Source organism: Ruegeria halocynthiae, from assembly GCF_900106805.1.
Taxonomy (GTDB): domain Bacteria; phylum Pseudomonadota; class Alphaproteobacteria; order Rhodobacterales; family Rhodobacteraceae; genus Ruegeria; species Ruegeria halocynthiae.
In genome coordinates, this window is the sequence record NZ_FNNP01000007.1 from 113,349 (window position 1) to 167,435 (window position 54,087).

The window sequence follows — 54,087 nt, forward strand, 5'->3', positions numbered from 1 at the left end:
TGCATCCTTGGCATCGGCTGGGGCATGTCTTTCATGTTCAACGCAATTTTGCTGCGCGAATTGGGGCCACTATCGGTATCGATGGGGCGTGTCGCATTCGGTGCGCTGGGCTGCTGGCTCTATGTCATCGGCGCGCGTCTGCCGGTGCGCTTGACCATGGCACGCGCCGTTGGATTGCTTGGCTTTGGAGCGCTCAGCTATGCAGCACCCTTTGCGTTTTACGCGCTGGGGCAGCAGCAGATCGCCTCAGGCGTGGCTGGTATTGTAAACGCGACGACACCTGCCTTTGCGGTCATCGTCTCGCATTTCTGGCCGGGCAGCGAACGCGCCACGCTGCTTAAATCGCTGGGTGTCATATGTGGTTTCACCGGCATCGTGGTGCTGTCTTTGCCTGTTCTGAACGCCGGAGCGACATCTGAGTTCTGGGCCATCCTGCTAATCCTGTGCGCGCCTGTTTGCTATGCCTTCTCGCTCAACATCGCTCGCTCGTTTCGCGACATGCAGCCTGTGGTGCTGGTGGCGCTGGCCCTGACGGGCGCGACGCTGGCCATCGCTCCGCTAGCATTGTGGCGTGAAGGGTTGCCTCATATTACGCGGGTCGAGACATGGGCGTCGCTGCTGATGATCGGGTTTGTCCTGACCTCGGCGGCCTTTATCGCGTTCTACTGGCTGCTGCCCAAGGTGGGGCCAACCAATATCTCAACCGTCACCCTGATCGCCCCGATTTCGGCGCTGGTGCTGGGAACATCGGTTCTGGGTGAGGCACTTTTGCCCGAACATCTGCTGGGTATGGCGGCCATATTCGCGGGGCTGTTGCTGATCGACGGGCGGATAGTCAGGAGATGGCGAGCGGACAAGGGCAACAAAGATCAACCAAAAGGTTGAATATGCAGATTCAAGCCCAGCGGCCTGCTCTATCGCTATAGCGCATCCTCAGTGTTCAGCGGGCATATGATTTATAGAATAAGAATCATAGGCTTACAGATGTATCGCCCGCATCTTCAACACCGTTGACTCTGTGCTCCATGCCCCTTAGCACCCTACCCAAGACTGTACGAGGGAAACGCCCGTGACCGATGATGACCAAAAGCAGCGTATGGCGCAGCTTGAGGCCAAGATCGCGGCGACGAAAAAGGCCAAAAAGCCCGAAGCCCGCGCAGACGCCGACTTTTCGGGGGGCGAGCTTGCCTGGCGGATGGTCATTGAAATGGTATCCGGTCTGGGGATCGGATTTGGCATCGGATACGGGCTTGACAGCCTGCTCGGGACAATCCCGATCTTTCTGGTGCTGTTCACATTGCTGGGCCTTGTCGCCGGAGTGAAAGTTATGCTCCGCAGCGCACAAGAGGCTCAAGAGAAACAAGCGGCCGCACATATGGCCGAGAAGGACGAGAGGGACTGAACGTGGCGACTGAGACCACCGCAGCACACGGCGCCGAAGGCGCAGCAGAAAGCAGCAGCCTGGTGTTCCACCCGATGGACCAGTTCATCGTCGAGCCGCTGTTCGGTGACGGCGCAATTGCATGGTACACGCCCACCAACGTGACGCTGTGGTTGTTCTTCGCCATTCTGGCCATTATTGGCCTGCTGGTCCTCAGCACCTCGAAGCGCGCCATCGTGCCGACCCGTATGCAGTCGGTCGCGGAACTGGCTTACGGCTTCATCTACAAGATGCTGGAAGACATCTGCGGCAAGGAAGGCATCAAGTACTTCCCTTATGTCATGACGCTGTTCATGTTCATTGTCGTTGCGAACTTCCTGGGCCTGATCCCGACCTCGTTCACCACCACATCGCATTTCGCCGTGACAATCCCGCTGGCTTTGGCTGTGTTCCTGACTGTGACCATCCTGGGTTTCGTCAAGAACGGTGCCGGATTCCTGGGCCTGTTCTGGGTCTCCAGCGCACCGCTGGCGCTGCGTCCTGTTCTGGCGATCATCGAGCTGATCTCGTACTTTGTACGCCCCGTCAGCCACTCTATTCGTCTTGCCGGTAACGTCATGGCTGGCCACGCCGTGATCAAGGTTTTCGCAGGCTTCGCCGCGATTGCAGTGATCTCGCCTGTGTCCGTTCTGGCGATCACCGCAATGTACGGCCTTGAAGTCCTGGTGGCCTTCATTCAGGCCTACGTATTCACCATTCTGACCTGTGTTTATCTGAAAGATGCTCTGCATCCGTCGCACTAAGGTCTGATAACCCAACATCGAAACTTCCAATTCGTAAGGAGAAACATCATGGAAGGCGATCTCGCACACATCGGCGCAGGCCTGGCAGCAATCGGTTCCGGCGCAGCCGCAATCGGGGTGGGCAACGTTGCAGGCAACTTCCTGGCCGGCGCCCTGCGCAACCCTTCGGCGGCTGCTTCGCAGACCGCAACCCTGTTCATCGGTATCGCATTCGCAGAAGCCCTGGGGATCTTTGCATTCCTGGTCTCGCTGCTGCTGATGTTCGCCGTCTAATCTGCGGAACCTGATCCTTACGCGCAGGTGGGTCCAAGCCATAGCGGCCCACCTATTGTAAAGACAACGTTCCGACGGAGGACATCATGGCGACTGAACCCCTTGCCAAAGAAGTAGCTGGCACCTGCGTTGACTCTCATGGGTCGGCGATTGGTATGCCACAGCTCTGCTTCGATTGGTTCCCCAACCAGATTTTCTGGCTGGTCATTACGCTGGTCGTCATCTTTCTGGTCCTGTCCCGCGTGGCCTTGCCTCGCATCGCGGCAATCCTGGCAGAGCGTCAGGGGACCATTACAAATGACCTGGCTGCGGCCGAAGATCTAAAGGCCAAAGCGGTCGAGGCTGAAGAGGCCTATAACAAGGCGCTGGCCGATGCCCGTTCTGAGGCACAGCGTATCGCAGCGGAAGCCCGCGCGGAAATCCAGTCTGGTCTGGATGACGCGATTGCCAAGGCAGATGCGGAAATCGCTGCAAAAGCGGCTGAATCGGAAAAGGCAATTGCCGATATCCGTGCCGGTGCGCTGGAAAGCATTCAAGTGGTTGCCAAAGATACGGCGGCTGAACTGGTTACCGCACTGGGCGGCGAGGCGGATGCCAAAGCCATCAACAGTGCAGTAGACACGCAGGCGAAAGGATAAGTGACATGCGGAACACTCTTGCTCTTATCCTGACCGTTGGTGCCGCCAGCCCCGCGCTGGCCGCAAGCGGCCCGTTCTTCTCACTTGGCAACACTGACTTTGTGGTCCTTCTGGGCTTTATCGTCTTCATCGCGGTCCTGTTCTATTTCAAGGTCCCCGGCATGATCGGTGGTGCGTTGGACAAACGGGCCGACGGCATTCAGTCGGAACTGGATGAAGCTCGCGCCCTGCATGAAGAAGCGCGCAGTCTGCTGGCCTCGTACGAGCGTAAGCAGCGCGAAGTTCAGGGCCTGGCTGATGCCATCGTCGAGTCGGCGAAGGAAGACGCGGCTCTGGCTGCTGAACAAGCCAAAGTCGATCTGGAAAGCTCTATCGCACGCCGTCTGGCCGCTGCGCAGGATCAGATCGCATCGGCTCAGGCTTCGGCTGTTAGAGAAGTCCGTGATCAGGCCGTCACTGTTGCGGTTTCGGTCGCAAAGGCCGTGCTGGCCAAGCAGATGACCGCCGCTCAGGCGAACAAACTGATCGACGCGTCCATCGCGGATGTTGGTGAAAAACTGCATTGATCGTACTGGTCAATTGAAATGAAGAACCCGAGGGCCTCAGGCACTCGGGTTTTTTTGTTTTGGGCTCTCGGTGTCTTTCTTTGATCTGCGCCAAGTGAAGTACCAGACGAGAAGGGCAGTCATCGTGATTATTATCTCAACCTTGAAGGTCCAATGGTTGAGGAACGATAATATCCAATGAGAATGGGTCGCCTGCACCGTGACCAACGGATGGGTTGCGTTTGAAATCGGCCAGAGCCATGCGACCTCGCCTGCGATTGAATCCAGTACCATGTGAACCAAACCGCCTGCTCCGAAGAAGGTCAGAAATGTGCCGGTTTGTTGCAGCCATCGCCGGACCAGAAGGCCAGTTAGCAGAAAGCCTGCCCAGATGATTGGCCGATGTGTCAGGTAGGAATGATGATGGTGCCCTCGATCATCAACAAGATAGAACCAGAGGATATCTATGTCGGGTGCAACAGCTCCGATCATTGCGGCTGTAAACGCAAGCTTGGTCAGATTGGGAGCTGTCGCTCGGAAGATCAAATAAGCGCCCGGCAAATGCCCGATGAACATCAAGCTTCTCCGGTTTCGTGCTTCAACCTCTGCTGCGCAATCTCTTCGTTGCGCAGGGCCTTTTGCTGATCGACCATGCAGCTTTTGACAAAGTTCAGATGGTCCTCGACCGCCTGCCGCGCGCCCTTGGGGTCACGGTCCTGCAGTGCGGTGTTGATCGCGCGGTGCTGATCCAGAATGGCGTCCCGGGTGGTACGTTGCTGGAACATGATCTGGCGGTTGTAGAACACACCCTGCCGCAGCAGATCGAACATCGACCGCATCATATGCAGCATCACCACGTTATGGCTTGCCTCGATGATGGCCATGTGGAACTGCGCATCCAGATGCGCCTCTTCCTCGGCTGCGTTGCGGTCATGGGCGGCTTCCATCTTGTCCAGAATGGCCTGAACAACCTTCAGATCACTGTCCGATCCCATCCGGGCGGCGCGCTCGGCTGCCAACCCCTCCATATCACGCCGGAACGAGAGATAGTCTGACACCGCCTCGTTGTGATTGCCGAACAGCCGGATCAATGCAGGTGAGAAGGCCGAGCCCAGAACCTCGGCCACATATATGCCAGATCCGGCCTTGGCGGCCAGCAACCCCTGATCCTGCAGATCAGCGATGGCCTCGCGCAGCGATGGGCGCGACACGCCCATCCGCTCGGCCAACTCGCGTTCCGAGGGCAGGCGTTCGCCGGGGCGCAGGATACCGCGCAGGATCAGCAGCTCGATCTGGCGCACCACGGCCAGAGACAGTTTTTCGGTTTGAACTTTCTGAAAGGGCATCCGGCTAACATCTAAAATTGGTCAACTTACCTGACCACGTTTGAGGGTGGTGTTCAAGCCGCTCACGGGGACTGAAATATTAGGTCAGAATTATTGACATAAGTTACACATTGCCTAATCTACTGCCCAAGGGGCAGAGGAGGCCCCACTGAGATGGATCAACTCTATGCCACCCGCACCTCTCGGATGAAGGCGTCCGAAATCCGCGAATTGCTGAAGCTTCTGGGCGAGCCCGGCATCATTTCATTCGCGGGCGGCATCCCAGACCCGAACCTGTTTCCGGCAGAGGCTTTTGCCGAAGCCTTCCAAAACGCGCTTGGCCCAGATCATCAGGCACAGGCGTTGCAATATTCGGTCAGCGAAGGCTATGCGCCGCTGCGCGAATGGCTGGTCGGTTACATGCGCGGGGTAGGTGTGGATTGTGACATTGACAACATCCTGATCACATCCGGCTCCCAGCAGGCGCTGGACTATCTGGGCAAGCTGTTCCTGTCGCCGGGTGACACCGCGCTGGTCGGCTGGCCCACCTATCTGGGTGCGCTCAACGCCTTTGATGCCTATGAGCCGCGCTTTGATCAGCTTAGCATCAACGGCAATCGCAGGGTCGCCGAATACCGGGAAGCGGCCGGGAACAGCCCGATCAAATTCGCCTATCTTTCCGCTGATTTCGCCAACCCGACGGGTGAGACCGTGGACCTGCGGGGCAGGGAGGCCCTGTTGGATCTGGCCGAAGACCTGGACTGCGCCATAATCGAAGACGGGGCCTATCAGGCTCTGCGCTATGACGGAGACCCGATCCCCCCGATCCTGGCGCTGGAACAGGCCCGTGAAGGCTCGATCGAAGCTTGCCGCACGATCTATTGCGGCAGTTTCTCGAAAACCCTGTCGCCGGGGTTACGCGTCGGTTGGGTCGTGGCCGCCAAGCCGGTGATTTCGCAATTGGTATTGCTGAAACAGGCCGCTGATCTGCATTCCTCGACGATCAACCAGATGGCCGTCTATCAGGTGGCACGGGACTGTTTTGATAGCCACGTCCCCATGCTGAGGCGCGCCTATGCTGCGCGGCGTGATGCGATGCTGGATGCCTTGGCACAGCACATGCCCGACGGTGTGGATTGGACCCGACCCGAAGGCGGAATGTTCGTCTGGGTCACCTTGCCGAAAGGTGTGAACGGGGCCGACCTGCTGGCCCGTGCGCTGGAAACGGTCAAGCTCGCCTTTGTGCCCGGTCGGGCCTTTTATCCCGATGACACAGGCGCCAATACGATCCGGCTGAGTTTCTCCAATTCGGATGAGGACACGATCCGTGAAGGGATACGCCGACTGGGCGAGGTGCTGCGCGCCTGAACCGAGAAAGGTTTCTTTAACCATATTGGCGCTAGAAAAGCTGCATGGTCCGTCTGCTCGCCTTCCTGCTGCTGGCCGCCTGTTCGGGTGGCACGCCCTATTTTCGCGATTTGCCCGCAACGCGTGTCGCCGTAAACGGCAGCGTCTTTGACGTGCGGGTCCGCGGTGAACTAGTCGAGGCGGTCCGCGTGAACCCACAATACGCCCCGCGACTGGGCCCGGTTCGTGAGCGTGCAGCTCTTGCCATGACGCAGGTGTCCGGCTGCCCCATCCTTGATGTTTTGGGCGATGCGGCGGTCACGGTGGGTGTTTTGGGCTGTGACCAGACCAGCGGGAAAAAGCTGTTGCAGTCCGCTGTATCGTCATCGAACTACGAATGTATCGACTATGGTCTCTATGAGGGCACCAGCAGCGATGGTGGCTATCAGGTCTTTGAATGCACCCCATACTGATTTCGCGGATTCCAGCTCATTTTCGCCAAGATGTTGTGGATAACTTGGGCAAACAACCCATATCCTGCGCAATCACGTTGACACCTTGCCCCTCCGTTGCGCAGACTTCTTACCCATAGGAATCACACCAAGAGCAGCCATTGCGCTTTAGCAAACTCAAACTGACCGGCTTCAAAAGCTTTGTGGACCCGACCGATTTGATCATCGCGGACGGGTTGACCGGTGTGGTGGGTCCCAACGGCTGCGGTAAATCCAATCTGCTGGAAGCCCTGCGCTGGGTGATGGGCGAAAACCGCCCCAAATCCATGCGTGGTGGTGCCATGGAGGATGTGATCTTTGCCGGTGCCGCCACCCGGCCTGCCCGCAACTTCGCCGAAGTGGTCCTGACCCTGGACAACTCGGAACGTCTGGCCCCGTCGGGTTTCAATGACAGTGATCAGCTTGAGATTTTCCGCCGCATCACCCGCGATGTGGGCAGTGCCTACAAGACCAACGGCAAGGATGTGCGCGCCCGCGATGTGCAGATGCTGTTCGCTGACGCCTCGACCGGAGCGCATTCGCCCGCGCTGGTGGGGCAGAACCGCATTGCCGAACTGATCAATGCCAAACCCCGCGCCCGCCGCCGTATTCTGGAAGAGGCTGCCGGGATCTCGGGTCTCTATCAGCGGCGCCACGAAGCCGAATTGAAGCTAAAAGGCACCGAGTCCAACCTGACCCGCGTCGATGACGTGTTGGAACAGCTGGGTGGTCAACTCGCGCAACTCGCCCGTCAGGCCCGTCAGGCCGCTCGATACCGTGAGATCGGTGAACAGTTGCGGCAGGCCGAAGGGATGTTGCTCTATCGCCGTTGGAAAGAGGCTGACATGGCCCGCCAAGCGGCGGAAGAGAAACTGCGCGACCGCACCACCGAAGCCTCGCGCGCCGAGGCCGCCGCCCGCGAATCCGCCGCCAAACGCGCCGAGATTGAAGAAACACTTCCTCCACTGCGTGAGGAAGAAGCCATCGCCGCCGCCGTGCTGCAGCGCCAGCAAGTGCAGCGCGATCAGCTCTCCGATCAGGAAACCCGCGCGCGCCAGACGATTGAGACGTTGACCAACCGCATCCAGCAATTGGGCAACGACATCGAACGCGAATCCGGTCTGAACCGGGACGCAGGCGAGATGATCGAACGGCTGGAATGGGAAGCCCGCGAACTTGCCAAAGCCACCGAGGGTTATGACGAAAAGGTCGCCGAGGCTGCCGAGATTGCCCGCGAAGCCGCCTCGGTCTTGCAGGATCGCGAAGATCACTTGTCGCAGGAAACCGAAGACATGGCCCGCCTCGTTGCGCGCCATCAATCGGTACAGCGTCTGGTTGAGGATAGCCGCAAGACTTTGGCCCGTTCCGAAGGTGAAGAAGAAAAGGCCCGCGCTGCGGTAGATGAGGCCAAGACAGCCCTGACCCGCGCCAGTGAGGCCTTCGAGACCGCGCAGGAAGATGAAGAAGAAGCCCGCGAAGCTGCCGAGGCGGCTGAAGAAGCCCTGGCCACTGCAGACGAGTTACGCAATGAAACGCAAGGCCGAGAAGCCGAGGCGCGTGCAAAGCGCTCTGAGGCTGAAGGCGAACTTGGTGCGATCCGTGCCGAAACCACCGCGCTCGCCAGACTGGTTGAGCGCGATACGGCAGAGGGCGGACAGGTCCTTGATCTGCTGCGCGTTGCCACGGGTTATGAGAAAGCCTTGGGTGCCGCGCTGGCCGACGATCTGCGTGCGCCGTTGGTCGAAGGCGACGGACCATCAGGCTGGGTGCAGGTAGCGGGCTATGGCAGCGACCAACCCTTGCCGGATGGCGCCGAGCCGTTGGCGTTGCACGTGTCCGGACCGGATCGCCTCAGCCGCCGGATTGCGCAGATTGGTTTGGTCGATGCGGACCAAGGTGCGCGCTTGCAGGCCACGCTGAAACCCGGTCAACGGCTGGTTTCACGTTCGGGCGACTTGTGGCGCTGGGACGGGTTTCGCGCCTGGGCTGAGGATGCGCCAAGCGCTGCGGCCCTGCGGCTCGAACAACTGAACAAGCTAGAGGCCCTGAAACAGGAACTCACCCGCACCGAGGCGCAAGCCGACGGCGCGCGCGCTGCGCATGAGGCGTTATCGCAGCAACTGGCCGACGTTACCGAAGCTGACCGCCGTGCACGTGAGGCGCGCCGTGCTGCGGATCAGCGCATGGCTGAATCTGCGCGTATGCTCAGCCGGGCCGAGGCCGATTGCAATCTGGCACAGGGCAAGCTGGAAACCTTGACGCTGGCCGTGGATCGCCACAAGGAAGACGCCATGTCAGCCCGCGCACAACTGCGTGAAGCTGAAACAACCTTGAACAGTCTTGGGAACCTCGACAGCGCCCGTGGGCAGGTCGAGGATATCAAGCAAACGGTCGAGGCTGCGCGGATCACCATGCTGACCCACCGCTCGACCCATGATGAACTGCGCCGCGAGGGCGAAGCCCGCACTCGTCGCAGTCAAGAGGTCACCAAAGACCTCAGCGGCTGGCGGCACCGGTTGGAGACGGCTGAGAAACGGATTTCCGAATTGGCTGAGCGCAAGGAAAGCTCGGAAGAGGAGCTCTCGGACGCCATGGCTGCCCCCGGTGAAATCGCCGAGGCACGCGAGGAACTGAACGAACTGATCGACACCGCCGAGGCGCGCCGCGCAGAGGCTGCCGATAAGCTGGCCGAGGCCGAAACCCAACAGCGCGAGATCGTGTTGGCAGAACGCGAGGCTGAACGTCTGGCGTCTGAAGCGCGCGAAACCCGTGCCGCGGCGGAAGCACGCTGTGAGGCAGCCAAAGAGGCGGTCACGGCGGCCGCAGAACGCATCGCCGAGGATCAGCAACTGACGCCAAACCAGTTGCTGAACCAGCTCGACACCAACCCTGATCAGATGCCCGCAGCCGACGCTCTGGAAGCCGAGGTTAATCGCCACAAACGCCAGCGCGACGCAATGGGCGCGGTGAACCTGCGGGCCGAAGAGGATAGCAAAGAGGTTCAGGAGGAATTTGATAACCTGAACAGCGAAAAGTCCGATTTGGAAGAGGCGATCAAAGCCCTGCGCAGCGGTATTTCCAGCCTCAACCGCGAAGGGCGCGAGCGTCTGCTGACTGCGTTTGAACAGGTGAATTCGAACTTTGCGATGCTGTTCAAGCACCTGTTCGGCGGCGGTGAGGCCAATCTGGTCATGGTCGAAAGCGATGATCCGCTGGATGCCGGGCTGGAAATCATGTGCCAGCCACCGGGCAAGAAACTGTCGACGCTCAGCCTGCTTTCAGGCGGGGAACAAACCCTGACCGCAACCGCGCTGATCTTTGGCGTCTTCCTTGCCAACCCCGCCCCGATCTGCGTGCTCGACGAGGTCGACGCGCCGCTGGACGATGCAAACGTCACACGGTTCTGCGACCTGCTGGACGAGATGTGCCGCCAGACCGATACCCGCTTCCTGATCATCACCCACCACGCGGTGACCATGGCGCGGATGGACCGCCTGTTTGGTGTGACCATGCAGGAGCAGGGCGTTAGCCAGCTGGTCTCGGTTGATCTCAAGAAAGCTGAGCAGATGGTCGCCTGAGCGATCACCGCAACGTTATGACCCATTCCGACATTGGCGGGTTAGTGTAGCGCATGATCCGATTTCTGATCCCATTTCTTGTGTTCGCTACACCCGTTGCCGCCGCCGATTGGGCCACAAAACCCGGTGACAGGCCGCTCAACCCGCAGGAACTGAAGGCTCTGGCAGGTCAGACGCTCACATTCTATGACGACGGTCAGTCCAAGTTCTCGGCCGGAGGAGCCTATTCCTACACCTATGCCAGCGGTGACTCTGCCTTTGGCACCTACTCCATCGCCGAGGACGGCAGTGTCTGCATCGCTTATCGCAACGGGTTCAGCCGTTGCGATCTGTATGTCCTCAGCGGCGAGCGGCTGATCCTGATCGATGAAAAAGGGGATCGCTATCCCGTGCGGTCAGAGTAGACGGGACACGCAGAGACTATGCGAACTTACGCGGTGTTTTCCCATTGCTCGATGGTGCGGGTATCAAGAACATCGAAATGAGCGCCGACAACGCGAACCAGAGCTGCGTAATTATGATGATCAGCAAGCCGACGTTACCCAACAGAGACACACCTGATCCTGCGGGGCGCGTGTCCGTGAACGCTGCGAAAACAAACAAGGTTAGACCCAAGGCCCAACCGATGCCGGCGGTCCAAAATCTGCGGATTTGCTTATCATAAACTTCTTTGTAATTTGGATCGCTCCCGCGCCAGACATAAGCCAGCACAATTCCAAAGAATGAGGTCAAAACAGCTACGAGGCTTACGGTATAAAGTGCCCAGACAATGGTGGGTTTTGTTTTAGATGACATCTGGACCTCAGCGCTTCTTGTTTCATTCCCTTGCTATTGAAGTTCGAACGTGCCGATTCCGTGGCTGTTTCTCGCCTTTTGTTTGACAGCCTAAAGAAGAGTTTCTTGCAACGTTTGCGCGGCTAAATAGAAACCTGAATGAGAAGCCTCGTTCAGCCCGGCTCGTACAACCACTCTGCAGGTATATCAATCTCGGCCCGCCCGGAATGATGTGGCACATCCAGAGGATGGGGCAGGGTTGATATTGGACGGCGTGTTTTTATGCGGTCGTTGCGCAGGAAGGTGGCTTCGACCACCCGGGGAAATTCGACACCATCTACGCTCATCGATCCTGATGCATTATTGGTATGAAGATGCACGCAGGTGAATTTGGCACCGATCGCGTCATAAAGCGGTTTTGCTTTTTCAAAGAACCGCGGTTTGGTCAGGATTGATGGTATCCGGTGAAGCTCGATCACGATAATCCGGAACCGATCGAGGCAGACGGCGGGAAGGGTCTCAAAAACCGGGTATTCGGCCGCTTCGATATCCATTTGCAGCATCAGATCCCCAGTCTCTGGCGCATTCTGCTTCATCCAGTCCTCAAGCGAGATCACGTCGCCTTTGCTTTGCGCACCGAGATATTGCTTGGAGAAGGTCGCGCCGGGAATCACCTCGGCTGGCCCGTCCACCGAGGCATCGGCCATGATCGACGGTATGCCCCATTTGGCCAGATCAAGCTCAAAGCTCGATTGCTTTGAGACACCGGGCGAAAAGCAGGCTTCGATGCCGATCAGATCATTGGGCAACAGATAACCGCCATCGCCAAAGGCACCGATCCGGATCAGCTGCTGACCCACGTCAAACGGGCGCAAAACATCGGCAAGCAGTTTACGGCGACTATCGATTGTCATGGAGTGGTCTCGGGTCTTCGCGCGTGTTTTGGCCAGATTAGTGAATTGTCAGTTTGGCCGCAAACGATAGATGACTATGAAGGCTAAGCTCACAGACGGTTCAGCAGATCGGTGGTCGGCCACGCATCCGCAGGCAATCCCAGCCGTGCCTGTTCGGCCTGCACTGCCGCGCGGGTTCCGGCGCCCAGAATGCCGTCGATCTTGCCCACGTCATGGCCACGCGCCTGCAGCTTGGTTTGCAATTGCTTCATCTGTGCGCCTGACAGTCCCGGTGCGGGATTGCCTGCGTCGTAGATCTGACCGCCCTCTAGCCGCGTGCCGAAATAGGCAGCTGTCAGAACATAGACGAAACTTTGGTTCCATTCGAAATAGACGTCGAAATTCGGATAGGCGAGGAAGGCGGGTCCGTTGTGTCCTTGCGGTAGGATCAGTGAGGCAGGCAGGTTGGCCAGCGTCCCATCGCGCGCCTGCACACCCATCGCGCGCCATTCGGAGATCGGGCGCGGTTTGCCGGGGCCGGACAGGGACCAATCCGTCTGTGCGGGAACCGTGACCTCCTGCAACCACGGCTGACCAGGCTGCCAGCCCAGATGCGACAGCATCTTGGCCCCGGACATCAGTGCATCCGGCGCGGATGTTTTAAGCGAGACCTTGCCGTCTCCGTCCCCGTCCACGCCGTTTTCCAGAATATCGCGGGGAAGCATCTGGACCATGCCGATTTCGCCCGCCCAGGCGCCGGTGGTGCGGGCGGGATCGAAATCACCTTGTTGATACAGCTCGATGGCGGCGAAGATCTGCGGCCGGAACAGCTCGGGTCGGCGGCAATCATGGGCCAGCGTCACCAGCGCGTTGCGGGTGTTGAAATCGCCCTGAAACGCGCCGTAATCGGTTTCGAACGCCCAGAAGGCCAGCAATACACCGCGCGACACGCCGTATTCCCGCTCGATCCGGTCAAACACCGCATCGTATTTGCGCGACATGGCTTGGCCCCGATCGATCCGGTTTTGCGAGATCAGGTGGCGTGAGAAGTCGATGAACGGTTTCTGGAACACGCCTTGCGCGCGGTCGGCCTTCAGTACCGCATTGTCCTGCCCAACACCTTTGAAAAAGGCGTTGACGGTGGAAGTGTCAAACCCCTGCTGAACGGCCTCGGCCTTCAGCTCTTTGACGAAAGCATTGAACCCGCCGCCGCATTGGGCAAGGGCGGGTGAAGCGAAGAGGGCGGCGGCGGCGAGGCCGGAAAGGAAACGCATGAGGCTGATCCGTCAGAATATGAAGTTGATCCCAACCCACACTGACACGAGCCCAAGTGCAAGCCCCCATACCTGCCACAGCATGTTGGATGCGCGAAAAACCTCCGCCGCGTCGATATTCTGCCGAGCATCTCCATTCACCCAGGCGAGATTGCGCATCTGTCCGTCATAGCTGCGCGGCCCCGCCAATGCGATATCCAGCGCCCGCGCCATCGCGGCCTCGGGCCAACCCGCATTGGGTGAGATATGGCGCTGGGCGTCGGCGGTTATCTCGCTCCAGCTTGCCCATTGACCTGACAGGGCCACAATCATCAGGCAGGTCAGCCGCGCGGGGATCAGGTTCAGCAGATCATCCAGTCGAGCAGCGGCCCATCCGAAGTCGCGATAGGTCTCGTTGCGGTAACCGATCATGCTGTCGGCGGTGTTGATCGCCTTGTAGATCAGCAGCCCCGGCAGACCCGCGATCAGAAACCAGAAGGCCGGTGCGATCACGCCGTCGCTCAGGTTTTCGGCGGCGCTTTCGATGGCGGAACGGGCAACCTGCGCTTCGGTCATGGCGGTAGTGTCGCGTGAGACGATCATGGCGACCTGTGCGCGCCCTTCGGCAAGCGAGGACAACAGCCCTTCACCGACCGCGCGGACATGCGTGATCAGAGATTTTTGGGCCAGAAGAATGGCGCAGATCACGACCTCGGCAATTGGACCAAGCAGAGCCAGCAGGCGGCCCAACACAAGGGCCACCAGAACTAAGATGATCACCACCAGAACCCCATTGAGGCGGCGTTGAGCCCCGTTGTTCAACCGAGCGTCCAGCCAACCAATCGCGTTGCCCATCATCACTGCCGGATGGCGGATACGTGACCACAGCCAATCCGGCTCACCCAAAGCCGCGTCCAGACACATCGCGCAGACCAACAGGAATGCCGTGTTCACAACGCTGCCTCCAACCGCGCCCAGCCATCTGTGGGTGGCAATCCAAGGCGCAGATAAGTCTTGGAATAGGGAAAGATACGACTCCAGATACGCGCACGGGCCAACCGGTCCTGCCACGCGGTGGCGTCATCAACTTCATAGAGGCGGAACAGGCTGGTGCCGCCGATCAGCCGCGCTCCTTTTGTGACTACAAGATGATCCAGGCGCTCTGCTTCGTCTGCCAGACGAGCCCGGGTTGCCGCAGCCCATCCTTGATCGCGCAAGGCCTGTTCTCCGACCCGCAAAGCCGGACCGGCAACGGACCACGGTCCGGTCAGGTCGTTCAACCTTGCGATCAACTCTGGATGTCCGATCGCAAAGCCCAGCCTCAGCCCGGCCAGTCCCCAAAACTTGCCAAAGCTTTTCAGAACCACAATACCGGGTCGTTCCGCCAGATGGATCAACGAGGCATCGGGGGCGACATCGCAGAAGCTTTCGTCAATCACGGTCAGCGGCGCATTGGCGTCGGCGTCATGCCAGATGCGCCCATCGGGGTTGTTGGGATGCACGATCACCCGGGCTTCGGCCGGGGCGCAGTCCTGCACTGTCCAACCCTGCGCAGAAAACGCAGCGGCATGTTCATTATAGGTGGGCATCGTGATCTGCACCCGGCCCGTCTTGGCCAATGCCGGCATGCGCGCAATCACCGCCGATGCACCGGGTGCAGGCAATATCTCGGCACCGTCCGGCACGTTCCAGAACTTTCGCGCTGCATCCGACAAGCGCTCAAACGCGCCGTGATCAGGCAGTTCAGCCCAATCCGAAGTGAGCAGGCCTGATATTGCGTAGGGATGCGGGTTGATGCCGGTGGACAGATCAATCCAGTCGCTGCGCGTACCACCATATCGTGCCATCGCGCCATCCAGCCCTCCACCATGATCGCGCGCTACTCTCGGGTTCAGATTTTTAGCCTGTCCAACCATGTGCCCTTGCCGGAATCGCCTGTTTATGCAGCTTCAAGCGGATTTTTGCCGCTCTTACAAGCGAATCCGCCCGTTCACGGCCCCGTGCGGGCGTTGTTAACACTTTGTTAAGGAAATCGCGTGATCACGGACAGCAGGGGTCGGCACCACTCATCCTATCATGTGCCGAGGTTGTTGCAAATGAAAGTACTGATTGTTGAGAGTAACCCCGACCTCGGTCGGGTCTGGCAACGGCATCTGCAAAGGCAGGAGGCCGAAGTCACACTGGTCGAAACGCAAGAGGCCGCGATCCTGGCGCTCTACGGGACGGCCTTCGATATCATCGTGTTGGATCTGGTTCTGGAAACCGGCAGTGCGCTGGCGGTGGCCGATTTCGCCAGCTATCGTCGACCTGACACGCGGGTGATCTTTGTCACCAACACCACCTTCTTCTCGGACGGGTCAATCTTTGCCCACAGCGCCAATGCGTGCGCCTACGTCCAAAGCTCGACCCCGCCCGAGGATCTGGCGGCCATGGTGGAACACTACGCCGCCGGACGTTGATCCCGTCCATGCGATTCTGAGTAATCCAGCACTGGGTTCACGGGAATGATCCGGTGCGGATTGATGCTGTCGTGGCTGTAGTGATAGTGACGCACGATGTGGTTCATGTTCACCGTCTCGGCCACGCCGGGCCATTGATACAGTTCTCGGGTATAGGCCCATAGGTTCGGGTAATCGACCAGCCGCCGCTTGTTGCATTTGAAATGAAGATGATAGACCGGATCGAACCGGATCAGCGTTGTGAACAACCGCCAATCGGCCTCGGTCACGCGGTCACCCATCAGGTAACGGTTGTGGGCGAGACGATCCTCAAGCCAGTCCAGTGTGTCGAATAGCGGGCCAACGGCTGCGTCGTAGGCGTCTTGCGAAGTGGCAAACCCACTTTTGTAGACGCCGTTGTTGACGTCCGAATAAATCCGCGCGTTGACCTCTTCGATCTCCTCCCGCATCGCCGCGGGCCAGTAATCATCGGTATTGCCGGTGATCCCGTTGAAGGCCGAATTAAACATGCGGATGATTTCCGAGCTTTCGTTCGAGACGATGGTCTTTTCCACCTTGTCCCACAGGATCGGTACGGTGACGCGGCCTGAATAGTTGGGATCGGCACGGGTATAGATCTGATGGGCAAATTCCGACCCGAACAGCTTGTCGCCGGTCGCACCATACGCGTCCGTCTCAAAGGTCCAGCCCTTGTCCAGCATGTCCGGATGTACGACCGAGACCGAGATGTGATCGCTCAGTCCCTTCAATTCGCGAAAGATCAGCGCCCGGTGCGCCCAGGGGCAGGCCTGGCTGACATAGAGGTGATAGCGTCCGCTTTCGGCATGAAACCCGCCGCGCCCCGAAGGCCCGGGCGCACCATCGGCTGTGATCCAGTTGCGAAACTGCGCGGCCGAGCGTTTGAACGCCCCGCCAGTGGATTTGGTGTCATACCAGGTGTCATGCCATACACCGTCGACAAGCAGGCCCATCGTTTGTCCTTTCGCTTTGCGATTGGCGCCAAGATAGGCCGCCTTGCGCCGCGTTTCTATTTCAGCGCGCGCGCAACTGGCCTGCATGCGCGCACAGAGACATCAGGCAACAGATTGCAAATCCCGAAAGTTATGTGACGCCGTTCACTGGATTTTTACAAAAACCACGCCAGAATAGATGTGGTTAAGGGGGGAATTTTATTATGAGTACCTATGTTTCCAAAGAAATTCGCGCCGAATTGGATGCGGCCCGAATCACGACCCTCAAAAGATCCAGCCGTTTGCGGGTGGAGGTCGGCGACAATAGCTTCAAAATTCTAACATTGTGGAAGGATGGATTCACGGTAGAGGCCGAGACCACACCGCGCCTGCGCGGGCTGGTCGATATCTTTGACGGGGCCAATCACATGTATCAATGCCTGATCATCGCCGATGAGGAAGCGGTGGGTGAGATGCGCTATGAATTCAAGCGCAACACCGTCGCCGCCGACAAGGCCCCGCTGGATTTCTATCGCCCACCAGATGCGCCGATCGCGCTGTTGGGGTACGAGGATTAAAGCGCGCAAAATTTGATCTGTGGCACAAATGCCCCGACGCGCCTTGGGCGCTCAGGGGTATTGGCGCTGCAAGACTTTCAGCTATCGGACAGGGCGTTTTGATCGGGGGCAGTCAGGGTCAGGTGCACGGGGGCCAGACCATCGATGCCGCCTTCGATTTGGTCTCCGGCGACCACGGGCCCAACCCCGGCAGGGGTTCCTGTCAGGATCAGATCACCGGGGCGCAAATGATAGAAACCCGATAGATGGCTGATCAGTTCATCAATCTTCCAAACCAGCTCTGACAATGTGGCATCCTGTGCCAGCTGCCCATTGACGCTCAGATAGATGCGCTTGTCATCCGTTGGGCTCCAATGATCTGCGCGGGTCAGCGGGGCGAAGACCGCGCCGTTTTCCACATCCTTGCCCAGATCCCAAGGGCGCTGTTTGTTGCGCTCGCGGATTTGCAGGTCGCGGCGCGTCATGTCCAGGGCACACCCATAGGCAAAGATCGCCGCGTGGGCCTGTGCGGCCGTAGTCTGGAAAACCGGCTTACCGATTGCAACGGCCAGTTCCATTTCGTGATGATAATCCTCGGTGCCCGCCGGATAAGGCACGCGTGCCCCCGTCAAAACCGCGTTGGGCGCGGATTTGGTGAAATAAAACGGCGCCTGGCGATCCACCTCGTGCCCCATCTCGGCGGCATGGGCGGCATAATTGCGGCCCACGCAGAAAATTCGTCCGATCGGATAGGTCGCCTGTTCCCCCTGTACAGGGATGCTCGGGATGTCCGGAAGCGCAAAAAAGGGGTTGGGCATGACGTGCCTCCGTTTGTTCTCAGACGGGGTTTATTGCAAATCACCAAACGCGTGTTTGAGGCGGGCACAAGCCTCTTCTACCCGCGCGCGTTGCGTGGCCAGATTGAACCGCTCGAACATCTCGCCGCCGGTGCCAAAACCGGGGCCGGATGAGGTGGCGATCCGAGCGTCCTCGCGCAAACGCCGGACGAACTCGCCATGATCCATTCCAGTGCCCGAGAAATCGACCCACGCCAGATAGGTCGCCTGCAGAGGCATCGACCACAGGCCGGGTATCTCGGCAATGGTGGCATCGAACAGTCTTCGGTTGGCATCCAGATGGGCGACCTGTTCGTCGACCCAATTCGCCCCTTCCGGCGAATAGGCGGCGGTGATCATCGCCACACCCAGGGCGCTGGGGTCATAGTCCAGCGTGGCGATCCGGTGACGCATTTCGGCGCGCAGTTTGGCGTCGGGGATGATCATATTGCCCGTGCGCTGTCCGGCGATGTTGAAGGTCTTTGATGCTGCAGTCAGTGTTACGGTCCACGGACGTGCATCCGGGGCGGCCACATCCATCGGCACGAAAGTGTTTCCCGAGTAAACCAGATCATGGTGGATCTCATCCGAGACCAGGATCAGTCCGTTGCGCTCGGCAAACGCCGCCACAGCGCGCAGCTCATCCGGCGTCCAGACCCGGCCCGAGGGGTTCTGCGGTGAACACCACAGCAGCAGCTTCTCCGATCCATCCAGCCGCGACTGCGCATCTTCCAGATCCAGCGCATAGCTGTCGCCATCCCGCACCAGCGGGCATTCCACCAGGCGGCGGCCCGCCTTGTTCACCTTATGGGCAAACTCATGATAGACGGGCGAAAAGATCACCACGCCATCATCCGGCTCGCTCCAGACATCCAGACACAGGGCAATCGCATTGCCCAGACCTTGCGAGGTCAGAATCCAATCGGCGTCGATCTCCCAATTGTGACGGGTCTTCATCCACCACTGGATTGCATTCAGATAATCCGGGTGCATCCACGAATAGCCAAATGCGCCGTGATCAGCTGCCTTGCGTACAGAATCGATTACGCAAGGGGCGGTGGCATAGTCGGAATCGGCGGTCCACATGGCCAGCCCGTCCTCGGGCGAGACGCCGTACAGACGCTCCATCTTGTCCCATTTTGTACTGTTGGTGCCCCGGCGGTCGATCAGGTCGTTGAAAGTCATGTCATCTCCATCTGTCGAAGCGAAAGCTAACCTCAAATCCGCCATGTGCAAGGGGGCCGTTGCGGTGGCGGGCGTGATGTCCTAAATCAGCCTCATGAAACGCAATATCCTGATCCATCCCGACCCCCGCCTGAAAAAGGTCTGCGCGCCGGTGGCCGATATCACCGACGATCTGCGCAAATTGGCCGATGACATGCTGGAGACGATGTATGACGCACCCGGCATTGGCCTCGCCGCGCCACAAATCGGTGTGCTGGACCGGCTGATCGTGGTGGATTGCGTCAAAGAAGAGGGCGAGGCACCGCGCCCGCTGGTGATGTTCAACCCCGAGGTCGTCGCCGCGTCAGATGAGACGAATATCTACGAGGAAGGCTGCCTGTCGATCCCCGAGCAATATGCCGAGGTCACCCGCCCCAAAGTGGTGGATGTGACGTGGCTTGACCGTAACGGCAATCTGCAACAGGACACCTTTGATGGCCTCTGGGCCACCTGCGTTCAGCACGAGATCGACCATCTGAACGGCAAGCTGTTCATCGACTATCTCAAACCGCTCAAGCGGCAGATGATTACGCGCAAGATGCAAAAGCTCAAACGCGAACAGGCCCGCGCATGAGTGTGCGCACCTGTCTGCCGTGGCCGGATAAACGCCTGCGGACCAAGGCCGAAGATGTTCCGGAAATCACTGACGACATTCGCGCCATTTGGGACGACATGATCGACACGATGGAGGCAATGCCCGGCGTCGGCCTCGCCGCACCTCAGATCGGGGTGATGTTGCGTCTGGCCGTTGTCGATGGCACGACCGAGCGGGGCAAGGCGGTGCGCCTGGCCAACCCGGAAATCCTGCACAGTTCCGTCGAGCTGCGCGAACACGAAGAGGCCAGCCCGAACCTGCCCGGCGTCTCGGCCAAAGTAAAACGCCCCCGCGCGGTGACGGTGAAATTCCTGAACGCCCAAGGCCAGATCGACCGCCGCGATTTCGTCGGCATCGAGGCCACTAGCGTGCAGCACCAGATCGACCATCTGAATGGGCGAATGTACTTTGACCGGCTCAGCAAGGTCAAACGCGACATGCTGTTGCGCAAGGCACGAAAATCAACGTAGGCCGGGCTTCAGCCCGGCACCCCAACAGCCCGGAGCCAACGATGCGCATAATCTTCATGGGAACGCCCGATTTCTCAGTTCCGGTTCTGGATGCACTCGTTGAGGCTGGGCATGAGATTGCCGCCGTCTATTGCCAACCACCCCGGCCAGCCGGTCGCGGCAAGAAGGACCGCCCGACCCCGGTGCACGACCGCGCCGAGGCGCTGGGTCTGGACGTGCACCACCCGACCTCGCTGAAATCACAAGAAGAGCAGGCGCGCTTTACCGCGCTAAACGCGGATATCGCCGTAGTCGTGGCTTATGGCCTGATCCTGCCGCAACCCATTCTGGACGCGCCAACGCTTGGCTGCCTGAACATCCACGCCAGTCTCTTGCCGCGCTGGCGCGGCGCCGCTCCGATCCACCGCGCGATCATGGCGGGCGACGTGCAGACCGGTATCTGCATCATGCAGATGGAGGCCGGGCTGGACACCGGCCCTGTTCTGCTGCGTGAGGCAACCGATATCGGCATCGAGGAAACCACGGCGCATCTGCATGACCGCCTGTCGGATATGGGCGCAGCGCTGATCGTTGACGCGCTGGCAAAACTGCCCAGCCTGACCCCCGATCCGCAACCCGAGGACGGCGTGACCTATGCCGCCAAGATCGACAAATCCGAGGCGCGGATCGACTGGTCAGCCCCCGCCACCGAAGTCGACAGACAAATCCGCGGCCTCTCCCCATTCCCCGGTGCATGGAGCGAAATCGAGGGTGACCGGATCAAACTCCTCGCCTCACGTCTGGCCGAAGGGCAGGGCATCCCGGGCGAGGTGCTGGACGACGACCTGACCGTGGCCTGTGGCGAAGGCGCGGTCGAACTGATGCGCTTGCAAAGGGCCGGCAAAGGCGCGCAGGATAGGGAAACTTTCCTGCGGGGCCTGCCCATTCCGGTTGGCACCCGTCTGTCAACGGAGTAAGCCATGTTCATGATCATGATGGGCACCGTCGTGATTGCGGGGATCGTGGGTTATCTGTCCGAGAAGACCGGGTTTACCCATAACGGCTACCTGCAATCGATCATCATCTGCATTGGCGGAGCCTTTCTGTTCTATTTCGTCCGCATCATGTTCGGCATCAGCTTTGGCCCTCCGGGATTGGACGCGGTGCTGTCTTCCATCGGTGCGCTGATCATCGTGCCGACCCATTGGAGGAAATGACTTGCCCATCATCGCCCTGATCATCATCGGAGCCGCCGCAGGGTTCCTCGCTACTCGCCTGATGCGGATCGAGGCGGATATTCCAACCACCATGCTGATCGGCATCGTTGGTGCGTTGGTGGGTGGATTGATCCTGCGCACTTTGCTGGCCGTGATGGGCTGGCTCTCGGGGTTTGTCGGGGCTGTGCTGGGTGCGTTGTTGGTGATCTGGATCTGGCAGACTTACTTCCGCCGTTGAACGCTTGACCAGCCTGTGATCTGCGACCAGTGTCCCGCCAGTTCTTTGTCGAAAGGTTTTTCATGTCACATGATCTGACCTCCGGTGATGTTGCTCTGATGGGGGTGCCGCTGGACCTGCATTCCTCGTTCCTGCAGGGCCCTGCCTTTGCCCCGGGGCGCATCCGCGAGGCGCTGCACTCCGGTGCCGCCAACCTGACCGCCGAGGATGGCACCGATCTGGGCGCGACAGAACGCTTCAAGGATACCGGCGATCTGGACGTGTTCGAGATGATGGGGCAGGAACCCATCGACCGGATCGAGGCGGGCGCCGCCGCCCGGATCGAAACCGGCGCACGGTTGTTGTCACTTGGGGGCGACCATTCGGTGGCTTTCCCGCTGATCAAGGCCCACGCAGACCGGTATGAGGGGTTGAATATCTTGCATATCGACAGCCATCCCGACCTTTATGACAGCCAGCAGATCGGCCCGCTGGGCCATGGCTGCCCCTTTGCCCGCGTGATGGAAACCGGCAAGATCAACCGTCTGGTGCAGGTCGGCATCCGCACCATGAACGCGCATCAGCAGGACCAGGCCGACAAGTTCGGGGTCGAGGTGATCGACATGCGCAATTGGCGCCCCGATCTGGAGATCAGCTTTGATGGCCCGGTCTATCTGTCACTGGACCTCGATGCGCTGGATCCGGCCTTTGCGCCCGGTGTCTCGCATCACGAACCCGGTGGGCTCAGCACCCGCGAAGTGATCGACCTGATCCACCGGTTCAAGGGGCAGTTGGTCGGCGCGGATATTGTCGAGCTGAATCCACATCGCGACCCCTATGGCATGACCGCCATGCTGGCGGCGAAATTCGTCAAGGAAATCGGGGCACGGCTGCTGAGCCGCTAGCGTTCGTCGCAGATTGCGGCGGCCCCAAGTCGGGTGGCTGCGCGCGTTGTCATGTCATACCGGTTGGCCTCGGCCGAGGTCATCCAGTGCATCTCGTCTTCGGGCGCAGCATCCAGCGTAAACCAATAGAAGTCCGGATTGACGCCGATATCTTCGAAATAATCGAGGTACCGGTCATGTTCGGGATGACCATCGGGCAGATCTGCGGCGACATAACCTCCGCCACCCCAGCTGTGGACCCCTACGCAGGCGCCGGGTTCCAGCAGGCGCCGATTGCCCGCCAGAAACAGATCGGTCCCGCCCGAGGCGACCAGCCCGTTTGAGGGCACGACCGTATCGAACCCTTCCTCGCGCACGACGCGGCTGAAGACGACATTCGAGTCGTCATCGACCGAGCCTTCGATATTCTGCAGCACCAGCGTCTTGGCACCGGGATTCTCGTCCATAATCTCTTCAAACGCGCTGAGTGTTGTGTGGTCAATGGTGCCGCTCGCCACGATCTGATCCCCTGCTGCGGTAAAGCTGACCGGGGTGTATTGGCCTGAACACGCTGCCAGCAGCGGCAAAACTGCGGCTAGAAATGGTAGTCTGAGGGTCTTGGCTCTGTCTCGCTGCATCTTATGTCCTATTGTCGCGGTGGCCGGGATTTGTAAACCGGCAACTGCCAGCCGAACAGCAGCGACCCGGCTCGCAGGGCCCAGCAGACCAGTGCGCACAGCGCCAATGCGGGCAGGCCACCCAGCCCAATTTGCGTCGCCAGCACTGCTGTCAGCGCTCCGGCAAACGCGCAAGAGACATAAAGCTGACCCTGTTTCAGCACCAGCGGCACTTCGTTGCAGACTACATCGCGCATCAGTCCGCCAAGACACCCGGTCGTCACGCCCATCAACACTATGATGATGCCCGACTGACCCAGTGACATAGCCGCACCCGTGCCAGCAGCGACCGCGATGGACAGGGCAAAGCTATCCAGCCAGATCAGCCAATTGTACCGGCTTTCCATCAGATGTGCGGTAAAAAACACCAGTATTGCTGCGCCGCAGGCGATCAGGATGTAATCGGGTTGGCCGACCCAGAAGACCGGATGCCGGTCCAGCAACAGATCGCGCACCGTGCCCCCACCCACCGCCGTCAGACAGGCAATGAAGGCAAATCCGACCAGATCCAGCTGCGCCCGGCTGGCCACCAGCGCACCGGTCAGTGCAAAGATCAGGACCGAGGTGTAATCCAGCAGCGCAAGACCGCTCACGCTTGGGTCTTCTTTGGTTTGAACGGCGCCATTCCTGCGCGCGCCAGCTCATCGGCCTTTTCGTTCTCGGGGTGACCCGCATGGCCCTTGACCCATTCCCAGGTCACCTCATGTCTCTGCTGCGCCTCATCCAGACGCTGCCACAGATCGACATTTTTGACCGGCTTCTTGTTCGAGGTCTTCCAGCCGTTCCGCTTCCATCCGAAAATCCAGCCGGTGACGCCATTTTTCACATAAGCGCTGTCCGTAACGATGGTGATCTCCGATGCCCGCTCCAGCGCCTCCAGCGCGCTGATCGCGGCCTGCAGCTCCATCCGGTTGTTGGTGGTCTCGGCCTCTCCGCCGCTGAGCTCGCGTTCTTTCAGGACGGTGTCGCCGTCCATCGCACGCAGCAACACGCCCCAGCCCCCGGGGCCGGGATTGCCGGAACAGGCACCATCGGTATAAGCAAAAAGATCAGGCATGGGCAAACACCAGAATGAATCCGTCGTAAGATCCGGCCAGACCCTTACCCACGCCACGTTGGGTACGGTCGATGGTGAATCCTGCAGTGACGAGGGCGTCTTCGATCTCGGCCTCCGAATAGTAGCTATAGTACCGGTCCAGATCGTCGCGATGCTCACCAGTGCCCAGTTTCATTCCCAAAAAGAACTGACCACCCGGTTTCAACGCCTTGTGGATGGCGCTTAGGTGGCGCGGAAAATCCGCACGAGGGGCGTGCAGCAGCGAAAAACTGGCATAGACCCCGTCGAACTCCGATATCTCGGTGATATCGTCGAAGGTGCCCAGATGGGCATCGACACCGTTATTGCGCGCATGCTCGACAAACGCAGGGGTGGCATCCAGCGCCCGTACTTTCAGCCCCTGTCGCATCAGGAACGCACTGTCCGATCCGGGCCCCGAGCCCAGATCCAGAACATATCCGTCCGCGCCGACAGCATCGACAAAGGCCTGCCGCGCCTCAAGCTGTTCGGGGGGCAGCAGGATTCTCAGATATTCCGCGACGCGGTTGGTGTAGGCGCTGATCGTCCGTTTATCAGTCACAGGTAAATCCCCACTGCAAGACAGGCCAGCACAACCGCGGTCAGCAGAATGCGCAACCGCATCCACCAGACCGGGGTCAGCCGCCAGTAAGAGAACATGGCGTCCAGCATTAGCAAGCCCGTAAACCCATAGATCAGGTTCGTGCCCGCGTTGACCGGGCCACCGCCGGTCATGAAGAATGCCCAGAGGGCAGGTAGGACCGACAGAGTATAACAAGTCGTGGCCTTGCTGCCCGAGGTCTTGGTGGCAAAGCCCCACAATACGCCCGACATGAAGCTCAGGATCAACGAGCCGTAGAACAGCTGAACATACGGCCCCACGAACTGCGATCCCAGTACCTGTCGGCCCCAATCGTTCAGATCACCGTTCAGATATGTCAGCGCTCCCCAGATAAACGGGACCAGCCCCGCCAACCCAAGGAAGAACGGCGCGCGGGGGATGCCGCTCATGCCGGTTGCCGCAAGACGCGAGGCACTTTGAATTCGACGTTTTCCACGGCGGTTTCGACCAGCTCGACGGTCACGTCATAATGATCCCGGAATGCGTCGATCACCTCGTTTACGAGAACTTCGGGCGCGGATGCCCCGGCGCTGATGGCAATGTTTGAGATGCCGTCCAATGCGCGCCAGTCAATCTCGGTGGCGCGCTGCACCAACTGCGCATATGTGCAGCCCGCGCGCGAGGCGACCTCGACAAGACGCCGCGAATTTGATGAGTTTGGCGCGCCAACCACTAAAAGCGCATCAGATTTAGGCGCGACGGCCTTTACCGCTTCCTGCCGGTTGGTGGTGGCATAGCAGATGTCTTCCTTGTGCGGCCCGACGATGGCCGGGAACCGGGCCTCGAGGGCGGCAATGATATCCTTGGTGTCATCGACCGACAGGGTGGTCTGGGTCACAAAGGCCAGCTTTTCCGGGTCGCGCACAGCGACCTGCGCCACATCCTCGACGGTTTCGACCAGCAGAACCTCGCCCTCGGGCAGTTGACCCATGGTGCCGATGGTTTCGGGGTGGCCCTTATGGCCGATCATGATCATCTGAAGGCCCGCTTCGGCGTGGCGCTGGGCCTCGACATGCACTTTGGATACCAACGGGCAGGTGGCGTCGACATAGATCATCTGGCGCTGGGCGGCGGTGACGGGTACCGATTTCGGCACACCATGGGCGGAAAAGATTACCGGGCGATCATTGGGGCATTCGTCCAGTTCCTCGACAAACACAGCACCTTTGGCGCGCAGCCCGTCGACGACAAATTTGTTGTGCACGATCTCATGGCGCACATAGACCGGCGGGCCCCATTTCTGCAGCGCCATCTCAACGATTTTGATGGCACGGTCCACACCGGCACAGAACCCGCGCGGGGCGGCTAGATACAGTGTCAGCGGCGGCTTGGTCATTCGGCGGTCTCCTTGCCTCAGACAAGTAGGTCTTTTCATTGCCATGGTCCAGACAGCTAGGCGTCATTTCCCTGACATGAATCGCTGTTAGCACAAGGGTGTTTTCAGCACCTATCCATTTAAAAGTAGTGCGGCCAGGGCTTCTGGCCCTGGCCGCACGTAATATCGAGACCCCGTAGAAGAGTGAGTGGTGGGGTTTGTGGTGTTACTGTCCGCCGGCAGCGGCAACGCTGCGCGGCTCAACCGGCATCTCGCGCGGAGGTCGGCCGATCACGTCGCGCAGGTCCTCCAGCTCGATGAAGTTGTCCGCCTGGCGGCGCAATTCGTCCGAGATCATCGGCGGCTGGCTGCGGATGGTCGAGACGACCGAAACGCGCACACCCTGACGCTGCAGGCTGGCAATCAGCGGGCGGAAATCCCCATCGCCCGAAAACAGCACAATATGATCAACGCGCGGTGCCAGTTCCATGGCATCGACCGTCAGCTCGATATCCATGTTTCCTTTAACTTTCCGACGCCCCATGCTGTCGGTGTATTCCTTGGCCGGTTTGGTGACCATGGTGAAGCCGTTGTAATGCAGCCAGTCCACCAGGGGTCGGATCGGGGAATACTCGTCATTTTCCAGTAGCGCTGTGTAGTAGAAAGCTCTAAGCAATTTGCCTCTGCGCATGAATTCCTGACGCAGCAACTTGTAGTCGATGTCAAACCCCAGTGCTTTGGCGGCCGCATAAAGATTCGAGCCGTCGATGAACAGCGCTAGCCGTTCGTCTTTGTAAAACATAAAAATGGTCCTTCCGGTATAAGCCACCACACTGTAGCTCCGTGAGTGAAAAGTGTTTGGTCAGTGCAATGGTGTGTCTAAAATAGGCCATTTGGCTTATATCGCAAGTATTCTCTGGTCCGAATATGGGGTTCGAAGTGGACAAATCTTTGTCAAAAGCCGTCATCGCACTGGGCGCAAATCTCAGTCTGAGAGGGAATGGGCCCAAGGTGACACTTGAGCAGTCGCTCGCCGCGATGGCCGAGGCTGGTCTGGTGATTCGCGCGACAAGCCGGTTTTTTGCCACGCCTTGCTTTCCCGCGGGGGCAGGGCCGGATTATGTCAACGCGGCCGTTCTGATCGAATCCGACCTCGAACCTCGGGGTGTTCTGGACCTGTTGCACCGCATCGAGCATGACTTTGAGCGCGCCCGCGAACAACGCTGGGGAATGCGCACGCTTGATCTTGATCTGATCTGTTGGGACGATCTGGTGCTGCCGGATGGCGCCGAATATCACCGCTGGCTGACCCTTCCGCCCGAAGAACAGGTCAATTCCGCCCCCGAACAGTTGATCCTGCCCCATCCTCGCCTGCAGGATCGCGCTTTTGTGCTGGTCCCGATGGCAGATGTTGCGCCCGACTGGCGTCATCCGGTGCTGGGTCGGACGGTGACACAGATGGTTGCCGCGCTGCCGTCCGGGGATGTGGCTGAGGTCACGCCTCTGTGATCCTCGCAATCGCGGCATTTCCTGCTTGTCAAGGCGGGGATTCGCGCTTAGATAAACCCCTTCCAGCCACGGATTCATTTACGGAGAGCGCCCCATGGCCCGCGTTACGGTTGAAGATTGTGTAGACAAGGTCCCGAACCGGTTCGAACTGGTGATGCTTGCAGCCCACCGGGCGCGCGAGATTTCTGCCGGTGGCCCGATCACCGTCGACCGCGATAACGACAAGAACCCCGTCGTGTCGCTGCGCGAAATCGCGGATGAGACCCAAAGCGCCGATGAACTGCGCGAGCGTCTGATCGAAGCCAACCAGACTCAGATCGAGGTTGACGAGCCCGAAGAAGATCAGATGGCGCTGCTGATGGGTGCGGAATCCGATAAGCCTGCGGATGACGACATGTCGGAAGAAAAGCTCCTGCGCGCGTTGATGGAGGCGCAGGGCCAGGGGTAAATCCCAGCGACAAAGGTGCGGACCGGATGATTTCAGCAGAAGACCTGATTGCGCTGGTCCGCAACTACAATCCCAAGACAAATGCCGAGCGCATCACCCGGGCCTATGAATTCGGCCAACAGATGCACGACGGGCAATTCCGCCACTCTGGCGAACCTTACTTTTCGCACCCCGTAGCTGTTGCCGCCATCCTGACGGAACAGCGTCTGGATGATGCGACCATCATCACGGCGCTGCTGCACGACACGATCGAAGACACCAAAGCCAATTATGGCAAGGTCTCGGAACTGTTTGGCGAAGAAGTTGCCAAACTGGTCGATGGCGTCACCAAGCTGACCAACCTGCAGCTTTCCAGCCGCGAAACCAAGCAGGCCGAAAACTTCCGCAAACTGTTCATGGCCATGTCCAAGGACCTGCGGGTCATTCTGGTCAAGCTGGCTGACCGTTTGCACAATATGCGCACCATTAAGGCGATGCGCCCCGAAAAGCAGGTTCAGAAAGCGCGCGAGACGATGGATATCTATGCACCGCTTGCGGGCCGTATGGGTATGCAATGGATGCGCGAAGAGCTGGAGGATCTGGCCTTCCGCGTGCTGAACCCCGAAGGCCGCCAGTCGATTATCCGCCGCTTTATCACTCTGCAGCGTGAAACCGGCGACGTGATCCACCGGATTACCGGCGACATGCGGCACGAGCTTGAAAAAGCGGGCATCGAGGCCGAGGTCTTTGGCCGCGCCAAAAAACCCTATTCGATCTGGCGCAAGATGCAGGAAAAGGATCAGGGCTTCTCGCGTCTCTCGGACATCTATGGCTTTCGCATCATCACCGGTTCTGAAGAGGACTGCTATCGCACGCTTGGTGCGATCCACCAACGCTGGCGTGCTGTGCCGGGGCGGTTCAAGGACTACATCAGCCAGCCGAAATCGAACGGATATCGCTCGATCCATACCACGGTGTCGGGGCGTGATGGCAAACGGGTCGAGGTTCAGATACGCACCCGTCAGATGCACGACGTGGCTGAAACAGGTGTTGCGGCGCACTGGTCCTATCGCGATGGCGTGCGGACCGAGAACCCCTTTGCAGTCGATCCGGCAAAATGGATTGCCAATCTGACAGAACAATTCGACAGCGAAGAAGATCACGAAGATTTTCTCGAGGCTGTCAAGTTGGAAATGTACTCGGACCAGGTGTTCTGCTTCACACCCAAGGGTGACGTGGTGAAATTGCCGCGCGGGGCGACGCCGATCGATTTTGCCTATGCCATCCACACGCGCATTGGCCATGCCTGCGTGGGGGCCAAGGTCGATGGCATTCGCGTTCCGCTCTGGACTCGGATCAAAAATGGGCAATCGGTGGATATCATAACGGCGGACGGCCAGACCCCGCAGGTCACCTGGCTGGAGATTGCAGTCACCGGCAAGGCCCGGACCGCCATCCGCCGCGCCCTGCGCGAGGTCGACCGCGAGCGTTTTATCAAGCTGGGCAAGGAACTGGCCCGCGCCGGGTTCGAAAATGTGGGCCGCAAGGCCACCGACAAGGCGCTGGACACCGCCGCCAAGCATCTGCGGCTGAAAGATCGCCATGAACTGCTGGCCCGGCTCGGCAGTGCCGAGCTGACTGCGCATGAACTGATCGAGGCCGTCTATCCCGAACTCACCAAGGATGAGGGGGATGCGATCTCACCCCGTCGTGCGGTGATCGGGCTTGAACCCGGCCAGAAGTTCGACCGCGCCCCCTGCTGCCAGCCGCTGCCGGGCGAACGCATCGTCGGCATCACCTATCGGGGCAAGGGCGTTGTGGTTCATGCCATCGATTGTGATCGCCTGCCCGAGTTCGATAACGAACCCGAGCGCTGGGTCGATCTGCACTGGCATTCAGGCACCCACCCCGCTGTCTATGGCGCGACGCTTGATCTGACCATCGGCAATGATGCCGGGGTACTGGGGCGTATTTGCACATTGATCGGAGAGAAAAAGGCCAATATCTCGAACCTTGAATTCGTCGACCGCAAACCGGATTTTTACCGCCTGATGATCAATATCGAACTGCGTGACCTCGAACAGCTGCATTCGCTGATGCTGATGCTCGAGGCCGAAAGCGATGTTGCCGCGGTTGAACGGTACCGGGAAAGCAAGAAAACTGCCGTCGCGGCTGGCTGAGAAGGGGTGATCACGAGTGGTTTTCAAGCGCCGAGATCGCCGCTCGCCTGTCCGGATCGCGTCAGAGTTCGTCTATCCGCGTGGCGGCTGGACCCGTGCCTTTCACTACGTCAAACACCGCGTGCGTCGCCTGCCTGACAGCCCTGAACGCATCGCGCGTGGCATCGGGGCAGGGGTGTTCGCCTCGTTTACACCGTTTTACGGGTTGCATTTCTTGGTCGCCGCCGTGCTGGCCCGGCTGTTCAACGGCAATATCCTCGCCTCCCTCAGCGGCACGTTTTTCGGCAATCCCCTGACCTATGTGCCGATAGGTGTCGCCAGCCTGCAAACCGGGCATTTCCTGCTGGGCACCAAGTTCCGTAAGGATGACACGGACGGCCTGATGGGCAAGTTTGCCGATGCGATGGGCGATCTCAAAGACAATTGCATCGCGATGTTCACAGACCGGCAAGCCGATTGGCATGGGCTAAGTCGCTTCTATGACGATGTGTTTTTTCCCTACATGATCGGCGGCGTTATCCCTGGCATCGTTGCGGGTGTGGTCTGCGGTTATCTCAGCTTGCCGCTCATTCGAACCTACCAACAGCGCCGTCGCGCCCGGATCAAAGCGAAGTTCGAACAAATCAAACGTTTGGCACAGGCAGAGGCTGCCGTTCCTCCGCCAAACCCACTAGGCTCGGCCGCAGGGACCAGGAAGGATTCGAAAGATGTCTGACAACCATTTGCGTCTGGGCGTGAATATTGATCACGTGGCTACCATCCGCAACGCGCGCGGCGGGGCATACCCTGATCCGATCCGCGCCGCGAAACTGGCGGAAGAAGCCGGGGCCAATGGCATCACCGCCCATTTGCGTGAAGACCGCCGCCATATTCTGGATGCTGATATCGAAGGGCTGATGGAGGCGCTGACCGTGCCGCTCAACTTTGAGATGGCCGCGACCGACGAGATGCAGAAAATCGCCCTGCGCCACAAGCCGCACGCGGTCTGCATCGTCCCGGAAAAGCGCGAGGAACGTACCACCGAAGGCGGGCTTGAAGTCGCGCGCGAGGAAAACAAGCTGGCCCATTTCATCGCCCCTCTGCGCGATGTTGGGTGCCGCGTATCAATCTTCATCGCCGCCGACCAACGCCAGATCGAAGCCGCCCACCGTATCGGGGCTGGGGTGATCGAACTGCACACTGGTGCCTATTGCGATTTCCACGCCGAAGGCAAGCTGGACGATGCCGCCCGCGAACTCGAAGCGCTGCGCGAGATGTCCGCCTATGCCCATTCGCTTGGGTTGGAAGTCCACGCAGGCCACGGCCTGACCTACGATACCGTGCAACCAGTGGCCGCCTTCCCTGAAGTGCGCGAGTTGAATATCGGCCACTTCCTGATCGGCGAGGCAATATTTCGAGGCCTCACTCCGGCTGTCCACGAAATGCGCCGCCTGATGGACGAGGCGCGAGGATGATCGACCTGACTTCCCTTGCGGTCACGGCCCTTGCCTTTTTTGTCGTCGCTGTATCACCGGGCCCCGCGAATATTTCCAACGCTGCAGTCGCGATGACCTATGGGCGCAAGACCAGTCTCCGCTACGGCGTAGGCCTGTCCTGCGGTCTGGTGTTCTGGGGGTTGGTTGCCGCAAGCGGTATGGGCGCGGTGCTGCAAAGCTCGCTCTACGTCCTGATGGTGCTCAAGGTGCTGGGTGGATTGTACCTGTTGTGGCTGGCGTGGCAGTCGGGACGCTCTGCGCTGCAATCTGATGCGGCCAGAGTCTCCGTTCCTGCCAAGGGCAAATGGTTCTGGCGCGGACTGATCCTTAACCTCTCCAACCCTAAATCAGTGATCGCGTGGATGGCGGCCTTATCGGTCGGCCTCGGCCCGGATGACGGTCTGCTCTCCGTTGCCGTCGCAACCCTGATCTGCATAGTCGCGGGCTTTCTCAACAATTTCCTCTATTCAATGTTGTTTTCGATCAGCGGCATGATGGCCGCATATCGCCGGTTCCGCCGTCGGATCGACGGGGTAGTCGCCGGATTGTTCGCTGTCGCAGGGTTCGGGCTCATCAGATCGGCTTTCACACGATGATCACCTCGGGCTTTGTTGCAATCTGGTTCGCCTGGCTGATGGCTGGGGGCTCTCCGGGTCCGGCCACAATGGGCATCGCAGGCACCGCCATGAACGAAGGACGCACCGCCGGTCTGGCCTTTGCGCTGGGCATCTGCGCGGGCTCTGCCGCATGGGGCATCGCAGCCGCGCTGGGGCTGTCGGCGATCATGCTTGCCAATGTCTGGGTGTTTGAGGTGATCCGTTATATCGGCGTCGCCTATCTGGGCTGGCTCGCGTTCAAGGCCCTGCGCCGCGCCTTGTCCTCGGAAGAGGTGGCGCTGGGCAATCCGGTCACCGGTTCACTGGGCACGATTTTTGCCAAAGGTGCAGCGATCCACCTGACCAATCCCAAGGCGATCCTAAGCTGGGGCTCGATCTACGCCATCGTCGCCCCGAACGACGCCAGCCTGTCGATGCTGTTGACCTATTTCGCAATGCTCTACGCGGGCTCATTGCTGATCTTCATCGGTTATGCCTTCCTGTTTTCGTCTGCACGCATGGTCAACGCCTACCGCCGTGCCCGCCGCTGGTTCGATTTCGCCTTTGCAGGCTTCTTCGGGGTCGCCAGCTACAAGATCCTCACGGTACGCTTGTCATGACAATCGAGGTGCAAGGATGATCCGACACTGCGTGATGTTGCGCCTCAGACCTGACCATGACGTTTCGGAACTGACCGCGGTCATGCAGGGCCTTGGTGATGTGGCCAAGCAATTGCCCGGCTGCAGCGGTTTCGTCCACGGCCCAAACCGTGACTTTGAGGCGAATTCACCGGGCTATCCCTTCGGCTTCACACTGGATTTCGCGGCTGAGGCTGACCTGCATCGCTACGCCGATGACGACACCCACCGGCAATTGGGCGCACGACTTGTCGCCTTGTGTACGGGCGGGGGCGACGGGATCATGGTATTCGATCTGGAATTTCCTGACCCCGCCGGACAATAGAGAGTGAGGGACTGTCATGAAAGCAATCACCTATCGCAGCTTCGGCGCAGCGTCGGATGTTCTCGAACTTGTCGACATGCCCACACCCGACCCCGCCCCGGGTGAGGTGCTAGTGCGTGTGCACGCCAGCGGTATCAACCCATCAGACGTCAAACTGCGCGGCGGTGCGCGCCCGGGCACAGTGATGCAATACCCGGTCATTACCCCACATTCCGACGGTGCAGGTGTGATCGAGGCGGTGGGCGATGGCGTCGACCCCGCCCGCATCGGCGAACGTGTCTGGATCTGGAACGGCCAATGGCAACGCGCCTTTGGCACCGGAGCAGAATATGTCGCGCTTCCCTCGGAACAGGCAGTGCATTTGCCCGGCACCACCAGCTTCGCCGAAGGCGCCTGTTTCGGTATTCCGGCCATGACCGCGTGGGCCGCGCTTTATTTCGACGGTCCGATCACCGATCAGACCGTGCTTGTCACTGGCGGTGCGGGCACCGTCGGGCGTTATGCCTGCCAGATGGCTGCACTGGGTGGCGCGCGCGTGATCACAACTGTCAGCTCGGACGAGAAAGCCACCCATTCTGGCGTATCCGAGTGGATCAATTACCGTACGCAAGATGTGATTGAGACAGTGATGGATCTGACGGGCGGAGCAGGCGTCGATCGCATCGTTGAGGTAGATTTCGCCGCCAACCAAGCCGCCTCGCTTTCGCTGATCCGCCCCGGCGGCACCATCGCCAGCTATGCCTCGGCCTCTCAAATGAAGCCCGGACTGGATTTCTATGGCTTCATGTTCAAGAACGTGCGCTTGCATATGCTGATCGTCTATCAACTCGATGCCGCCGCCCGCCGCCGTGGCGAGGCCCAATTGGGCCAATGGCTGGAACAAGGCGCGCTGACCCATGCCGTTGTCCCCGGTGGAGGGCTGAGCGACGCAGCGACTGCCCATCAGATGGTTGAGGCAGGGCAAAAGCTGGGCACCGTTGTGTTGGAGGTATGATTTGACCTACCGGGGCGATAATATCAGTTCCGGATTTTGGCGCGCCGTGTCGCTGTGGAAATCTGAAAGGACACCTCTGTGATTGAATCCATGCTGTGGCGCTATACGCTTTGTTTAGTGGTGATCAGAATGCTGCTTCCAATTGCGTTGGTTGTGCTCAGAGATTTGGCTGGCCTTGATCTTACAAGGGCCGGGATTCCCGTGGCGTCTGCGATTCTGTCCGCCGCTGTCGCCGGACGTATCGCCGCGCGCATCTTTGAGAGGATGCCGACGTGGCGTGAGCTATTGGCATTTGCAATCCTTGCCACTCTCGCATTCTTCCTAGTGAATTACGTGGCTTACCTGATATTGGCGCAGGCCGGCATCGGACCAATCCACACGTACCACCTCGTGAATTGGTATAGGCAGGGTGAATTCGTAGGAGTGATGATGTTTCTGACAAGCGTGGCGTTTGTTTCAAATGCTGTACTTTACCCGATCAGTGCGATGATCGAACTCAATGCCATGTCGAGACAGACTAAAGATGAGCACATTCAATGATCCTCGGCATCGGCACTGATCTCGCCAATATCGACCGCATTCAAGGCACGCTCGACCGCTTCGGCGACCGGTTCCGCAATCGCGTGTTTACCGAGACCGAACAACGCAAGGCCGAACGCCGTCACGATACCGCAGGCACCTATGCCAAGCGCTGGGCCGCGAAAGAGGCGTGTTCCAAGGCCTTAGGCACCGGGTTGGCGATGGGCATCGCCTGGAAGGATATGTCGGTGACCAACCTGCGCACGGGCCAACCCGTCATGCACGTCACCGGCTGGGCAGCGGATCGATTGAAAGAGATGACGCCCGAGGGCCACGAGGCGATCATCCACGTTACCCTGACCGACGATCACCCCTGGGCGCAGGCCTTTGTGGTGATCGAGGCCAGACCGATGGAAGAAGCGCCCGCACAGCCTTGACTTGCACCCAACTGACACGCATGTAGCACCCCAACCACGCATAGACTGGAGAGAGCAGTATGGCCGAGGAAGCCAAATCCGGAAACGCCATTTGGGAGACGATCAAAACCATCGTCTACGCCCTGCTGATCGCGGGCGTTTTCCGCACCCTGTTCTTTCAACCGTTCTGGATTCCCTCTGGTTCGATGAAGCAGACCCTGCTGATCGGGGATTTCCTGTTCGTCAACAAGATGGCCTATGGTTATTCCTACGCCTCCTGCCCCAGCCTGATCATCCCCAGCGTCGGTCTGAACATCGATGCTGAGGACGTTTGCGGCTGGATGCAGGGCGACGATAACACCCGACTGCTGGGCGGAGAGCCCGAGCGCGGTGATGTCATCGTCTTCCGTCACCCGGTTTCGGGGCGCGACTATATCAAGCGTCTGATCGGCCTGCCCGGCGACCGTATCCAGATCCGTGAAGGTCAGATCATCCTGAACGATACCCCTGTGCCGCAGAAGCCCGATGGCGTGTTCACCGAAATCGCCGAACGCCAAGGCCCGCAAGGCCTGCGCCCGCGCTGCGAAAACGGCCCCGTCGGGATCGGAGGCAGCTGCGAAAAGACTCGCCTGATCGAAACCCTGCCCAATGGCGTCTCCTATGACGTGCTGAACATCGGCAATCAGGGTTCGGACAACACCGGCATCTATACCGTGCCCGAAGGTTACTATTTCTTCATGGGCGACAACCGCGACAACTCGGCTGACAGCCGCTTGCCACAAGCCGCAGGAGGTGTGGGTTTTGTGCCGTATGAAAACCTGATCGGTCGCGCCGACCGGATCATGTTCTCGTCCGCTGGCCGGTCCATGCTGTTCTTTTGGACCTGGCGCGGTGATCGCTTCTTTAAGGCGGTCAATTGAAGCTATCGGCCGAGATAAGGGCGTTCCAGCAGCGTCTGGGGTATGAATTTTCCGACCCCGAGCTGTTGGTGCGCGCGCTGACCCACGGATCGGTTTCCTCATCCACGCGCCCCGACAATCAGCGGCTCGAATTTCTGGGCGACCGCGTGCTGGGTCTTGTCATGGCCACGGCATTGCTTGAGGCCGATAAAAAGGCTTCCGAAGGCCAGCTGGCTCCGCGTTTCAACGCGCTGGTCCGCAAAGAGGCTTGCGCCGATGTCGCCCGTCAGATCGACCTCGGCGCAGTGTTGAAACTGGGCCGGTCCGAGATGCTGTCTGGTGGTCGTCGCAAACAGGCCTTGCTGGGTGACGCGATGGAGGCCGTGATTGCCGCCATCTACCGTGATGCAGGCTTCGAGGCCGCGCGTGATGTCATCCTCGCCCTCTGGGGCGAGCGCATCCACAAGGTCGAGGACGATGCGCGTGACGCGAAAACCTCACTGCAGGAATGGGCACAAGCGCGGGGCCAGAAACCCCCGGCTTATGTCGAGGTCAAGCGCACCGGCCCCGACCATGCCCCGATCTTCACCATCGCTGCCCGCCTGCAGGACGGCACCGAGGCGCAGGCCACCGCAGGATCCAAGCGGCAGGCTGAACAGGCCGCCGCCAAGGCTTTGCTAGAGCGTCTCGGTTAACGCATTACCGGTACAGCGTTGTAAAAAATGTAACAGTTCATTGATAATGCTGTTAAAAACCGGCTGCCATTTTATGTAAAGCAGACTTGCTTTGACCCAGCCGCATTCGCCCGGTCAGAGTTCACGCATAGAAATTATTGAGAGCGGTTCAATGGAAAATAGCAGACTGAGTGCAACCTATATCGGGTTCTTATTCATCGCCGGGTTTTTCGCCACCATAGCATTTGACACATGGGGGCAGATCATCAGCCCATCACTCGGTTGGGCAAACCTGTCACCGGAAGGATTGGCAAGCAGCTTGCTTGGTCGTCTTGGGTTGCCAACTGACGCGTTCTTGGGCTTTTTCATCCACTTCTACATCGTAGGCCTGATCGCTTATCCGATGGGATGGGCCTATGTGTTCAAACCGATCTGGGCGCGTGTTTTGGGCCGGGGCCACTGGGTGGTGGCATCGGCCATCTACGGATTTGGGCTGTGGGTCTTTGCAATCGGAGGCGTTACCACCTTCTCGGGCTTGCCGCCGTTTCTGAACTTTACCGGGATCACCTGGGTCGCACTGATTGGCCATGTGCTTTACGGCATCGTACTAGTCGCGATCCTGCGCCTGATCGCCCGCCGGGACGCCTGACCCTGCTAAATCTGAGGGGCGCGACCCGCTCCTCAGACCACCCGAATGAACCCTGTCAGCCCGGTCTTCTGGTGCTCGATCACATGGCAATGAAATGCCCAATCTCCGGGATTGTCCGCGACCAGCGCGATCTCAACCACCTCATCTTTCAACAACAGCATCGTGTCCGTCATCAGCGGCGGCAAGGTGCGCAGGTTCGATTTGATCGGTATGAATGCCAGCCCGTGCAGATGGATAGGATGCAGATTGGGGGATTCATTCCGCAGCCGCAAAACATAGCTCTTGTCCATTTCCAGCGTCGCCAGAGGCCCGACATCCTGCGCGGCATCTCCCGGCCATGGCGTGCGATTGATCGACCAGAAGTTATAGCCCAGAGAACCGCAGAATCCATTATTCGGTTCACCCCCTTCCGGGGTCCAGCCAAATACAAATTCGTGCAGTTGGGCATTGTCCAAATTTGGCTTTGCGACTGGGTTGGCAACCAGGGGTGACAACTCGCGCAGATCTCGTGCCACCGAAGCACCGAGGGCTCGTAACCTGGCCATCGCGCGCATGGGCTGCCCTGGAAGTTTAGCCATCAGATTTATCGTCTGGCTTTCACTCTCAGGCATCCTCACAGCAAAATCGACGCGTTGGCCGGGTCCGACCAGCAGTGGGTCATTTGCACTGGGCATCGGCACGTCAATCTCTACCGGATGCCCGTCCCAAGCGATGATACGGGCGCCCGCGCCATCCAGATGCAGTTTGTAGATCCGCGTTGTGTCGGTGTTGACCACACGCAATCGCACCAGACTTCCGGCCGCGTGATCGTAGGCCGGCGCTTGCATCCAGTTCGCGGTGTGTACATTGCCAAACGTACCGGCTCGGGCGGCCCCGCGTGGCGTATAAGCGGGCAGGAACGCGCCAGCGTCATCCAGTCGAAAGTCGCGCAGATTGATCACCTGCTCGCTGTTGAAACCGGGGTCCTCGGCCTCGGTGATCACCATGACCCCGGTCAATCCATGGGCCATCTGCTCCATAGTCATACAGTGCGGGTGATACCAGTAGGTCCCCGCATCCGGAGGTGTGAATTCATAGTGGAAGGTTTCACCTTCTCCCATCGGAATCTGCGTCAGGTAAGGCACCCCATCCATCTGATTGGCGATCCGCAGCCCATGCCAATGCATCGCCGTATAGTCGGGCAGGGTATTGCGCACGGGCAACCGCATCACCTCTCCCTGTTTGCCATACAGAACCGGCGGCGGTGCATCAGGTGACAGGCTGACCATGCCTTCCGTCACCTGTTCTCGCAGGGAAAAGCTTGCGGGTTGTATCGCCAGCTCCTGCGGGCCTGACGCCAGCGCGAATCCACCCAGACCCAATGCACCTGCAGCGGCTCCGCTACCCAAAAGAAACTCGCGACGTTTCATATCTCGCCTCACTGAAAGGATGATTGCCTGGCTAGCTCTGGCTCTGGCACGGCACGTTGCTTTGGTGCCAGCCTACGCGCCGGATCGCAATGCGACAAAACCCTCTGGCCCGCCCGGCCATTCTGCTATAGGGATGCGCACTTGCAAACAGGATAGCATCACTCATGACCACACGCGCCGGATTTATCGCCCTGATCGGAGAGCCCAACGCAGGCAAATCCACTCTGCTGAACCGCATGGTCGGGGCAAAGGTCTCGATCGTGACCCATAAGGTGCAAACCACGCGCGCGCGCATCCGTGGCGTTGCGATGGAAGGCGATGCGCAGCTGGTTTTTGTGGACACGCCCGGCCTTTTCAAACCCCGCCGCCGACTGGATCGCGCCATGGTCGCCGCCGCATGGGGCGGAGCCGCCGATGCAGATGTGGTCATACTGATGATCGAGGCCCATCGCGGCATCACCGAAGGGGTCGAACGTATCCTCGAAGGGCTTGAAGAGATCGGGCAGGGCCGCATGATTGCGTTGGCGATCAACAAGATCGACAAAGTACCCTCCGAGAAACTGCTGGCACTAACCAGTGACCTGAATGCGCGCTATCCGTTTGCCGAAACCTTCATGATCTCTGCCGAAAAGGGCCATGGCGTTGACGATCTGCGCAAATGGCTGGCCTCGAAACTACCCGAAGGCCCGTGGCTTTATCCCGAAGATCAGATCGCCGATCTGCCTTTGCGGATGATCGCTGCCGAGATGACGCGCGAGAAACTGACCTTGCGTCTGCATCAGGAACTGCCCTACCAGATGACGGTTGAGACCGAGAACTGGGAAGAGCGCAAGGACGGTTCTGCCAAGATCGATCAGATCATCTATGTCATGCGCGACGGCCACAAAGGTATCGTGCTGGGCAAAAAAGGCGAGACGATCAAAGCAGTCAGCCAGGCCGCGCGGGCCGAATTGGAAGAGTTCCTTGATCGCAAGATCCACCTGTTCCTGCAGATCAAAGTTCGACCCAACTGGTTGGAGGAATCCGAGCGCTACTCGGAGATGGGTTTGGATTTCAAAGACGGCAACGCATGACACGGACCAAGAATTTTCGTCGAAAATTCTCGGGACCAGCGGATAAGTCCGCGCGATGACCCGGCTGACGGCGGAATTCTGGGTGCAAGCCTATCTGGCGCGGCTGCGGTTTCAGGAAATACCGGGTTTTGTTGTCGCTCATGGTGATGACACCGCAGGTGCGGTGCTGGTCAAGCTCAATACGCTCGACGGTCAGGCGGTGGCATTCCAGCGCAGTTTCGACCTGATGAGCGGAGAACGAAAATGGGTGGAACTCTCCAGCGGGCCTGAGGCCGAAGTAGACGCCGCCATCACCAGACAACGCAGCTTTGACCCCGATCTCTGGGTGATCGAGGTCGAAGACCGGCAAGGGCGGCACTTGCTCGGTGAAGAGGGCCTTGAATAATGAGCTTTTCGAATCTGGTCAGGGGTCTTGGTCACCTCGACCAAAACCGCTAATTAGAAAACCGCTGTCGCCGAAAAAGCGATCTCTCGCGGCGTACCAATAGTAAAAGAGGTGCTCTCTTGCGCGAAACACTGAGTCAAAAGCTTCAAAGGTCGGAATTCGGTCACTGGATGCAACGGTTCGAAGGCTTCATGGTCTTCGTCGGTGTTGTCGGCCCGTTCGCGACATTGCCGCAGTTGATCAAGCTCTATCTCACCCATAGCGACCATGCGTCCGGTCAATCACTGCTGTCCTGGTCGCTGTATGCCGCGCTGTCTTTTCTTTGGTTCATCTACGGCATTCTGGTCAAGAAACTCCCAATCTATGTCGGCAACGGTATTTCGACGGTGCTCGACCTGCTGATGGTACTCGGCATCCTGCTCCACGCCGGGGTGACGTTCTAGGCGGACATGCCCGCAAAAATGCGGGCACTTTGATCTCGAAGTTGACAGTTGCACCGATGGCGCGATCAACCAGCGTCGCCGAAATAAACAAAACTCATCTTGTTCCCATCCGGGTCGCGCGCATAAGCGCCAAAGAAGTTCGGACCATATTGCGGACGTTCACCCGGGTCGCCTTCGTTTGTTCCACCATTTGCCAGGGCCGTTGCGTGCGCTTCGCGAACTTCCGCCTCGCTTTGGCACAGCAGGCCGACCATATTGCCGTTTCCAACCGACGCTGCCTTCTTATCGAAGGGGGTTGCAACCCACATTGACCCGCCGCCGCGCAGTTCATAGCAGACCGCGTGCGGCATGTATTCGGCGATGACCTTGCCGCCTATTTCGGGCACAACCGCGTCGTAATATGCGCGTGCCTTGGTGACGTCGTTTGAACCGATCATGACGTAGTTAAGAGACATTGTTCGAATCCCATTATGAAGAACATAAAGCGAACATTAATGCTCTTGCCGTTTTCACACAATGGCTTTCTGGTCCGCGAAACAGCCTGCAGGCCCGTTTGTACCTTGAACGCGTAACGGTCATAAGTTCTCCTGCAGACATCTGGTGACTGAACGAGGTTGAACTTGGACTGGCGTGATCATGGCATACTCCTGACCTCTCGCCGCCACGGCGAGACGGCGGCGATTATCGAGGTCTTTACCGAGACCCACGGTCGTCATGCGGGTGTTGTGCGCGGTGGCACCAGCCGCAAGATTGCGCCCATCCTGCAGCCCGGTGCCCAACTGGACGTGCTGTGGCGCGCCCGACTTGAGGAACATATTGGCACCTTTCAGGTCGAACCCCTGCGGTCGCGCGCAGCAGCAGCATTTTCCGGGCGGCTTGCGCTGTCAGGGCTGAACGCTGTGGTGGCTTTGCTGTCCTTTTGTCTGCCTGAACGTGAACCGCACCCGGCGATCTACAGGCAAACCGAACAATTGATGGACCTGTTGGGGCAGGATGAGGTCTGGCCGCTGGCCTATCTGCGTTGGGAGCTGGCCTTGCTGGAAGAGCTAGGCTTTGGTCTCGATCTCTCGGCCTGCGCGGTGACGGGGACGACCGAAGGGTTGATCTATGTCTCGCCAAAAACCGGTCGTGCGGTCAGTGCCGCGGGGGCAGGAGAGTGGGCTGACAAGCTGTTGCCACTGCCGGCCTGTCTACGGGGGGAAGGGTCCGCACCGGATGCCGAGATTGCCGATGCGCTGCGCACGACCGGGTATTTTCTTGAGAACCATCTGGCGCCTTCGCTTGGCAACACCCCTTTGCCAGATGCGCGCGCACGGTTCGTGGCGCAGTTTACTCGACGGCTTTGAACACCATTTCATGCCCGTCCTCGTTGCGCAGGATCAACACATCGCCTGACACTTCGGATTGGGTCATCGACATTAGTGCGGCGAAATAGAACCCCTCGGCCTCCAACCCGGCACAGGCCGCGCGGGTCGCGGCCAGATCGGCGATCTCGAACCACGGATAGGGGGCGTTCAACGTGCCCGAATAGGTGTTGCAGGGGGCATTGCCCGCGATCCGCCCTTCTTCGGGAAAGCGCAACAGGGCACTTGCCTCAAAGGGTTGCCCATCGATTTCGTGCAGCGCCCATGCCTGATCCGCCGCGCCATAGGCGGCCACAGACTCGTCCTTGTCGCATTGGAAAAGCGCCACTAAGGGTAGGATCAGGGCCAAACGCATCATCGCAGTATCCGATCAATAGGGGTTCGCGCCGCTTATCAGGTCTTCCCGCACCTCTAGGCGTGGCCGCCAGTTGTATTTAGTGTCTTCGCGAAGCGGTGCCCAGTGCAATACACCACTGTTTCGCCATGGATCGAGGATGATGCCATCAGACATCGAATCCCCCTTGGCGCTGATCAGGGCCGAATGGTGGATGATCCGAAATGCGGTTGGGGGCGAGGTGATCCAGTGCAGATCCAGCGTGCGAAAATTCTCTTGTTTCAGACGTGTGGTCATCGCTTGCGCCCAGTCATTACACAGGCCCTTTTCGCGAAAGCCGTTGATGATCTTGGCATTGTGGATGAGGGCCGGATCGGTGACGTTCCATTCCTGTTTCAGTTGGCTGGAATAGGCATAGGATATCTCGGCGGCGCGTCGTGCTTCGGCCGGGTCAACCTCGGGGTCCAGTTGCTGGATTGCTTGCGCCAACTGGTCCACGTCGTCGGACCCGGTGACCGGAGCCATGGCGCATCCGGCGAGGGCCAAACAGGTGGCCAAAATTGAGATGATGACTTTCACGCGCGATTCTCCTTTGGTCAGCCTGCGGGCCGGTTGCTGCCCTTTATCTGATTCCGGCATGCGATCCGAGGGGGAAGTTTCGATCATCGAACCACAAATCCGAGTTGTACAACTCGGAAGATTTGGGCTTTGCGACCTGTACAACTCAGAAGAAAAAGAAAACCCGGCGCGAGGCCGGGTTCAGTTGGGGAAACTGCATCGGTTCGGGCGTTAGCCCAGCAATCGCCGCGCGATGACCTGCGCCTGAATTTCGGCGGCGCCTTCAAAGATGTTCAGGATGCGCGCGTCACACAGCACGCGGCTTATCTTGTATTCCAAAGCGAACCCATTGCCGCCATGGATCTGCAACCCGTTATCTGCCGCCGCCCAGGCGACCCGGGCCCCCAACAGTTTGGCCATTCCAGCTTCAAGGTCGCAGCGCTGACCGTGGTCTTTTTCCCAAGCCGAGAAATAGGTTAGCTGACGCGCGATCATGATCTCAACCGCCATCATCGCCAGCTTGCCCGAAACGCGAGGGAAGTTGATCAGAGATTTGCCGAACTGCTTACGGTCCTGCGCATATTGCATGGCGATGTCCAAAGCGCTCTGCGCCACACCAATGGCGCGGGCGGCTGTCTGGATGCGAGCGGACTCGAAGGTTTCCATCAACTGCTTGAAACCTTTGCCTTCTTCGCCACCCAGAAGGTTTTCGCCCTTCACTTCGAAGCCATCAAAGCCCAGCTCGTATTCCTTCATGCCGCGATAACCCAGCACCTCGATCTCGCCACCGGTCATACCTGGGGTGGGGAAGGGGTTCTCGTCGGTTCCAGGTGTCTTTTCAGCCAGGAACATCGACAGGCCGCGGTGATCGGTGCTGTCGGGGTTGGTGCGCGCCAACAGGGTCATCACATGGGTGCGCGCAGCGTGCGTGATCCATGTTTTGTTTCCTGTTATCTTATAGTTACCATCCTCGCCCTTGACAGCCCGCGCCCGTAGGCTGCCCAGATCAGACCCGGTGTTGGGCTCGGTAAATACGGCGGTTGGCAGGATTTCGGCGCTGGCGAGTTTCGGCAGCCAGTTGGCTTTTTGCTCATCCGTGCCACCCGCAATGATCAGTTCAGCCGCGATTTCGGACCGGGTACCCAAAGAGCCCACGCCGATATAGCCGCGCGACAGTTCCTCGGAGACCACACACATCGAGGCTTTGGACAGCCCAAAGCCGCCAAATTCCTCGGGGATGGTCAGGCCGAACACGCCCATCTCGGCCAGTTCTTCGATGATCTCGATCGGGATCAGTTCGTCCTTGAGGTGCCATTCGTGGGCATTTGGTTCAACCTTTTCAACAGCATAGCGGCGGAATTGATCACGGATCATCTCTAACTCGTCGTCTAGACCAGACGCACCGAACATGGTGGTGCCGGATTGCTCCTGCATCAGTTCGACCAGACGGGACCGCGCGGCCTGAGAATTGGCTTGTGCCATCAGGGTCTGCACTTCGCTGCATTGGAAACCTGACAGAGCGTCCCAGCCAAGACCAAGGTCCTGCAAACGCACAACTTCCCCCTGGTTCATCGGGATGCCACCAGCGATCTGGTGCAGGTATTCGCCAAAGGCGATTTGATGCAGCAACTGCTCCATCTCGCCGAATTTCCCTTCGGCCTGCAGCGCCTCAGCCCAGCGTTGCATCTGTTGCAGTGACTGGTTGTAGGTTGCCAGCCACGCCAACCCATGCGCTGCCGTCTGATGCGCCTCGATCAGTGCGCCCGAGATCCGCCCGTCGCTTGTCACCATCTCGCGGACCGAGCTGCGCGCCTTGTCGAATACCGCGTTCACCGCGGGCAGGGCTGCTGCGCTAAGTGTCAATAGGTTGGGCAGTGCCGTCGGCTGCGTCATGTTCGTCATATCCTGTCCGTCATGGGCCATGAATCAGGTCCTCTGCTGGGTCGTCTGGTCATATCATGCTGCACGTGCAGCGCAACAAAAATACGAAAATAACCCAAGAAAAGTTCAAATATTTCTCGAACGTTTTGCGGTGCAGAAAAAATCCGAGGTGTTATGAAGGGCTGATGGAATTGTTTTCGCTTGTGTCTCCGCAGGAGCTTTATCTTTCACTGGTCGTCGCTTTTGTGGCGGGATGGGTCAAAGGTATGGTCGGCTTTGCTATGCCAATGGTCTTGGTGTCGGGGCTCAGCATGATGCTGCCTCCTAATCTTGCGCTGGCCGGGTTAATCCTGCCAACTTTGGTGACCAACAGCTTGCAGGCCCTACGCGAAGGCAGAACGGCCGCCGTCGCTTCGGTGCGCAAGTTTCGGGTGTTTCTCGGGGTTGGTCTGATCTGCCTTCTGGCGAGTGCACAACTGATCAACGTATTGTCGCCAAAGGCCTTTCTTCTGACCTTGGGTGTGCCGGTGTTCTTCTTTGCATTGGTTCAGCTTATGGGGCTCAGGCTGACCCTGCAGGCCCCGTCGGTCCGGGTTGAGGCAATCGTCGGCGCGGTTGCCGGTGCCGTCGGAGGCATTTCTGGCGTATGGGGGCCGCCGACCGTGGCCTATCTGACGGCGTTGAACACGTCTAAGAAAGATCAGATGCGCGTTCAGGGAGTGATCTATGGTCTGGGGGCGCTGGCGCTGGTGGTCGCGCATGTGGGTTCGGGTATCCTGCGGGCTGAGACGGCTTTGTTCTCGGCGCTGTTGGTTCTTCCGGCTCTTGCGGGGATGCGCGGAGGCCTGTTTCTGCAGGACCGGATTGATCAGGTACAGTTTCGCAAGCTTACGTTGCTGGTACTGCTGATTGCCGGGCTGAATCTGCTCAGGCGTGGCATTCTGGGCTAGCTGTGTTTTTCGGCCATTCGGAATGCGAAATGCAGACCCAACATCAGAAATAACAGACCTGATATATCGCCAATCAGAAACGCGATATATTCAGCGGGGGCGCTTCCAAAGGCTGCATTGGTGAGGATCGAACCCAAAACCGAGGTTATGATCCCGACCCCCATCACGCACAACCAACATGGTTTGCGATCAGAGCGCGGAAACAGGTCCCACCCCAAAGCTTTGCAGGTATAAAAGACCGCAGGTACAATCGTGACCGCGATGGTTATCGCCAGTAATCTGCTGGGCAGAAGGACATCCCAACCGCCGATCAACGCAAAGACGATCACGACGCCGGGCAGCAGTGCAAAGATCGCGCGCCACCCCAGCAACCACGCCGCCAGTACCCGCACCCCGTGCGGGAGAAACAGCAGGCTGGCATGGCTGGGATATTCCGGAAAAAAGATGTTCTGAAGCGGCATCAGGACCTCGAATGTGAGGAACGATGCGGCAATGTAGGCCAATGAGGCGTAGAAAGTGTCAGAGGCCCATCTGTGCACGAGGATCAGCCGTTTCCAGTTTTCAGGCGGCGATCACCTGGGCGCATGGACCACATACCGCCCGCGATTGGCGCTTCCGCTTTGCGAAAGGTAACCTTTCTGAACCAGCGATTTAAGGGCACGGAAGAAGGTCGGGCGCGAGACGCTTTTGACCAGTGTATGTTCGATCAGACCAAAGGTGCGGACCTCCTGAGCGTTTTTCGAAAGCTCTTCGGCGGCGTAGTAGATGTCCCGCTCGACCGGGGATAGTTCCTCCAGCCCCAGAGTGCGCTCCATGCTTTGCATCAGTTTGCGAAGTTCGGTGAGTTTTGAAATTTCAGTCATAACGTGCCTATCATTTCCGTGTCTGAATGAGGCACATGGAAAGGCCGTAGCCTGTGAAACACATCAATCCGACACCCATCCCCTTGTGGATACAATCATTACCTTCTGGGACGGCCCGAACGCGGTGTGAGCAAAGTCGCCCGGATCGCCCAAAGTTGAATTTCAAGGATTCCGCCGCTGAAATACGCCGGGCTCCTGCGCTATATTGATAGAATTCGATAGCGCAACTTACCCGTTCTCGCAATGAACTTGTCCGTTAGCTTTCAGGTGCCGCAGCGTAACTTTGGGTGAAGCGGGGGCCGTGATGACCCCCGGTTCCGGTCAGCCGATTGCGACGGCTTTGATATCTTCATCGATGAAGGGCAGATACTGCTCGAAGTTCTCGGCAAACATTTGCACCAACTTCTCTGCCTGCTTGTCGAACGCTGCCTGATCGTCCCAGGTGCGGCGCGGATCCAGCAGAACTTCGGGTACGCCCGGTACGGAAACCGGCACGTCGAAGCCGAAATTGGCATCCTTGCGGAATTCCGCATCAGTCAGCGATCCCTCCAGCGCGGCCGTCAGCAAGGCACGGGTGGCCTTGATCGGCATCCGACTGCCAACGCCATAGGCGCCGCCGGTCCAGCCGGTGTTGACCAGCCAGCAGGTGGCACCGTGCTGGGCGATCTTGTCGCGTAGCAGGTTGCCATAGGCTTCGGGGCGACGTGGCATGAAGGGCGCGCCAAAGCAGGTTGAGAAGGTTGGCTGCGGCTCGGTAACACCACGCTCGGTCCCGGCTACCTTGGAGGTGAAGCCCGACAGGAAGTGATACATTGCCTGCGCTGGCGTCAGCCGTGCGATCGGAGGTAGCACGCCAAACGCGTCGCAGGTCAGCATGATGATGTTCTTCGGGTGTCCGCCCAAGGCACTGCTGGATGCATTCGAAATGTATTCCAGCGGATAGGCGCAGCGCATATTCGCGGTCAGTGAATCGTCGTTGAAGTCGAGTTCTTTGGTCTCAGGATCGAAGATCATGTTCTCGATCACGGTGCCGAATTTCGAGGTCGTCGCGTAGATTTCCGGCTCGGCCTCGGCATTCAGGTTGATGGTCTTGGCATAGCAACCGCCTTCAAAGTTGAAGGTTCCACGATCTGACCAGCCATGTTCGTCATCCCCGATCAGGATACGGGACGGATCGGCAGAAAGGGTGGTTTTGCCGGTGCCGGACAGGCCAAAGAACACGGCGGTGTCGACTGGGTTGCCAACTGCATGGTTCGCTGAACAGTGCATCGGCATCACGCCTTTGTCGGGCAGCATGTAGTTCAGCAGCGTGAAGACGGATTTTTTGTTCTCACCTGCATATTCAGTGCCGCCTATCAGGATCAGCTTGCGATCAAAGTTCAGCGCGATGACAGTCTCGCTGCGGCAGCCATGCTTGGTCGGGTCTGCTTGAAAACTGGGGCAGTTGATGACGGTGAAATCTGCGGTGAACTCATCCAGATCCTCATGATCCGGGCGACGCAGCAGGTGACGGATGAATAAGTTGTGCCAGGCTAACTCGGTGACCATGCGCACATTGATCGAGTAACTGGGGTCAGCTCCGCCCACGAGGTCCTGCACGAAGTAATCGCGGCCTTTCATATGGGCCAGCATGTCCTCATACAGTGCGTCAAAGCCCTCAGGGCTCATGGCTGCATTGTTTTCCCACCAGATAGTATCAGCCACGCTGTCGGTTTTGACGACGTGCTTGTCCTTGGGGGAACGACCGGTGAACTTGCCGGTAGTGACCAGAAATGCTCCGCCCTTGCCAAGGGTACCTTCGCCGCGCTTGAGCGCTTCTTCGATCAGCGCCGGTTCCATGAAGTTGTAATAGACATTGCCCAGACCCTCGATGCCCTGATCTTCGAGGCGGAATTGCGGGTTAACCCGTCCAGATGTCATGTGTGTCTTCTCCTGTGGCGGCGCATTGGCGGTTGGCCTTGTGCGCCATTGGGGCGGATACCGGAATCTGCCGGCGGTCAAGCGCCTCTTATCATGGTACTTTAGGGCATGAACAGGCAGGTTGGCAGGAGTTAGCGCAACCAAGTTCAGGTTTAGCGCCATCACAAAATGCCTGCATCAAATCAAGGCGGCAATTTGAGTGCAGCAAGGCAAATTTGCCGCATCCCTGCCGCAAGAAAGGCACGATTCGCAGTTACGGATTGATTCGGCGGCTTAAAACCGCCAACAATGCCTTACAAAAAAGCGTATTATTGCGCGAGTGAGCAGGAATAGGGGTGAACCCGATGTCAAAGATTGCACTTGTGGACGACGACAGAAATATCCTGACGTCCGTGTCCATGACTCTCGAAGCCGAAGGGTTTGAGGTCGAAACATATAATGATGGTCAGGCTGCGCTGGACGCTTTCAACAAGAAGCTGCCGGACATGGCCGTTCTGGATATCAAGATGCCGCGGATGGACGGCATGGATCTGTTGCAGCGCCTGCGGCAGAAAACCCAGATGCCGGTGATTTTCCTGACCTCCAAGGATGACGAGATTGACGAGGTTCTGGGCCTGCGTATGGGCGCGGATGACTACGTTAAGAAACCGTTCTCGCAGCGCCTTTTGGTCGAACGTATCCGTGCGCTACTGCGCCGCCAGGAAGCAGTCGACGGTGATGTAACCAACGCCACCACTGGCGACACCAAAGTGATGGAACGCGGTGAGTTGCGGATGGACCCGCTACGCCATGCGGTCAGCTGGAAAGGCAATGATGTTTCGTTGACCGTGACTGAGTTTCTGTTGCTGCAGGCTCTGGCGCAACGACCCGGCTTTGTAAAAAGCCGTGATCAGTTGATGGATGTGGCCTATGATGATCAGGTCTATGTGGATGACCGGACCATCGATAGCCATATCAAGCGTCTGCGCAAGAAGATGCGGGTCGCCGATACCGAGTTTTCGGCGATCGAAACGCTGTACGGTATCGGATATCGTTATAACGAAGAATAGGCGCGGCCGTTTTTAAAGGGCGAAGGGGTCTCGTGCGCGATACTGAACAAGCCAACCAAGTGCGCGACGCAGACGTCGTTCTTGGGGATGACTGGGTCATTCCCCAAGATTCCGAGTCGGCCGAATTGCAGGCCAAGCGGTCGCGACGAAATATCTTTACGCTGCGCTATTCGCCTCTGGCGCGCAGAATTATCACATTCAATCTGATCGCTCTGGTCATTCTGGTGGCGGGGTTGCTGTATCTGGACGACACCCGAAAAGAGCGGGTGCAGCAGACTGCGCAAAACCTGGTCGGAGATGCGCAGCTTGTCAGCAATGTTTTCGAGACCCAGCTGCGTCAACCCTCGGACGGGGGTGCTGGGGCGCTGGACGTACGGGATACGCTGTCGGGGCTCAGCCTGCCCGAGGGTGGTGAGGTCTTTGTCTACGACGGCACCGGTACGCTGATCGGTTGGACACGGGGTGCATCATCGTCGTCCGAACTGCCCAGCCTGTTGCATCGGGACGCCGACACTACCACCGGAAGCACGTTGATCAGCGATGCGCTGAATGTGGTGTGGAATGGCGTATCCGCGATCTTTAGCAGCTCTTCTGAAATTGAGGCCCCGACGCTTGCGCAGCGGGTGCAGGAAATGATCCCGAAGGCGCTTAACGGCGGGATGCAGGTGCAGGCCGTAAAGGACGACCAGGGCAAGACGGTGATCGTGGCGGTTGCCCCGATCCTGTTGGACGAGGTGCCCGTGGGTGCTGTCGCCATGGCAGGCCCGGCAGGCGAGATCGATGCACTGGCCCGCAAAGAGCAGGAGCGTATCCTTCAGATGTTCGTCGTGGCGCTGCTGGTTTCGATCGGTCTGAGCCTTGTACTGGCTTCGACTATTGCCAACCCGCTTGCCGATCTGGCCGCCGCCGCCGAGTTGGGCAAGGATCGTGGCGCGGGTGTGAATCCGGGGCGTATCCGTATCCCTGACCTTAGCGCCCGCCCCGACGAGATTGGCCGCCTCAGCCAGGCTCTGCGCGGGATGGTCACGGCACTCTACAATCGGATTGATGCAAACGAACAATTCGCCGCCGATGTGGCACATGAGATCAAGAACCCGCTTGCCAGCTTACAATCGGCCGTTGGCACCATGCGATTGGTTAAGCGCGATGATCAGCGTGAAAAGCTGCTGGGGGTGATCGAACATGACGTGCGGCGGCTGGACCGTCTGGTCAGCGATATATCGAACGCGTCACGGCTGGATGCGGAACTCGTTAAGGAAGAAGAGCAGCCCTTTGATCTGCTCAATCTGCTGGGCAATATCAGCCAGTTTCTGGGCGAGGATGCCCGTTCGAAGGGCATCGACTATATAACCGACCTGCCATCCGGATCTATCGAGGTCGACGGGCTCGAAGCGCGTCTGGCGCAGGTGTTTGTCAATTTGATCACCAACGCGATTTCCTTTTGCGAGGACAAGGATGCCATCCGTGTCTGGGTTCGCCGGCGGGACAATCGCGTACTTGTTGTGGTTGAAGATACCGGACCCGGCATTCCGGATCAGGCGCTGACCAAGATTTTCAAACGCTTCTACTCTCAGCGCCCCGAAGAGCATTTTGGCAACAACTCAGGTCTGGGCCTGGCGATTTCGAAACAGATCGTCGAAGCCCATGGTGGTGTGATCTGGGCTGAAAACATCCGTCCGACCGAAGCCGATATTACATCGGACCCGCTGGGCGCGCGGTTTGTGGTTGGGTTGCCCATCTAAGTCATGAACGCGATCCCTTTTTCAGACATCGCAGATCAGAAAACCGCATGTGTTCACGCCACCTGCGTGGCAGTGGATGGCGCTGGAATATTGATCATTGGTGCTTCGGGCGCGGGTAAATCGGCGCTTGCACTGCAGATGATGATGCTGGGCGCGAGGCTTGTCGCGGATGACCGGATCAATCTGTCAGCGCGGGACGGCGATGTGATGGCAGATGCCGTTCCGCAAATCCGCGGACTGATCGAGGCGCGAGGGATCGGGCTGCTGCGGGCAGACCCTGTGGGACCAGTCCCTTTGGCTTACGTTGTGGATCTTGATCAAGCCGAACCTGCAAGACTGCCAGATCCTGCGGAAATTCTGTTGTTGGGGCAAACTCTTCCCTTGCTTCGGGTCGACGGCGTGCCCAATTTGGCTGCAGGACTTCTGCAACTTGTGAAAATGGGGCGCGTGGCCCCGGAATGGCCGAATACATGACAACACAACGGCGCGTCGTTCTGGTGACAGGCCCTTCGGGCGCGGGCCGGTCTACCGCTATCCATGTGCTTGAAGACCTTGGGTTCGAAGCGATCGATAACCTGCCGATGGGTCTGCTGGTCCGGTTGCTTGAGCCGTCCAATCCTACGCCCCCCATGGCTTTGGGGATCGACGCGCGCAACCGTGATTTCTCTACCATTGGATTTATCGAACTCGCCGCCAAACTGGGCCGTATGGAGTTTGTTGATCCAAGCATTCTCTATCTGGATTGCAGTGACGAAATGCTGCTGCGCCGGTTCTCGGAAACCCGTCGTCGCCACCCGGTTGCCACGGATGCCAGCCCGGCAACCGGCATTCGGCAAGAAAAGGAACTGTTGGCCCCGATTCGTGAGATTGCGGATACGCTCATCGACACAAGCGCGCTGAATGTTCACCAGTTGCGTGAAGAGGTCGAACGCTGGTTTGCCCCAAAAGGCGGGCGACATCTGGCGGTATCGATCGAATCCTTCTCGTACAAACGTGGCCTGCCACGCGGTCTGGACATGGTGTTCGATTGCCGGTTTCTGGCCAATCCCTATTGGCGGCCCGAACTGCGTGCGGCCGATGGTCGTAATGGCGATGTAGCGGCCTATGTTCAGTCAGATGCGAATTATGTGACGTTCTTCGACCGGGTTGTAGATCTGTTGATCGAACTGCTTCCGGCCTTCCGAAACGAGGGCAAAGCGCACCTGTCGGTCGCATTCGGGTGCACCGGCGGGCAGCACCGCTCGGTCGCCGTGGCGGAAGCGGTTGCAAAGGCCCTTGCGGAAGGGGGCCAGCAGGTGGCAATTAGGCATCGCGAAATGGAACGACGCGCGTTGAATGTGAGGCCGGAGTGATCGGGATCGTAATTGTTGCACATGGTGGGTTGGCGCAGGAGTATCTGGCCGCCACGCAGCATGTGGTTGGAAAGCAGCCTGGACTGGTGGCCATTCCGATCGAAGCGGACCATGATCGCGAAGCGAAACAAGCTGAAATCTGCCGTGCCGCCGACGAGGTAGACATGGGCGATGGCGTCGTTGTTGTGACTGATCTGTTCGGCGGCAGCCCATCGAATCTCAGCCTGCGCGCCTGCGCGCCGCAAGACCGGCGAATCCTTTACGGGGCCAACCTGCCCATGCTCATCAAACTGGCCAAAAGCCGCCACCTGCCACTGGCCGAGGCCGTGCGTCTGGCGCTGGAAGCTGGACGAAAATACATCAATGCGCAAAATGTGACGCTGGATTGATACCGGATAGGTTCTTATGACGACCAAGAGTTTGAAAATTATCAACGAAAAGGGCCTGCACGCCCGCGCCTCGGCCAAATTGGTCGAGGTGGTCGAAGGCTTTGATGCACTTGCCGAGGTGTCGCGTGACGGGCTTTCTGCATCGGGCGATAGTATCATGGGTCTTTTGATGTTGGCAGCGTCGCGCGGAACCACTATTGACGTCGAGACGTCTGGCCCGGATGCTGAGGCGTTGGCGGAAGCGTTAGAAACTTTGGTGAACGATAAATTTGGTGAGGGGTTCTGACAGCGCTGCTGCCACGATACCAAGGACGGAAAGACCAAGCAATTGGCGGAAACCACGCACGAAACTAAGACCGGCCCAGTCGCTGAGCATGACACCACCCAAGGTGAAATCTACGACCGCAAAACGCTGACCTACGCCAACTCGTTTGACGATGCCTGGACGTCTACGGCCATTCGCGCCATCGAGTGGTTTACGGGGAAATTGACCATCTTGCGCATGGTCAACAAATTCGAGAAACAAAACGAGTATTATCGCGGCCAAAAATTCTGGGGCGGTGCACTCGAGGTGATGGGCATTGATCTCACCACCCCCGCTGAACAGATTGCCCGGATCCCCAAAGAGGGCCCGGTCGTCGTTGTGGCCAACCACCCGCATGGCATGGTCGACGGCATGATTCTGGCCGAGCTGAT

69 protein-coding genes (2 of these 69 running past the window's edge) are annotated in these 54,087 nt (G+C 58.9%); 44 read left to right on the top strand and 25 right to left on the bottom strand.

The window, feature by feature from the left end; genetic code table 11:
* From BLU89_RS16220 to BLU89_RS16245, 6 genes are all read left to right on the top strand, one after another.
* Positions 1–885, top strand: the 3' portion of a protein-coding gene (locus BLU89_RS16220; RefSeq protein ID WP_074737932.1) for a DMT family transporter. Its footprint begins 27 nt before the window's first position; 885 of the gene's 912 nt are visible here — the last part of the coding sequence; the start codon falls outside the window, past its left edge; its stop codon occupies positions 883–885.
* A gap of 184 nt (positions 886–1,069) precedes the next feature.
* Positions 1,070–1,402: an AtpZ/AtpI family protein gene (locus tag BLU89_RS16225; protein ID WP_074737934.1), complete on the top strand. Its 333-nt coding sequence runs from the start codon at positions 1,070–1,072 to the stop codon at positions 1,400–1,402.
* Between the two features lie 2 nt (positions 1,403–1,404).
* Complete coding sequence (locus BLU89_RS16230) at positions 1,405–2,184, top strand: F0F1 ATP synthase subunit A (RefSeq protein WP_074737936.1); 780 nt, start codon at positions 1,405–1,407, stop codon at positions 2,182–2,184.
* Between the two features lie 48 nt (positions 2,185–2,232).
* A complete protein-coding gene (locus tag BLU89_RS16235) occupies positions 2,233–2,457 on the top strand; it encodes a F0F1 ATP synthase subunit C (protein ID WP_005981269.1) in 225 nt (74 codons plus the stop codon).
* An 86-nt stretch (positions 2,458–2,543) separates the two neighbouring features.
* Positions 2,544–3,095: a F0F1 ATP synthase subunit B' gene (locus BLU89_RS16240; RefSeq protein WP_074737938.1), complete on the top strand. Its 552-nt coding sequence runs from the start codon at positions 2,544–2,546 to the stop codon at positions 3,093–3,095.
* 5 nt (positions 3,096–3,100) lie between these two features.
* Positions 3,101–3,661, top strand: a complete 561-nt coding sequence (locus tag BLU89_RS16245) for a F0F1 ATP synthase subunit B (protein WP_074737940.1) — start codon at positions 3,101–3,103, stop codon at positions 3,659–3,661.
* Between the two features lie 36 nt (positions 3,662–3,697).
* Here the strand turns inward: BLU89_RS16245 and BLU89_RS16250 are convergent, their stop codons facing one another.
* Positions 3,698–4,216: a metal-dependent hydrolase gene (locus BLU89_RS16250; RefSeq protein WP_074737942.1), complete on the bottom strand. Its 519-nt coding sequence runs from the start codon at positions 4,214–4,216 to the stop codon at positions 3,698–3,700.
* Entirely contained in the window at positions 4,216–4,986 is a 771-nt protein-coding gene (locus BLU89_RS16255) for a FadR/GntR family transcriptional regulator (RefSeq protein ID WP_074737944.1), read from the bottom strand. Before BLU89_RS16255 ends, BLU89_RS16250 begins: the two co-directional genes overlap by 1 nt.
* 153 nt (positions 4,987–5,139) lie before the next feature.
* On the opposite strand from BLU89_RS16255, the gene BLU89_RS16260 reads away from it, so the two are divergent.
* The 4 genes from BLU89_RS16260 to BLU89_RS16275 all read left to right on the top strand — a co-directional run bounded on the left by BLU89_RS16260 (position 5,140) and on the right by BLU89_RS16275 (position 10,785).
* Entirely contained in the window at positions 5,140–6,333 is a 1,194-nt protein-coding gene (locus BLU89_RS16260; RefSeq protein ID WP_074737946.1) for an aminotransferase-like domain-containing protein, read from the top strand.
* A 44-nt stretch (positions 6,334–6,377) separates the two neighbouring features.
* Complete coding sequence (locus tag BLU89_RS16265) at positions 6,378–6,785, top strand: hypothetical protein (protein ID WP_074737948.1); 408 nt, start codon at positions 6,378–6,380, stop codon at positions 6,783–6,785.
* 140 nt (positions 6,786–6,925) lie between these two features.
* Positions 6,926–10,381, top strand: a complete 3,456-nt coding sequence (locus BLU89_RS16270; RefSeq protein WP_074737950.1) for a chromosome segregation SMC family protein — start codon at positions 6,926–6,928, stop codon at positions 10,379–10,381.
* A 53-nt stretch (positions 10,382–10,434) separates the two neighbouring features.
* Positions 10,435–10,785, top strand: coding sequence for a hypothetical protein (locus BLU89_RS16275; protein ID WP_074737952.1), 351 nt, complete (start codon positions 10,435–10,437; stop codon positions 10,783–10,785).
* 16 nt (positions 10,786–10,801) lie between these two features.
* Here the strand turns inward: BLU89_RS16275 and BLU89_RS16280 are convergent, their stop codons facing one another.
* From BLU89_RS16280 to cobD, 5 genes are all read right to left on the bottom strand, one after another.
* The gene (locus tag BLU89_RS16280) at positions 10,802–11,176 is read right to left on the bottom strand and encodes a hypothetical protein (protein WP_074737954.1); all 375 of its coding nucleotides are present in this window, start codon (positions 11,174–11,176) and stop codon (positions 10,802–10,804) included.
* Positions 11,177–11,328: 152 nt separating this feature from the next.
* The gene (locus BLU89_RS16285; protein ID WP_074737956.1) at positions 11,329–12,069 is read right to left on the bottom strand and encodes a class I SAM-dependent methyltransferase; all 741 of its coding nucleotides are present in this window, start codon (positions 12,067–12,069) and stop codon (positions 11,329–11,331) included.
* 89 nt (positions 12,070–12,158) lie between these two features.
* Positions 12,159–13,322 (bottom strand): lytic murein transglycosylase, encoded by a 1,164-nt coding sequence (locus BLU89_RS16290; RefSeq protein ID WP_074737958.1) that lies wholly within the window; start codon positions 13,320–13,322, stop codon positions 12,159–12,161.
* Between the two features lie 12 nt (positions 13,323–13,334).
* Positions 13,335–14,255, bottom strand: coding sequence for an adenosylcobinamide-phosphate synthase CbiB (gene cbiB, locus BLU89_RS16295; protein ID WP_074737960.1), 921 nt, complete (start codon positions 14,253–14,255; stop codon positions 13,335–13,337).
* Positions 14,252–15,217 (bottom strand): threonine-phosphate decarboxylase CobD, encoded by a 966-nt coding sequence (gene cobD / locus BLU89_RS16300; RefSeq protein WP_074737962.1) that lies wholly within the window; start codon positions 15,215–15,217, stop codon positions 14,252–14,254. Before cobD ends, cbiB begins: the two co-directional genes overlap by 4 nt.
* Before the next feature lie 180 nt (positions 15,218–15,397).
* On the opposite strand from cobD, the gene BLU89_RS16305 reads away from it, so the two are divergent.
* Positions 15,398–15,760 carry a response regulator transcription factor gene (locus BLU89_RS16305; RefSeq protein WP_074737964.1) on the top strand — a complete coding sequence of 121 codons (363 nt, stop codon included), beginning with the start codon at positions 15,398–15,400 and terminating at the stop codon, positions 15,758–15,760.
* Here the strand turns inward: BLU89_RS16305 and BLU89_RS16310 are convergent.
* A complete protein-coding gene (locus tag BLU89_RS16310) occupies positions 15,742–16,731 on the bottom strand; it encodes a glutathione S-transferase family protein (protein ID WP_074738075.1) in 990 nt (329 codons plus the stop codon). The two genes, BLU89_RS16305 and BLU89_RS16310, sit on opposite strands and share 19 nt — an antisense overlap.
* Positions 16,732–16,934: 203 nt before the next feature.
* Here BLU89_RS16310 and BLU89_RS16315 point away from each other — a divergent pair, with 203 nt between their 5' ends.
* Complete coding sequence (locus BLU89_RS16315; RefSeq protein ID WP_074737966.1) at positions 16,935–17,288, top strand: hypothetical protein; 354 nt, start codon at positions 16,935–16,937, stop codon at positions 17,286–17,288.
* A gap of 77 nt (positions 17,289–17,365) precedes the next feature.
* Here the strand turns inward: BLU89_RS16315 and BLU89_RS16320 are convergent, their stop codons facing one another.
* Together BLU89_RS16320 and BLU89_RS16325 are read right to left on the bottom strand one after the other, a co-directional pair.
* On the bottom strand, positions 17,366–18,085 hold the full coding sequence (locus BLU89_RS16320) for a fumarylacetoacetate hydrolase family protein (protein WP_074737968.1): 720 nt from the start codon (positions 18,083–18,085) through the stop codon (positions 17,366–17,368).
* 30 nt (positions 18,086–18,115) lie between these two features.
* Positions 18,116–19,288, bottom strand: a complete 1,173-nt coding sequence (locus BLU89_RS16325) for a MalY/PatB family protein (RefSeq protein WP_074737970.1) — start codon at positions 19,286–19,288, stop codon at positions 18,116–18,118.
* A gap of 94 nt (positions 19,289–19,382) precedes the next feature.
* Between BLU89_RS16325 and def (BLU89_RS16330) the strand changes: the two genes are divergently transcribed.
* From def (BLU89_RS16330) to speB, 6 genes are all read left to right on the top strand, one after another.
* Complete coding sequence (def, locus tag BLU89_RS16330) at positions 19,383–19,901, top strand: peptide deformylase (RefSeq protein ID WP_074737972.1); 519 nt, start codon at positions 19,383–19,385, stop codon at positions 19,899–19,901.
* Positions 19,898–20,392, top strand: a complete 495-nt coding sequence (def, locus tag BLU89_RS16335; protein WP_074737974.1) for a peptide deformylase — start codon at positions 19,898–19,900, stop codon at positions 20,390–20,392. The genes def (BLU89_RS16330) and def (BLU89_RS16335) overlap by 4 nt, the downstream gene beginning before the upstream one ends.
* 41 nt (positions 20,393–20,433) lie before the next feature.
* Entirely contained in the window at positions 20,434–21,348 is a 915-nt protein-coding gene (gene fmt, locus BLU89_RS16340) for a methionyl-tRNA formyltransferase (protein ID WP_074737976.1), read from the top strand.
* A 3-nt stretch (positions 21,349–21,351) separates the two neighbouring features.
* On the top strand, positions 21,352–21,588 hold the full coding sequence (locus BLU89_RS16345; RefSeq protein WP_074737978.1) for a hypothetical protein: 237 nt from the start codon (positions 21,352–21,354) through the stop codon (positions 21,586–21,588).
* Position 21,589: 1 nt separating this feature from the next.
* Positions 21,590–21,826, top strand: a complete 237-nt coding sequence (locus tag BLU89_RS16350) for a GlsB/YeaQ/YmgE family stress response membrane protein (protein ID WP_074737980.1) — start codon at positions 21,590–21,592, stop codon at positions 21,824–21,826.
* A gap of 62 nt (positions 21,827–21,888) precedes the next feature.
* A complete protein-coding gene (gene speB, locus BLU89_RS16355; protein ID WP_074737982.1) occupies positions 21,889–22,710 on the top strand; it encodes an agmatinase in 822 nt (273 codons plus the stop codon).
* Here speB and BLU89_RS16360 read toward each other — a convergent pair.
* The 7 genes from BLU89_RS16360 to BLU89_RS16390 form a co-directional block, all read right to left on the bottom strand.
* Positions 22,707–23,327: a COG3904 family protein gene (locus BLU89_RS16360; protein WP_074737984.1), complete on the bottom strand. Its 621-nt coding sequence runs from the start codon at positions 23,325–23,327 to the stop codon at positions 22,707–22,709. The two genes, speB and BLU89_RS16360, sit on opposite strands and share 4 nt — an antisense overlap.
* Positions 23,328–23,335: 8 nt before the next feature.
* Positions 23,336–23,959 carry a trimeric intracellular cation channel family protein gene (locus BLU89_RS16365; RefSeq protein ID WP_074737986.1) on the bottom strand — a complete coding sequence of 208 codons (624 nt, stop codon included), beginning with the start codon at positions 23,957–23,959 and terminating at the stop codon, positions 23,336–23,338.
* Positions 23,956–24,423: a ribonuclease HI gene (rnhA, locus tag BLU89_RS16370; RefSeq protein WP_074737988.1), complete on the bottom strand. Its 468-nt coding sequence runs from the start codon at positions 24,421–24,423 to the stop codon at positions 23,956–23,958. The genes BLU89_RS16365 and rnhA overlap by 4 nt, the downstream gene beginning before the upstream one ends.
* The gene (locus BLU89_RS16375; RefSeq protein ID WP_074737990.1) at positions 24,416–25,003 is read right to left on the bottom strand and encodes a class I SAM-dependent methyltransferase; all 588 of its coding nucleotides are present in this window, start codon (positions 25,001–25,003) and stop codon (positions 24,416–24,418) included. The genes rnhA and BLU89_RS16375 overlap by 8 nt, the downstream gene beginning before the upstream one ends.
* Positions 25,000–25,452, bottom strand: a complete 453-nt coding sequence (locus tag BLU89_RS16380; RefSeq protein ID WP_074737992.1) for a DUF3429 domain-containing protein — start codon at positions 25,450–25,452, stop codon at positions 25,000–25,002. The genes BLU89_RS16375 and BLU89_RS16380 overlap by 4 nt, the downstream gene beginning before the upstream one ends.
* The gene (ispH, locus tag BLU89_RS16385; protein WP_074737994.1) at positions 25,449–26,399 is read right to left on the bottom strand and encodes a 4-hydroxy-3-methylbut-2-enyl diphosphate reductase; all 951 of its coding nucleotides are present in this window, start codon (positions 26,397–26,399) and stop codon (positions 25,449–25,451) included. Before ispH ends, BLU89_RS16380 begins: the two co-directional genes overlap by 4 nt.
* Positions 26,400–26,604: 205 nt before the next feature.
* Entirely contained in the window at positions 26,605–27,180 is a 576-nt protein-coding gene (locus BLU89_RS16390) for a LabA-like NYN domain-containing protein (protein ID WP_074737996.1), read from the bottom strand.
* A 125-nt stretch (positions 27,181–27,305) separates the two neighbouring features.
* Between BLU89_RS16390 and folK the strand changes: the two genes are divergently transcribed.
* The 14 genes from folK to BLU89_RS16460 all read left to right on the top strand — a co-directional run bounded on the left by folK (position 27,306) and on the right by BLU89_RS16460 (position 37,679).
* Positions 27,306–27,887: a 2-amino-4-hydroxy-6-hydroxymethyldihydropteridine diphosphokinase gene (gene folK, locus BLU89_RS16395; RefSeq protein ID WP_083347775.1), complete on the top strand. Its 582-nt coding sequence runs from the start codon at positions 27,306–27,308 to the stop codon at positions 27,885–27,887.
* A 94-nt stretch (positions 27,888–27,981) separates the two neighbouring features.
* The gene (gene rpoZ / locus BLU89_RS16400; RefSeq protein ID WP_010437681.1) at positions 27,982–28,335 is read left to right on the top strand and encodes a DNA-directed RNA polymerase subunit omega; all 354 of its coding nucleotides are present in this window, start codon (positions 27,982–27,984) and stop codon (positions 28,333–28,335) included.
* Between the two features lie 26 nt (positions 28,336–28,361).
* Entirely contained in the window at positions 28,362–30,494 is a 2,133-nt protein-coding gene (locus BLU89_RS16405) for a RelA/SpoT family protein (protein WP_074737998.1), read from the top strand.
* A gap of 16 nt (positions 30,495–30,510) precedes the next feature.
* Positions 30,511–31,209, top strand: a complete 699-nt coding sequence (locus BLU89_RS16410; RefSeq protein ID WP_074738000.1) for a DUF2062 domain-containing protein — start codon at positions 30,511–30,513, stop codon at positions 31,207–31,209.
* Positions 31,202–31,948: a pyridoxine 5'-phosphate synthase gene (locus tag BLU89_RS16415; protein ID WP_074738002.1), complete on the top strand. Its 747-nt coding sequence runs from the start codon at positions 31,202–31,204 to the stop codon at positions 31,946–31,948. Before BLU89_RS16410 ends, BLU89_RS16415 begins: the two co-directional genes overlap by 8 nt.
* Complete coding sequence (locus BLU89_RS16420) at positions 31,945–32,565, top strand: LysE family translocator (RefSeq protein WP_074738004.1); 621 nt, start codon at positions 31,945–31,947, stop codon at positions 32,563–32,565. Before BLU89_RS16415 ends, BLU89_RS16420 begins: the two co-directional genes overlap by 4 nt.
* Entirely contained in the window at positions 32,562–33,185 is a 624-nt protein-coding gene (locus tag BLU89_RS16425) for a LysE family translocator (RefSeq protein WP_074738006.1), read from the top strand. The genes BLU89_RS16420 and BLU89_RS16425 overlap by 4 nt, the downstream gene beginning before the upstream one ends.
* 16 nt (positions 33,186–33,201) lie before the next feature.
* On the top strand, positions 33,202–33,528 hold the full coding sequence (locus BLU89_RS16430; protein ID WP_074738008.1) for a Dabb family protein: 327 nt from the start codon (positions 33,202–33,204) through the stop codon (positions 33,526–33,528).
* 16 nt (positions 33,529–33,544) lie between these two features.
* Entirely contained in the window at positions 33,545–34,522 is a 978-nt protein-coding gene (locus BLU89_RS16435; RefSeq protein WP_074738010.1) for an NADPH:quinone reductase, read from the top strand.
* 78 nt (positions 34,523–34,600) lie between these two features.
* A complete protein-coding gene (locus BLU89_RS16440; RefSeq protein ID WP_143030594.1) occupies positions 34,601–35,062 on the top strand; it encodes an ABZJ_00895 family protein in 462 nt (153 codons plus the stop codon).
* Entirely contained in the window at positions 35,059–35,478 is a 420-nt protein-coding gene (acpS, locus tag BLU89_RS16445; RefSeq protein ID WP_074738014.1) for a holo-ACP synthase, read from the top strand. Before BLU89_RS16440 ends, acpS begins: the two co-directional genes overlap by 4 nt.
* A 59-nt stretch (positions 35,479–35,537) precedes the next feature.
* Positions 35,538–36,377: a signal peptidase I gene (lepB, locus tag BLU89_RS16450; protein WP_074738016.1), complete on the top strand. Its 840-nt coding sequence runs from the start codon at positions 35,538–35,540 to the stop codon at positions 36,375–36,377.
* On the top strand, positions 36,374–37,051 hold the full coding sequence (rnc, locus tag BLU89_RS16455; protein ID WP_074738018.1) for a ribonuclease III: 678 nt from the start codon (positions 36,374–36,376) through the stop codon (positions 37,049–37,051). Before lepB ends, rnc begins: the two co-directional genes overlap by 4 nt.
* A 151-nt stretch (positions 37,052–37,202) precedes the next feature.
* Positions 37,203–37,679 carry a hypothetical protein gene (locus BLU89_RS16460; RefSeq protein ID WP_074738020.1) on the top strand — a complete coding sequence of 159 codons (477 nt, stop codon included), beginning with the start codon at positions 37,203–37,205 and terminating at the stop codon, positions 37,677–37,679.
* 32 nt (positions 37,680–37,711) lie between these two features.
* Here BLU89_RS16460 and BLU89_RS16465 read toward each other — a convergent pair whose 3' ends face one another.
* Complete coding sequence (locus BLU89_RS16465) at positions 37,712–39,088, bottom strand: multicopper oxidase family protein (RefSeq protein WP_074738022.1); 1,377 nt, start codon at positions 39,086–39,088, stop codon at positions 37,712–37,714.
* 164 nt (positions 39,089–39,252) lie between these two features.
* Here BLU89_RS16465 and era point away from each other — a divergent pair, with 164 nt between their 5' ends.
* From era to BLU89_RS16480, 3 genes are all read left to right on the top strand, one after another.
* Positions 39,253–40,161, top strand: a complete 909-nt coding sequence (gene era / locus BLU89_RS16470) for a GTPase Era (protein ID WP_074738024.1) — start codon at positions 39,253–39,255, stop codon at positions 40,159–40,161.
* A 55-nt stretch (positions 40,162–40,216) separates the two neighbouring features.
* Positions 40,217–40,546 carry a DUF1491 family protein gene (locus BLU89_RS16475; protein WP_074738026.1) on the top strand — a complete coding sequence of 110 codons (330 nt, stop codon included), beginning with the start codon at positions 40,217–40,219 and terminating at the stop codon, positions 40,544–40,546.
* Between the two features lie 119 nt (positions 40,547–40,665).
* Positions 40,666–40,989: a SemiSWEET transporter gene (locus BLU89_RS16480; protein ID WP_083347776.1), complete on the top strand. Its 324-nt coding sequence runs from the start codon at positions 40,666–40,668 to the stop codon at positions 40,987–40,989.
* A gap of 65 nt (positions 40,990–41,054) precedes the next feature.
* Here BLU89_RS16480 and BLU89_RS16485 read toward each other — a convergent pair whose 3' ends face one another.
* Positions 41,055–41,444 carry a VOC family protein gene (locus BLU89_RS16485; protein WP_074738030.1) on the bottom strand — a complete coding sequence of 130 codons (390 nt, stop codon included), beginning with the start codon at positions 41,442–41,444 and terminating at the stop codon, positions 41,055–41,057.
* 165 nt (positions 41,445–41,609) lie between these two features.
* Between BLU89_RS16485 and recO the strand changes: the two genes are divergently transcribed.
* Positions 41,610–42,335: a DNA repair protein RecO gene (gene recO / locus BLU89_RS16490; protein WP_074738032.1), complete on the top strand. Its 726-nt coding sequence runs from the start codon at positions 41,610–41,612 to the stop codon at positions 42,333–42,335.
* Here recO and BLU89_RS16495 read toward each other — a convergent pair.
* From BLU89_RS16495 to BLU89_RS16505, 3 genes are all read right to left on the bottom strand, one after another.
* On the bottom strand, positions 42,319–42,711 hold the full coding sequence (locus tag BLU89_RS16495) for an META domain-containing protein (protein ID WP_074738034.1): 393 nt from the start codon (positions 42,709–42,711) through the stop codon (positions 42,319–42,321). The two genes, recO and BLU89_RS16495, sit on opposite strands and share 17 nt — an antisense overlap.
* 12 nt (positions 42,712–42,723) lie before the next feature.
* Positions 42,724–43,266, bottom strand: a complete 543-nt coding sequence (locus BLU89_RS16500) for a hypothetical protein (protein WP_074738079.1) — start codon at positions 43,264–43,266, stop codon at positions 42,724–42,726.
* A gap of 210 nt (positions 43,267–43,476) precedes the next feature.
* On the bottom strand, positions 43,477–45,168 hold the full coding sequence (locus BLU89_RS16505) for an acyl-CoA dehydrogenase family protein (protein ID WP_074738036.1): 1,692 nt from the start codon (positions 45,166–45,168) through the stop codon (positions 43,477–43,479).
* 143 nt (positions 45,169–45,311) lie between these two features.
* Between BLU89_RS16505 and BLU89_RS16510 the strand changes: the two genes are divergently transcribed.
* Positions 45,312–46,076 carry a sulfite exporter TauE/SafE family protein gene (locus tag BLU89_RS16510; protein ID WP_074738081.1) on the top strand — a complete coding sequence of 255 codons (765 nt, stop codon included), beginning with the start codon at positions 45,312–45,314 and terminating at the stop codon, positions 46,074–46,076.
* On the opposite strand, the gene BLU89_RS16515 is transcribed toward BLU89_RS16510, so the two are convergent.
* The 3 genes from BLU89_RS16515 to BLU89_RS16525 all read right to left on the bottom strand — a co-directional run bounded on the left by BLU89_RS16515 (position 46,073) and on the right by BLU89_RS16525 (position 48,859).
* The gene (locus tag BLU89_RS16515; protein WP_245709772.1) at positions 46,073–46,615 is read right to left on the bottom strand and encodes a hypothetical protein; all 543 of its coding nucleotides are present in this window, start codon (positions 46,613–46,615) and stop codon (positions 46,073–46,075) included. The genes BLU89_RS16510 and BLU89_RS16515 overlap by 4 nt on opposite strands.
* Before the next feature lie 33 nt (positions 46,616–46,648).
* A complete protein-coding gene (locus tag BLU89_RS16520; RefSeq protein ID WP_074738038.1) occupies positions 46,649–46,939 on the bottom strand; it encodes a hypothetical protein in 291 nt (96 codons plus the stop codon).
* Between the two features lie 321 nt (positions 46,940–47,260).
* Positions 47,261–48,859, bottom strand: a complete 1,599-nt coding sequence (locus BLU89_RS16525; protein WP_074738040.1) for a phosphoenolpyruvate carboxykinase — start codon at positions 48,857–48,859, stop codon at positions 47,261–47,263.
* Positions 48,860–49,203: 344 nt separating this feature from the next.
* Between BLU89_RS16525 and BLU89_RS16530 the strand changes: the two genes are divergently transcribed.
* The 7 genes in view from BLU89_RS16530 to BLU89_RS16560 are tightly spaced (at most 42 nt apart) and all read left to right on the top strand, a layout consistent with a single transcriptional unit that may run on beyond the window.
* Positions 49,204–49,908, top strand: a complete 705-nt coding sequence (locus tag BLU89_RS16530; protein WP_074738042.1) for a response regulator transcription factor — start codon at positions 49,204–49,206, stop codon at positions 49,906–49,908.
* A 32-nt stretch (positions 49,909–49,940) separates the two neighbouring features.
* Positions 49,941–51,650 carry a sensor histidine kinase gene (locus BLU89_RS16535; protein ID WP_074738044.1) on the top strand — a complete coding sequence of 570 codons (1,710 nt, stop codon included), beginning with the start codon at positions 49,941–49,943 and terminating at the stop codon, positions 51,648–51,650.
* Between the two features lie 3 nt (positions 51,651–51,653).
* Positions 51,654–52,124, top strand: coding sequence for an HPr kinase/phosphorylase (locus BLU89_RS16540; protein ID WP_074738046.1), 471 nt, complete (start codon positions 51,654–51,656; stop codon positions 52,122–52,124).
* Positions 52,121–53,002 (top strand): RNase adapter RapZ, encoded by an 882-nt coding sequence (gene rapZ, locus BLU89_RS16545; protein WP_074738085.1) that lies wholly within the window; start codon positions 52,121–52,123, stop codon positions 53,000–53,002. The genes BLU89_RS16540 and rapZ overlap by 4 nt, the downstream gene beginning before the upstream one ends.
* Positions 52,999–53,391, top strand: coding sequence for a PTS sugar transporter subunit IIA (locus BLU89_RS16550; RefSeq protein WP_039541780.1), 393 nt, complete (start codon positions 52,999–53,001; stop codon positions 53,389–53,391). The genes rapZ and BLU89_RS16550 overlap by 4 nt, the downstream gene beginning before the upstream one ends.
* A 16-nt stretch (positions 53,392–53,407) precedes the next feature.
* Complete coding sequence (locus BLU89_RS16555; RefSeq protein WP_074738048.1) at positions 53,408–53,677, top strand: HPr family phosphocarrier protein; 270 nt, start codon at positions 53,408–53,410, stop codon at positions 53,675–53,677.
* Positions 53,678–53,719: 42 nt separating this feature from the next.
* Positions 53,720–54,087 carry the start of a lysophospholipid acyltransferase family protein gene (locus BLU89_RS16560; protein WP_074738050.1) on the top strand. The gene runs 523 nt beyond the window's last position, so only the first 368 of its 891 coding nucleotides appear in the window; it begins with the start codon at positions 53,720–53,722; its stop codon lies off the right edge, out of view.

Excerpts from the sequence above, each read along its gene's own strand:
- BLU89_RS16235 (WP_005981269.1), top strand. The coding sequence starts at position 2,233 with ATGGAAGGCGATCTCGCACACATCGGCGCAGGCCTGGCAGCAATCGGT.
- BLU89_RS16240 (WP_074737938.1), top strand. The coding sequence starts at position 2,544 with ATGGCGACTGAACCCCTTGCCAAAGAAGTAGCTGGCACCTGCGTTGAC.
- BLU89_RS16245 (WP_074737940.1), top strand. The coding sequence starts at position 3,101 with ATGCGGAACACTCTTGCTCTTATCCTGACCGTTGGTGCCGCCAGCCCC.
- BLU89_RS16250 (WP_074737942.1), bottom strand. The coding sequence starts at position 4,216 with ATGTTCATCGGGCATTTGCCGGGCGCTTATTTGATCTTCCGAGCGACA.
- BLU89_RS16255 (WP_074737944.1), bottom strand. The coding sequence starts at position 4,986 with ATGCCCTTTCAGAAAGTTCAAACCGAAAAACTGTCTCTGGCCGTGGTG.
- BLU89_RS16260 (WP_074737946.1), top strand. The coding sequence starts at position 5,140 with ATGGATCAACTCTATGCCACCCGCACCTCTCGGATGAAGGCGTCCGAA.
- BLU89_RS16265 (WP_074737948.1), top strand. The coding sequence starts at position 6,378 with ATGGTCCGTCTGCTCGCCTTCCTGCTGCTGGCCGCCTGTTCGGGTGGC.
- BLU89_RS16275 (WP_074737952.1), top strand. The coding sequence starts at position 10,435 with ATGATCCGATTTCTGATCCCATTTCTTGTGTTCGCTACACCCGTTGCC.
- BLU89_RS16280 (WP_074737954.1), bottom strand. The coding sequence starts at position 11,176 with ATGTCATCTAAAACAAAACCCACCATTGTCTGGGCACTTTATACCGTA.
- BLU89_RS16285 (WP_074737956.1), bottom strand. The coding sequence starts at position 12,069 with ATGACAATCGATAGTCGCCGTAAACTGCTTGCCGATGTTTTGCGCCCG.
- BLU89_RS16290 (WP_074737958.1), bottom strand. The coding sequence starts at position 13,322 with ATGCGTTTCCTTTCCGGCCTCGCCGCCGCCGCCCTCTTCGCTTCACCC.
- cobD (WP_074737962.1), bottom strand. The coding sequence starts at position 15,217 with ATGGTTGGACAGGCTAAAAATCTGAACCCGAGAGTAGCGCGCGATCAT.
- BLU89_RS16305 (WP_074737964.1), top strand. The coding sequence starts at position 15,398 with ATGAAAGTACTGATTGTTGAGAGTAACCCCGACCTCGGTCGGGTCTGG.
- BLU89_RS16310 (WP_074738075.1), bottom strand. The coding sequence starts at position 16,731 with ATGGGCCTGCTTGTCGACGGTGTATGGCATGACACCTGGTATGACACC.
- BLU89_RS16315 (WP_074737966.1), top strand. The coding sequence starts at position 16,935 with ATGAGTACCTATGTTTCCAAAGAAATTCGCGCCGAATTGGATGCGGCC.
- BLU89_RS16320 (WP_074737968.1), bottom strand. The coding sequence starts at position 18,085 with ATGCCCAACCCCTTTTTTGCGCTTCCGGACATCCCGAGCATCCCTGTA.
- BLU89_RS16325 (WP_074737970.1), bottom strand. The coding sequence starts at position 19,288 with ATGACTTTCAACGACCTGATCGACCGCCGGGGCACCAACAGTACAAAA.
- def (WP_074737972.1), top strand. The coding sequence starts at position 19,383 with ATGAAACGCAATATCCTGATCCATCCCGACCCCCGCCTGAAAAAGGTC.
- def (WP_074737974.1), top strand. The coding sequence starts at position 19,898 with ATGAGTGTGCGCACCTGTCTGCCGTGGCCGGATAAACGCCTGCGGACC.
- fmt (WP_074737976.1), top strand. The coding sequence starts at position 20,434 with ATGCGCATAATCTTCATGGGAACGCCCGATTTCTCAGTTCCGGTTCTG.
- BLU89_RS16345 (WP_074737978.1), top strand. The coding sequence starts at position 21,352 with ATGTTCATGATCATGATGGGCACCGTCGTGATTGCGGGGATCGTGGGT.
- speB (WP_074737982.1), top strand. The coding sequence starts at position 21,889 with ATGTCACATGATCTGACCTCCGGTGATGTTGCTCTGATGGGGGTGCCG.
- BLU89_RS16360 (WP_074737984.1), bottom strand. The coding sequence starts at position 23,327 with ATGCAGCGAGACAGAGCCAAGACCCTCAGACTACCATTTCTAGCCGCA.
- rnhA (WP_074737988.1), bottom strand. The coding sequence starts at position 24,423 with ATGCCTGATCTTTTTGCTTATACCGATGGTGCCTGTTCCGGCAATCCC.
- BLU89_RS16380 (WP_074737992.1), bottom strand. The coding sequence starts at position 25,452 with ATGAGCGGCATCCCCCGCGCGCCGTTCTTCCTTGGGTTGGCGGGGCTG.
- ispH (WP_074737994.1), bottom strand. The coding sequence starts at position 26,399 with ATGACCAAGCCGCCGCTGACACTGTATCTAGCCGCCCCGCGCGGGTTC.
- BLU89_RS16390 (WP_074737996.1), bottom strand. The coding sequence starts at position 27,180 with ATGTTTTACAAAGACGAACGGCTAGCGCTGTTCATCGACGGCTCGAAT.
- folK (WP_083347775.1), top strand. The coding sequence starts at position 27,306 with ATGGGGTTCGAAGTGGACAAATCTTTGTCAAAAGCCGTCATCGCACTG.
- rpoZ (WP_010437681.1), top strand. The coding sequence starts at position 27,982 with ATGGCCCGCGTTACGGTTGAAGATTGTGTAGACAAGGTCCCGAACCGG.
- BLU89_RS16405 (WP_074737998.1), top strand. The coding sequence starts at position 28,362 with ATGATTTCAGCAGAAGACCTGATTGCGCTGGTCCGCAACTACAATCCC.
- BLU89_RS16415 (WP_074738002.1), top strand. The coding sequence starts at position 31,202 with ATGTCTGACAACCATTTGCGTCTGGGCGTGAATATTGATCACGTGGCT.
- BLU89_RS16420 (WP_074738004.1), top strand. The coding sequence starts at position 31,945 with ATGATCGACCTGACTTCCCTTGCGGTCACGGCCCTTGCCTTTTTTGTC.
- BLU89_RS16425 (WP_074738006.1), top strand. The coding sequence starts at position 32,562 with ATGATCACCTCGGGCTTTGTTGCAATCTGGTTCGCCTGGCTGATGGCT.
- BLU89_RS16430 (WP_074738008.1), top strand. The coding sequence starts at position 33,202 with ATGATCCGACACTGCGTGATGTTGCGCCTCAGACCTGACCATGACGTT.
- BLU89_RS16435 (WP_074738010.1), top strand. The coding sequence starts at position 33,545 with ATGAAAGCAATCACCTATCGCAGCTTCGGCGCAGCGTCGGATGTTCTC.
- acpS (WP_074738014.1), top strand. The coding sequence starts at position 35,059 with ATGATCCTCGGCATCGGCACTGATCTCGCCAATATCGACCGCATTCAA.
- lepB (WP_074738016.1), top strand. The coding sequence starts at position 35,538 with ATGGCCGAGGAAGCCAAATCCGGAAACGCCATTTGGGAGACGATCAAA.
- BLU89_RS16460 (WP_074738020.1), top strand. The coding sequence starts at position 37,203 with ATGGAAAATAGCAGACTGAGTGCAACCTATATCGGGTTCTTATTCATC.
- BLU89_RS16465 (WP_074738022.1), bottom strand. The coding sequence starts at position 39,088 with ATGAAACGTCGCGAGTTTCTTTTGGGTAGCGGAGCCGCTGCAGGTGCA.
- era (WP_074738024.1), top strand. The coding sequence starts at position 39,253 with ATGACCACACGCGCCGGATTTATCGCCCTGATCGGAGAGCCCAACGCA.
- BLU89_RS16475 (WP_074738026.1), top strand. The coding sequence starts at position 40,217 with ATGACCCGGCTGACGGCGGAATTCTGGGTGCAAGCCTATCTGGCGCGG.
- BLU89_RS16485 (WP_074738030.1), bottom strand. The coding sequence starts at position 41,444 with ATGTCTCTTAACTACGTCATGATCGGTTCAAACGACGTCACCAAGGCA.
- BLU89_RS16495 (WP_074738034.1), bottom strand. The coding sequence starts at position 42,711 with ATGATGCGTTTGGCCCTGATCCTACCCTTAGTGGCGCTTTTCCAATGC.
- BLU89_RS16505 (WP_074738036.1), bottom strand. The coding sequence starts at position 45,168 with ATGGCCCATGACGGACAGGATATGACGAACATGACGCAGCCGACGGCA.
- BLU89_RS16510 (WP_074738081.1), top strand. The coding sequence starts at position 45,312 with ATGGAATTGTTTTCGCTTGTGTCTCCGCAGGAGCTTTATCTTTCACTG.
- BLU89_RS16520 (WP_074738038.1), bottom strand. The coding sequence starts at position 46,939 with ATGACTGAAATTTCAAAACTCACCGAACTTCGCAAACTGATGCAAAGC.
- BLU89_RS16525 (WP_074738040.1), bottom strand. The coding sequence starts at position 48,859 with ATGACATCTGGACGGGTTAACCCGCAATTCCGCCTCGAAGATCAGGGC.
- BLU89_RS16530 (WP_074738042.1), top strand. The coding sequence starts at position 49,204 with ATGTCAAAGATTGCACTTGTGGACGACGACAGAAATATCCTGACGTCC.
- BLU89_RS16540 (WP_074738046.1), top strand. The coding sequence starts at position 51,654 with ATGAACGCGATCCCTTTTTCAGACATCGCAGATCAGAAAACCGCATGT.
- rapZ (WP_074738085.1), top strand. The coding sequence starts at position 52,121 with ATGACAACACAACGGCGCGTCGTTCTGGTGACAGGCCCTTCGGGCGCG.
- BLU89_RS16555 (WP_074738048.1), top strand. The coding sequence starts at position 53,408 with ATGACGACCAAGAGTTTGAAAATTATCAACGAAAAGGGCCTGCACGCC.